General features: G+C 52.1%; 53 protein-coding genes and 1 pseudogene (1 of these 54 running past the window's edge). 34 read left to right on the top strand and 20 right to left on the bottom strand.

Going from position 1 to position 57671, the window contains the following annotated elements:
- The 6 genes from RBT11_18585 to RBT11_18560 all read left to right on the top strand — a co-directional run.
- Positions 1–332, top strand: the end of a protein-coding gene (locus RBT11_18585; GenBank protein MDX9788792.1) for a sigma-54 dependent transcriptional regulator. 1075 nt of this gene lie to the left of the window's left edge; only the last 332 of its 1407 coding nucleotides appear in the window; the start codon falls outside the window, past its left edge; its stop codon occupies positions 330–332.
- Between the two features lie 286 nt (positions 333–618).
- Positions 619–1917 carry an OFA family MFS transporter gene (locus RBT11_18580; GenBank protein ID MDX9788791.1) on the top strand — a complete coding sequence of 433 codons (1299 nt, stop codon included), beginning with the start codon at positions 619–621 and terminating at the stop codon, positions 1915–1917.
- 441 nt (positions 1918–2358) lie between these two features.
- Positions 2359–2757 (top strand): thioesterase family protein, encoded by a 399-nt coding sequence (locus tag RBT11_18575; GenBank protein ID MDX9788790.1) that lies wholly within the window; start codon positions 2359–2361, stop codon positions 2755–2757.
- Positions 2758–2858: 101 nt separating this feature from the next.
- Complete coding sequence (locus RBT11_18570; GenBank protein MDX9788789.1) at positions 2859–4010, top strand: XdhC family protein; 1152 nt, start codon at positions 2859–2861, stop codon at positions 4008–4010.
- Positions 4007–5158: an NTP transferase domain-containing protein gene (locus tag RBT11_18565; GenBank protein MDX9788788.1), complete on the top strand. Its 1152-nt coding sequence runs from the start codon at positions 4007–4009 to the stop codon at positions 5156–5158. The genes RBT11_18570 and RBT11_18565 overlap by 4 nt, the downstream gene beginning before the upstream one ends.
- Positions 5155–5802: a histidine phosphatase family protein gene (locus RBT11_18560; protein MDX9788787.1), complete on the top strand. Its 648-nt coding sequence runs from the start codon at positions 5155–5157 to the stop codon at positions 5800–5802. Before RBT11_18565 ends, RBT11_18560 begins: the two co-directional genes overlap by 4 nt.
- A gap of 25 nt (positions 5803–5827) precedes the next feature.
- Here the strand turns inward: RBT11_18560 and RBT11_18555 are convergent, their stop codons facing one another.
- A complete protein-coding gene (locus RBT11_18555; protein MDX9788786.1) occupies positions 5828–6793 on the bottom strand; it encodes a class I SAM-dependent methyltransferase in 966 nt (321 codons plus the stop codon).
- A gap of 279 nt (positions 6794–7072) precedes the next feature.
- Here RBT11_18555 and RBT11_18550 point away from each other — a divergent pair, with 279 nt between their 5' ends.
- Positions 7073–7378 carry a hypothetical protein gene (locus RBT11_18550; GenBank protein ID MDX9788785.1) on the top strand — a complete coding sequence of 102 codons (306 nt, stop codon included), beginning with the start codon at positions 7073–7075 and terminating at the stop codon, positions 7376–7378.
- A gap of 74 nt (positions 7379–7452) precedes the next feature.
- Here RBT11_18550 and RBT11_18545 read toward each other — a convergent pair whose 3' ends face one another.
- The 5 genes from RBT11_18545 to RBT11_18525 form a co-directional block, all read right to left on the bottom strand.
- Positions 7453–8679, bottom strand: coding sequence for a U32 family peptidase (locus tag RBT11_18545; protein ID MDX9788784.1), 1227 nt, complete (start codon positions 8677–8679; stop codon positions 7453–7455).
- Positions 8676–9560 (bottom strand): dTDP-4-dehydrorhamnose reductase, encoded by an 885-nt coding sequence (gene rfbD, locus RBT11_18540; GenBank protein MDX9788783.1) that lies wholly within the window; start codon positions 9558–9560, stop codon positions 8676–8678. Before rfbD ends, RBT11_18545 begins: the two co-directional genes overlap by 4 nt.
- A 3-nt stretch (positions 9561–9563) precedes the next feature.
- Positions 9564–10121, bottom strand: a complete 558-nt coding sequence (rfbC, locus tag RBT11_18535) for a dTDP-4-dehydrorhamnose 3,5-epimerase (protein MDX9788782.1) — start codon at positions 10119–10121, stop codon at positions 9564–9566.
- Positions 10118–10999: a glucose-1-phosphate thymidylyltransferase RfbA gene (gene rfbA / locus RBT11_18530; protein ID MDX9788781.1), complete on the bottom strand. Its 882-nt coding sequence runs from the start codon at positions 10997–10999 to the stop codon at positions 10118–10120. The genes rfbC and rfbA overlap by 4 nt, the downstream gene beginning before the upstream one ends.
- 278 nt (positions 11000–11277) lie before the next feature.
- Positions 11278–11889, bottom strand: a complete 612-nt coding sequence (locus tag RBT11_18525) for an FmdE family protein (GenBank protein MDX9788780.1) — start codon at positions 11887–11889, stop codon at positions 11278–11280.
- A gap of 295 nt (positions 11890–12184) precedes the next feature.
- Here RBT11_18525 and RBT11_18520 point away from each other — a divergent pair, with 295 nt between their 5' ends.
- A complete protein-coding gene (locus tag RBT11_18520; GenBank protein MDX9788779.1) occupies positions 12185–12391 on the top strand; it encodes a DUF6485 family protein in 207 nt (68 codons plus the stop codon).
- Positions 12392–12434: 43 nt separating this feature from the next.
- On the opposite strand, the gene RBT11_18515 is transcribed toward RBT11_18520, so the two are convergent.
- On the bottom strand, positions 12435–16127 hold the full coding sequence (locus RBT11_18515; protein ID MDX9788778.1) for an AsmA-like C-terminal domain-containing protein: 3693 nt from the start codon (positions 16125–16127) through the stop codon (positions 12435–12437).
- Between the two features lie 286 nt (positions 16128–16413).
- Between RBT11_18515 and gatB the strand changes: the two genes are divergently transcribed.
- Positions 16414–17847: an Asp-tRNA(Asn)/Glu-tRNA(Gln) amidotransferase subunit GatB gene (gatB, locus tag RBT11_18510; GenBank protein MDX9788777.1), complete on the top strand. Its 1434-nt coding sequence runs from the start codon at positions 16414–16416 to the stop codon at positions 17845–17847.
- Positions 17848–17946: 99 nt separating this feature from the next.
- Here the strand turns inward: gatB and RBT11_18505 are convergent, their stop codons facing one another.
- Together RBT11_18505 and thiD are read right to left on the bottom strand one after the other, a co-directional pair.
- On the bottom strand, positions 17947–18756 hold the full coding sequence (locus tag RBT11_18505) for a hypothetical protein (GenBank protein ID MDX9788776.1): 810 nt from the start codon (positions 18754–18756) through the stop codon (positions 17947–17949).
- A 307-nt stretch (positions 18757–19063) separates the two neighbouring features.
- A complete protein-coding gene (gene thiD / locus RBT11_18500) occupies positions 19064–19870 on the bottom strand; it encodes a bifunctional hydroxymethylpyrimidine kinase/phosphomethylpyrimidine kinase (GenBank protein ID MDX9788775.1) in 807 nt (268 codons plus the stop codon).
- A gap of 938 nt (positions 19871–20808) precedes the next feature.
- Here thiD and RBT11_18495 point away from each other — a divergent pair.
- From RBT11_18495 to nrfD (RBT11_18470), 6 genes are all read left to right on the top strand, one after another.
- Positions 20809–21321 (top strand): RsbRD N-terminal domain-containing protein, encoded by a 513-nt coding sequence (locus RBT11_18495; GenBank protein MDX9788774.1) that lies wholly within the window; start codon positions 20809–20811, stop codon positions 21319–21321.
- A 146-nt stretch (positions 21322–21467) separates the two neighbouring features.
- Positions 21468–22469, top strand: coding sequence for a sulfate reduction electron transfer complex DsrMKJOP subunit DsrM (dsrM, locus tag RBT11_18490; protein MDX9788773.1), 1002 nt, complete (start codon positions 21468–21470; stop codon positions 22467–22469).
- 3 nt (positions 22470–22472) lie between these two features.
- Positions 22473–24107 carry a (Fe-S)-binding protein gene (locus tag RBT11_18485; GenBank protein MDX9788772.1) on the top strand — a complete coding sequence of 545 codons (1635 nt, stop codon included), beginning with the start codon at positions 22473–22475 and terminating at the stop codon, positions 24105–24107.
- The gene (gene dsrJ / locus RBT11_18480; GenBank protein MDX9788771.1) at positions 24097–24501 is read left to right on the top strand and encodes a sulfate reduction electron transfer complex DsrMKJOP subunit DsrJ; all 405 of its coding nucleotides are present in this window, start codon (positions 24097–24099) and stop codon (positions 24499–24501) included. The genes RBT11_18485 and dsrJ overlap by 11 nt, the downstream gene beginning before the upstream one ends.
- Positions 24501–25295 (top strand): 4Fe-4S dicluster domain-containing protein, encoded by a 795-nt coding sequence (locus tag RBT11_18475; GenBank protein MDX9788770.1) that lies wholly within the window; start codon positions 24501–24503, stop codon positions 25293–25295. Before dsrJ ends, RBT11_18475 begins: the two co-directional genes overlap by 1 nt.
- A 7-nt stretch (positions 25296–25302) precedes the next feature.
- Positions 25303–26460, top strand: coding sequence for an NrfD/PsrC family molybdoenzyme membrane anchor subunit (nrfD, locus tag RBT11_18470; protein ID MDX9788769.1), 1158 nt, complete (start codon positions 25303–25305; stop codon positions 26458–26460).
- Positions 26461–26542: 82 nt separating this feature from the next.
- On the opposite strand, the gene RBT11_18465 is transcribed toward nrfD (RBT11_18470), so the two are convergent.
- Both RBT11_18465 and RBT11_18460 read right to left on the bottom strand, forming a co-directional pair.
- On the bottom strand, positions 26543–27295 hold the full coding sequence (locus RBT11_18465) for an HD domain-containing protein (protein ID MDX9788768.1): 753 nt from the start codon (positions 27293–27295) through the stop codon (positions 26543–26545).
- A gap of 93 nt (positions 27296–27388) precedes the next feature.
- Positions 27389–27883 (bottom strand): hypothetical protein, encoded by a 495-nt coding sequence (locus RBT11_18460; protein MDX9788767.1) that lies wholly within the window; start codon positions 27881–27883, stop codon positions 27389–27391.
- 195 nt (positions 27884–28078) lie between these two features.
- On the opposite strand from RBT11_18460, the gene RBT11_18455 reads away from it, so the two are divergent.
- From RBT11_18455 to RBT11_18410, 10 genes are all read left to right on the top strand, one after another.
- Entirely contained in the window at positions 28079–30370 is a 2292-nt protein-coding gene (locus RBT11_18455) for a PAS domain S-box protein (protein MDX9788766.1), read from the top strand.
- Positions 30367–31536 carry a response regulator gene (locus RBT11_18450; protein ID MDX9788765.1) on the top strand — a complete coding sequence of 390 codons (1170 nt, stop codon included), beginning with the start codon at positions 30367–30369 and terminating at the stop codon, positions 31534–31536. The genes RBT11_18455 and RBT11_18450 overlap by 4 nt, the downstream gene beginning before the upstream one ends.
- Before the next feature lie 126 nt (positions 31537–31662).
- Positions 31663–33396 (top strand): sigma 54-interacting transcriptional regulator, encoded by a 1734-nt coding sequence (locus RBT11_18445; GenBank protein ID MDX9788764.1) that lies wholly within the window; start codon positions 31663–31665, stop codon positions 33394–33396.
- Positions 33397–33627: 231 nt separating this feature from the next.
- Positions 33628–34062 carry an Rrf2 family transcriptional regulator gene (locus tag RBT11_18440; GenBank protein ID MDX9788763.1) on the top strand — a complete coding sequence of 145 codons (435 nt, stop codon included), beginning with the start codon at positions 33628–33630 and terminating at the stop codon, positions 34060–34062.
- A gap of 28 nt (positions 34063–34090) precedes the next feature.
- Positions 34091–35686, top strand: a complete 1596-nt coding sequence (locus tag RBT11_18435) for a cytochrome c3 family protein (protein ID MDX9788762.1) — start codon at positions 34091–34093, stop codon at positions 35684–35686.
- Positions 35687–35733: 47 nt separating this feature from the next.
- Entirely contained in the window at positions 35734–36843 is a 1110-nt protein-coding gene (locus RBT11_18430) for a 4Fe-4S dicluster domain-containing protein (protein MDX9788761.1), read from the top strand.
- A complete protein-coding gene (gene nrfD, locus RBT11_18425) occupies positions 36843–38015 on the top strand; it encodes an NrfD/PsrC family molybdoenzyme membrane anchor subunit (GenBank protein ID MDX9788760.1) in 1173 nt (390 codons plus the stop codon). Before RBT11_18430 ends, nrfD (RBT11_18425) begins: the two co-directional genes overlap by 1 nt.
- A 98-nt stretch (positions 38016–38113) precedes the next feature.
- Positions 38114–38245 carry a hypothetical protein gene (locus RBT11_18420; GenBank protein ID MDX9788759.1) on the top strand — a complete coding sequence of 44 codons (132 nt, stop codon included), beginning with the start codon at positions 38114–38116 and terminating at the stop codon, positions 38243–38245.
- 65 nt (positions 38246–38310) lie between these two features.
- Positions 38311–38985: a hypothetical protein gene (locus RBT11_18415; protein MDX9788758.1), complete on the top strand. Its 675-nt coding sequence runs from the start codon at positions 38311–38313 to the stop codon at positions 38983–38985.
- A gap of 110 nt (positions 38986–39095) precedes the next feature.
- Positions 39096–40487: a (Fe-S)-binding protein gene (locus tag RBT11_18410; protein ID MDX9788757.1), complete on the top strand. Its 1392-nt coding sequence runs from the start codon at positions 39096–39098 to the stop codon at positions 40485–40487.
- Between the two features lie 140 nt (positions 40488–40627).
- Here the strand turns inward: RBT11_18410 and RBT11_18405 are convergent, their stop codons facing one another.
- The 3 genes from RBT11_18405 to RBT11_18395 are packed head-to-tail and all read right to left on the bottom strand — an operon-like array spanning position 40628 to position 44576.
- Positions 40628–41599, bottom strand: a complete 972-nt coding sequence (locus RBT11_18405) for an FAD binding domain-containing protein (protein MDX9788756.1) — start codon at positions 41597–41599, stop codon at positions 40628–40630.
- Between the two features lie 2 nt (positions 41600–41601).
- The gene (locus RBT11_18400; GenBank protein MDX9788755.1) at positions 41602–43941 is read right to left on the bottom strand and encodes a xanthine dehydrogenase family protein molybdopterin-binding subunit; all 2340 of its coding nucleotides are present in this window, start codon (positions 43939–43941) and stop codon (positions 41602–41604) included.
- Positions 43942–43949: 8 nt separating this feature from the next.
- On the bottom strand, positions 43950–44576 hold the full coding sequence (locus RBT11_18395) for a (2Fe-2S)-binding protein (GenBank protein MDX9788754.1): 627 nt from the start codon (positions 44574–44576) through the stop codon (positions 43950–43952).
- Positions 44577–44844: 268 nt separating this feature from the next.
- On the opposite strand from RBT11_18395, the gene RBT11_18390 reads away from it, so the two are divergent.
- Genes RBT11_18390 through RBT11_18370 form a run of 5 tightly spaced genes read left to right on the top strand, consistent with a single transcriptional unit; the run spans position 44845 to position 49567 of the window.
- Positions 44845–45963, top strand: coding sequence for a branched-chain amino acid ABC transporter substrate-binding protein (locus RBT11_18390; protein ID MDX9788753.1), 1119 nt, complete (start codon positions 44845–44847; stop codon positions 45961–45963).
- Positions 45960–46862, top strand: coding sequence for a branched-chain amino acid ABC transporter permease LivH (locus RBT11_18385; GenBank protein MDX9788752.1), 903 nt, complete (start codon positions 45960–45962; stop codon positions 46860–46862). Before RBT11_18390 ends, RBT11_18385 begins: the two co-directional genes overlap by 4 nt.
- Positions 46859–48076 (top strand): branched-chain amino acid ABC transporter permease, encoded by a 1218-nt coding sequence (locus RBT11_18380; protein ID MDX9788751.1) that lies wholly within the window; start codon positions 46859–46861, stop codon positions 48074–48076. Before RBT11_18385 ends, RBT11_18380 begins: the two co-directional genes overlap by 4 nt.
- Entirely contained in the window at positions 48058–48867 is an 810-nt protein-coding gene (locus RBT11_18375) for an ABC transporter ATP-binding protein (GenBank protein ID MDX9788750.1), read from the top strand. Before RBT11_18380 ends, RBT11_18375 begins: the two co-directional genes overlap by 19 nt.
- On the top strand, positions 48860–49567 hold the full coding sequence (locus RBT11_18370) for an ABC transporter ATP-binding protein (protein ID MDX9788749.1): 708 nt from the start codon (positions 48860–48862) through the stop codon (positions 49565–49567). The genes RBT11_18375 and RBT11_18370 overlap by 8 nt, the downstream gene beginning before the upstream one ends.
- Positions 49568–49855: 288 nt before the next feature.
- On the opposite strand, the gene RBT11_18365 is transcribed toward RBT11_18370, so the two are convergent.
- A complete protein-coding gene (locus RBT11_18365; GenBank protein ID MDX9788748.1) occupies positions 49856–50608 on the bottom strand; it encodes a GntR family transcriptional regulator in 753 nt (250 codons plus the stop codon).
- A gap of 478 nt (positions 50609–51086) precedes the next feature.
- On the opposite strand from RBT11_18365, the gene RBT11_18360 reads away from it, so the two are divergent.
- From RBT11_18360 to RBT11_18350, 3 genes are read left to right on the top strand one after another with little or no spacing between them, the layout of a single operon-like run.
- Complete coding sequence (locus RBT11_18360) at positions 51087–51467, top strand: CGGC domain-containing protein (GenBank protein ID MDX9788747.1); 381 nt, start codon at positions 51087–51089, stop codon at positions 51465–51467.
- A gap of 3 nt (positions 51468–51470) precedes the next feature.
- Positions 51471–51683, top strand: coding sequence for a hypothetical protein (locus RBT11_18355; protein MDX9788746.1), 213 nt, complete (start codon positions 51471–51473; stop codon positions 51681–51683).
- A 49-nt stretch (positions 51684–51732) separates the two neighbouring features.
- Positions 51733–52572, top strand: a complete 840-nt coding sequence (locus RBT11_18350; protein ID MDX9788745.1) for an MBL fold metallo-hydrolase — start codon at positions 51733–51735, stop codon at positions 52570–52572.
- A gap of 189 nt (positions 52573–52761) precedes the next feature.
- Here the strand turns inward: RBT11_18350 and RBT11_18345 are convergent, their stop codons facing one another.
- The 3 genes and pseudogenes from RBT11_18345 to RBT11_18335 form a co-directional block, all read right to left on the bottom strand.
- Positions 52762–53883, bottom strand: coding sequence for a transglycosylase SLT domain-containing protein (locus RBT11_18345; GenBank protein MDX9788744.1), 1122 nt, complete (start codon positions 53881–53883; stop codon positions 52762–52764).
- Positions 53884–54316: 433 nt separating this feature from the next.
- The gene (locus RBT11_18340; GenBank protein ID MDX9788743.1) at positions 54317–55255 is read right to left on the bottom strand and encodes a transposase; all 939 of its coding nucleotides are present in this window, start codon (positions 55253–55255) and stop codon (positions 54317–54319) included.
- Between the two features lie 36 nt (positions 55256–55291).
- Positions 55292–55558: pseudogene (locus RBT11_18335) on the bottom strand (transposase zinc-binding domain-containing protein).
- 342 nt (positions 55559–55900) lie between these two features.
- Here RBT11_18335 and RBT11_18330 point away from each other — a divergent pair.
- Complete coding sequence (locus RBT11_18330; GenBank protein ID MDX9788742.1) at positions 55901–56083, top strand: DUF362 domain-containing protein; 183 nt, start codon at positions 55901–55903, stop codon at positions 56081–56083.
- Between the two features lie 374 nt (positions 56084–56457).
- Here RBT11_18330 and RBT11_18325 read toward each other — a convergent pair whose 3' ends face one another.
- Both RBT11_18325 and RBT11_18320 read right to left on the bottom strand, forming a co-directional pair.
- A complete protein-coding gene (locus RBT11_18325) occupies positions 56458–56859 on the bottom strand; it encodes a C-GCAxxG-C-C family protein (GenBank protein ID MDX9788741.1) in 402 nt (133 codons plus the stop codon).
- A gap of 205 nt (positions 56860–57064) precedes the next feature.
- Entirely contained in the window at positions 57065–57601 is a 537-nt protein-coding gene (locus RBT11_18320; protein ID MDX9788740.1) for a molybdopterin-dependent oxidoreductase, read from the bottom strand.
- Between the last annotated feature and the right edge of the window lie 70 nt (positions 57602–57671).

The raw sequence follows: 57671 nt of genomic DNA, 5'->3' as shown, positions 1-57671 counted from the left end.
CCGCGTTGCTTCAGACCTATTCTTTTCCCGGCAATGTTCGGGAGCTAAAGGCCATGGTGTTTGATGCGGTCAGCCGGCATACCAAGGGAATTCTCTCCCTGCAGGTGTTTCAGAATTATCTGAATGCGCAGCGTCCCTTTGGGCTGGCGAGCGCGCCATCGGGGAATGCCGAAACCATTATTTTCCCCGCCCGCCTGCCCACCATCGAAGAGGCCACTCAGGCCCTGTTGGATGAAGCCATGAAACGGGCCAACGGCAATCAATCGCTGGCCGCCAGGCTATTGGGGGTTTCTCAGCAGGCCGTGAGCAAACGCCTGCAAAAGGGAAAGTAGCCGAATGCCCGAAGCGGTCGGTATTTATCCCTACAATCCAAGTTGTATCTACAACGATTCGTTTATTTCATAATCCCCGCGATCGCCGCTGTTTAGAGTCGGAATGCCAGGAATGCCTACAATTTTAATTGTATGCTTGTTGGGGCGGTTCACTCGACGTTTCTTCATGGCTAAAATTCTTTTTAATATGTGTTTACAGGTTGTTATGCTGTTGCATAGCGGTATGGTATGTTTTTTGAAGTGAAATGAGACAGCATCTTTAACAACCTTTAAGCAAGGGGGCCGTATGACGACAGTTAAAAACAGGGGGTGGAAGGTTACAATGGCGGGGTTGGGGGTTAACCTGGCCCTGGGCATTCTCTACACCTGGAGCATCTTTAAACTGGAAATAAAAGAATCGATTACGGCCGGGGACGGTCGATTTACCTGGGATCCCGCGTCCTTGAATGATCCGTATGCTGTTTGTTGCCTGGTGTTTGCCTTTGCCATGATCTTTGCCGGCCGTCTTCAGGATAAGTTTTCCCCGAGGCTGACCACGATGATCGGCGGGGTTTTGACCGGGCTTGGGCTGATCGTCATTTCCTTCTCCAACTCTCTGATCGTGTGGATTGGCGGCTTTGGCGTATTGACGGGCCTGGGATTGGGGTTCGCCTATGCTTCGGCAACGCCGCCGGCCATCAAATGGTTTCCTTCCTCAAAAACCGGCATGATTGCGGGCATCGTTGTGGCCGGTTTTGGCCTGGCCTCTGTTTATATTGCGCCGCTCGCCAATTTTTTAATCGCCGCATTCGGTTTAAACCGGGCCATGATGATCTTCGGTATCGCCTTTCTCAGTGTGGTTTGTTTCCTGTCTTTATTTCTCGTTAACCCGCCGGAGGGGTATGTGCCTGAGGATGGCGGAAAAGAGAGAAAAACAACGGCGGTAACTTCAAAGAAACCGGCGGACCGCTTACCGCTTCAAATGATGAAAACCGGCACCTTCTATAAATTGTGGCTGATGTATTTTATCGGGGCCGGGGCGGGACTCTTTATTATCGGCGGGGTTGCGGCCATGGCAAAGCAAAGCCTGGGAGAAGCGGCCTGGCTGGTTGTGGCGCTTCTTGCCATTGGTAATGCCGGCGGACGGGTGATCGCAGGGATGCTTTCGGATAAAATCGGTCGCCCCCTGACCCTTGCCATCATGATGACGTTTCAGGCACTGCTCATTTTTTCGCTTATTTTTATGAATTCGGAAAGTGCGTTTCTGGTGGTTGCAGCGGCCACTTTCATCGGTTTTAATTACGGCACCAACCTTTCCCTGTTTCCCTCGCTTACCAAAGACCATTTCGGAATGAAACACTTCGGCAGTAATTACGGGATTATTTTTTCCGCTTGGGGCATTGGCGGCTTTGTGTTTCCAAGAGCGGCCCAAATGGTGGTTGCTGAAACCGGCACCTTGAATGCCGCTTATATTGTGACGGCGATTTTGCTCCTCATCAGTGCCGCTATTGCCGTATACGGTTTCGTGCCGGTAGAGAAAGGCGGAAAGCTGGCCGCACCGGTTCCGCGTCTGACGAAAAAACCGGCTTTCACCGAGTTGGTCTAAGGAGGCAGGTTTATTGGGAGCATTACCGGTTTGTTAATGAAAACAAAATTCATGGCCTCGCGGTCAACGTAGGGACGGACCTGTGTGTCCGCCCTGGTTTGACTCCGGCAAAATCATGCGCCGCATTCTTTGAAAAATTGCCGCCAATGAGTATGACAGCATCGGCGATGCCTCCACCCTGGCTGATTCGGGGGTTGTCGACCATATCATTGAAAGACATGAAGTGCTGTTAAAAAAAGCAAGTTGAAAAAAGTGCGTTTCCGCTCCCCCATGCACCGGTGCGCGGTGTGATTCGTTGCCGCGCGCCGGTCAGGGCTTTGGCTCGCCTCAGATGATTTCCCTACGGTATTAACAGGGGTATTGACACCCCATCGCGCCTTTGCCATACTCCCACTGCAAAAAAATCTTGTCTATTGATAACATTATAGAGGAACAGGTTAAATGGTTCACACCATCGATATCAAGGTACGGGGTTTCCATGTGGACCCCTCCGGGCATGTCAACAATGCCCGCTATTTTGAGTTTTTAGATGATGCGCGATGGGCTGCGTTTGAAAAAACGATTGATTTGATGCAATTAAGCCGCGACGGGTACCCGATCATTCCGGTCAATATCAATATCAACTATCGCCACGCCGCAGTTATAAACGATGTATTGACGATCGAGACGGAGATCAACAAATGGACCCGACGCACTGGCGTGTTTCATCAGATCGTCAAACTCAAAGGAACCGACACGGTGATAGCGGATGCCGATGTCACCTTTGTGGTGTTCGATAACCGAAAAGGAAAGACCGCTGTACTTGAAGGCGAAATACTGGAGAAACTCAAAACCGTTTGACTTGACCCTGAGAAGTATTTTTGATCCCATGCGGCATTGAATGGCGTCGCGCGCTGTCTATACGGGACTAATTACTATCATATGAAAAGGAGCGCCTGCCGATGGATGTAGTCGTTTCAGCCGCGTGTGAGCTGCTCGCGAAAGGGCGAGCCTTTGTGTTGGCCACCATCATTGATCAGCAGGGCTCGGCTCCTCGAACCGCCGGCACCCGAATGTTGATTACCGCTGCATGCGAGACTGTCGGCACGATCGGTGGGGGGCTGCTGGAAGCCGAAACCATGAAGGCTGCCGCACAGATGAACGAGGAAGCCCCTGCCCGGTTTCTGACCTTTGACCTGACCCATCAGGATGCGGCGAATTTGGAGATGATTTGCGGCGGCAGGGTTCGGGTGCTTTTGGACTATATTCAACCCGATGATGATAACCGGGTGCTTTTCACCGATTGGCGCGACTCGCTTGCAAAAGGCCGTAAAGCGATGCTCATTTCCATCATTTGCGGCGATCAAACGCATATCGAACGGATTGATCACGCCCTGTTGATGAGCGACCAAAGCGTGCAGGCCCGGGCGACGTTATCTGCGGCTTTCGTCGAGAAATTGTCCGCCGGGATAACCATAGCGGATCATGTTCAAGTCCTATCCCTGGATGAACGTCTGGTGGTGGTGGACCCGGGCCGAATCGCCCAGCCCCTCTACATTTTCGGCGCCGGCCATGTCTCGCGGCCCACGGCCCATTTGGCGGCTCTGGTGGGCTTTGGCGTCGTCGTTCTGGACGACAGGGCGGATTTTGCCGATCCCGCCCGCTTTCCCGATGCCGTGGCGGTCCAAACCCTTTCCAGTTTTGATGGGGCCTTTGAAAATCTGGCCGTGACGGCCGATGCCTATATCGTTATCGTCACCCGAGGGCATCTGCATGACCGGACCGTCCTGGCTCAGGCCTTGAAAACGCCGGCCGCCTATATCGGAATGATCGGCAGCCGGCGTAAGCGAGATACCATTTATGAGCAGTTGTTGAAGGACGGGTTTACGGCCGCTGACATAGCCAGGGTGCATAGTCCCATCGGCTTGACCATTGGTGCGGACACCCCTGAGGAAATTGCCGTGAGCATCGTGGCGGAATTGATCGCCGTGCGCGCAGGGGTAAAGAATCCTCAAGGGGATAAGGCTCAGGTCCCGTTTGAACCCATGGGGTCTGTTGGCCGTAAAAAAAACGGAATGACAATGGGTGCCATTGTATCAGCGATTCGACAATGAAGAAGGATACCGCCATCGCGGCTATTGTGCTGGCTGCCGGGCTTTCAGAAAGAATGGGGCGCTTTAAGCCGCTGCTGCCGTTGGGTGCGTGTCGAACCATCGAGCGGGTGGTGACCATATTTCAGACGGCCGGCATCGAAGAAATTATCGTGGTGACGGGGCACCGCGGTGCGGACGTCCGTCAGGTGATGGCCCCACTGAATGTGCGTTGCATTGAAAATCCGAATTACCTTGAGGGAATGTTCAGCTCGGTGTTGACCGGTATTCAAGCGTTGCCGGCCCGGTGCCGGAAGGTTTTCATTCACCCGGTGGATATTCCCCTGGTGCGCTCCCATACGGTCAGGCGGCTGGTGACGGCCTTTAAAAAATCCTCGGCCTCGATTCTATATCCTACCTTTGATGGCAGGCGCGGCCATCCAACCCTGATTCATGCCTGCTTGGCGCCTCTGATTCTGGAATGGCCCGGCCTCGGCGGACTAAGGGCCTTTTTGAAATGCCATGATGCCGACAGTCTTGAGCTTCCTGTGGCGGACGAAGCTATCTTGCTGGATCTGGACACTCCGCAAGATTATCATCGAATGCTGGACCGCCTGACCTTCGAAGGTCTTCCCACCGAGAACGAATGCCGTGTGTTGATGGAAGTGATTCAGTGTCTGCCCCCTGACATCAAGGCGCACTGCCGGGCAGTGGCGGTGGTCGCACAACGGTTGGCTGAAGCTCTCAACGCGGCCGGCATTTTTATCGACGGCGAACTGGTGCACACTGCAGCCTTATTGCACGATATCGCCCGAACCCGGAAAGACCATGCTGAAGCCGGCGCCCAATTGCTCGAAACCCACGGTTTTAACCGCCTTTCGCCCATCGTGAGGGCCCATATGGATTTGAATGGGCCGGCGGGGCAGCCCATCGACGAAACTCAGGTAGTCTATCTTGCGGATAAACTGGTGGCCGGTGATCAGCGTGTGGATTTGGAGAAACGCTTTGCCCGCAAGCTGGAAAAGTACGGCCTGGACCCTTTCGCCGTCTCGCAAATTGCGCGAAGAAGAGAAAATGCCCGCCGTATTCAGGCCGAAGTGGAGCGGCTTACCGGTCTTGCCATTGATACGATCGTAGGTGCCGCCGGACCGCTTGACGAGAAGAAACGATGAAAAAGGCGCCGCTTATTTCCGCAACCAACGGATCACCCCGTAACACGATTTTTTTGTTACGCCACGGCGCCATTAAATCTCCGGGGAGCAGCAAACGCTATTATATCGGCCAGCAGGACTTGCCGCTGAGAGACATCGGTGTAGCGCAGGCTCGCGCATGGGCGGACTATTTTGCTGATGCCGCGCTGGATGAAATTTGTTGCAGTGATCTGACCCGTTGCCTGCAAACAGCGCAAATAATCGGCGCACTCTGTTCCCTTGCGCCGCGGGCGAACCCCGAGCTAAGGGAAATCTCTTTGGGCGCATGGGAGGGGCAGGGTTTTGATACGATCAACACCCTTTATCCTCAAGCGTTTGAGCAGCGAGGCGAGTTCATTGCAGACCATCGTCCGCCGGGAGGGGAATCCTTTCGTGACCTGCAACACCGGGTCTGGCCGATTTTCGAGACGCTGGCCCGTCGGCATCAACGCAAAACCCTCATCGTGACCCATGCTGGGGTCATTCGCGTGCTTCTCTGCCGTCTTTTGGGCATGCCGCTGGAAAATCTCTTTGCAATTGGGCAATCTCATGGAGGACTGACCATCATCGACGTGCAACCATGGGGTTATTGCCTTCGGGCTTTGAACCGGCGATTGCCGCCATGACCGCGGGCATTCAGTTGCTGAAATGTCAAACGCGTATTTTCCAACAACGGTGAATGGTGCGTTTTTTGGTGATATAGTCTTCCGGAATGGTTTGTTTTGTTATCTCAGTGAGATGGCTTAGTTCCAAGCCTGCCATGAGCGGCTCGAAATTCTGATGATTGGTGGAAAAGAAAATCGTGCCGCCCTTTTTCATGACGGCCATCACCGCCCTTAGAAGGATTGGATGATCTCTTGAAACATCGAAATCATTTCGCCCGTTTTTGGTGGTTGAAAAAGAGGGCGGATCGACCACGGCCAGATCAAAGACACGGTTGTTGCGTTTGGCAAGCTCCAAATAAGCAAAAGCGGGTGATTGAACGAACCGATGGGATTCCCCGGAAATGCCGTTGAGCGCCATATTTTCTTTTGCCCACGTAATGGCGCTTTCGGATCTGTCCACGGAAACTGATGATGTGGCGCCGCCCTTTGCGGCGTAGCAGGAAAATGATCCCGTATAGCAATACAGGTTCAGAAAATCCTTTCCATAAGCCAACTCTTTGACCATCTGCCTTGTGTTTCGATGATCCGAGAAAAGACCGGTATCCACAAAGTCATTGAGATTCACATAGAATTTCAAATCCCTTTCCGAAACAATGATTTTTCGGTCGGTATAATCAAGCCGTTCGTAGCGGCTGCTGTCCGGTTTTCCGACGCGTCTTTCTTTCAGATGAAGCTTTTCCGGGGGAACCGAGAGCGCCTCTGCGACCGCTGCCCCCATCATCGGCAACCATTCGGGCGTTGATTGCCGCCGCACGTACTCCGCCATGACCAGATGCCCGGCATACCAGTCGACGGCCGCCCGTATTTCCGGAATATCCCAGTCATACAGCCTGAAGGCCTCGATATCTTGTTTGGCAAAACGCTTGTGAAGATGCTTAAACCGCTTTGTGACCTTATTGGCCAGCATTTCGGCCTGACGGTGGGTTGCAGCGACTAACGACGAATCCATCATGCATTCAAATCCTCAGAGTATTATTTTCGTATCAACTGCTGAAAGCATACTCCCCCGAACGACCGCAAGTCAAACCGCACAATGTCATTTCCCCGAAAGGGCAGGGCAATTGCAGGTAGAAATGAACAGCCAGGAGCGAAAGCTTTGAGGGGGATCGGAAAAAAGTTGCGGCCCTGCCCGAAAGGGTTGTTATCCTTGACGGGTTTGCGTAAAGGTAATAGTAACGAATGATGTTGCAATCATTTATTTCAGCCAATCATTGTTTATAAGGAGCCGCCCATGTCCCACGATCATACACACGATCATAAGCACGATCATCACCCCCATCATCAGGAATCCCATCATACGCACGGGCATTCGCATGACGTGTCATCCAGCCTGTCATTTGAGGAAAAATTGATCAAACTGCTTGATCACTGGATTAAACACAATGCGGACCATGCGGCGACCTATACCGAATGGGCGGATAGATCAAAGGGCGTCCACCTGGAAGCAGTTGCTGGGTTGTTGACCGAGGCTGCGGAAATCAGCCGATCGGTCAATGCGAAATTCGAGGCGGCGCTGACACTTCTAAAAAACGCGTGAGCGAAAATTCGCAATGGATGCTGCTACGGGGCACTCGACCCGTCGCGTTCGACCGAATGCTGTGGTGAGGACGGTCAGCAGGGCCGGCGAATCAGGTCGTTCGGGGCATAGTCCCGCCCCAGAGTCACCAGGACCTGCCGATTGGGCTGAACAAAGGAAAGGGCTTTGCCCGTTTCATCCCGAATGGAAGTGATTTGATCTTTTCTTGCCGGGCCTCTGGCGGGAAGGATTTCCACCCACTCGCCGTCGAAGAACTTATTTCGCGTATCGATCAGCAGCGTTTTATGGCCCAAGTTTTGAACCACCTTTCCCAGAAAGGTTTGCAGGGTGGCGGGAGAGGCATTGTCGTAGTTCGGAAGAATCTGGTCCGGATCACCGAAGTAAAATCCCGTGCAGTAGGAGCGGTGACTGATGTGGGAGAGTTCTTGCCGCCAGGCGTCCTTGACTCCAAAGGTTGCCGAATGGTTGGTATAGTCGTCAATGGCTTCCCGGTATACCTTGACCGTGGCGGCCAGATAATTGATTCCCTTCATTCGGCCTTCGATTTTAAGTGAGGATATGCCGGCGCGTATCATTGCCGGCAAATGGTCGATCATGCACAGATCCGCTGCATTGAAAATATAGGCGCCGCGATCATCTTCAAAGACGGGAAAGTATTTTCCGGGCCGCGTTTCTTCAACCACGGCATAGCGCCAGCGGCAGGGATGCGCGCACATGCCGCGGTTGCTGTCGCGATGGGTCATAAACGCGCTCAGCAGGCATCTTCCCGAGTATGACATGCACATGGCGCCGTGAACAAAGGCTTCGATCTCAATATCGCAGGCGTCCGATATGCCACGGATTTCTTCCAGGGAGAGCTCCCGTGCCGTGTTGATCCGCTTAACCCCCGAATCCCGCCAGAAAAGCGCGCTGTTAAGGTTGGTCGTGTTGGCCTGAGTGCTCAGATGGATGGGAATGTGCGGTGCGTGCTGTTGTGCGATTCGAAGCACGCCCGGATCGGATATAATGAAGGCATCCGGTTCCATTCGACCCACTGCCGCAAGATACGCCGCAATGGCGGACTGCTCATGGTTTCTGGAAAAGACATTGGTCGCGACATAGACCTTTACGCCTTTTTGGTGGGCATCGGCGATGCCGTGCTTGAGTTCCGCCATGGAAAAGTTGCCTGAAAAATTTCGCAGGCTGAATGCCTTGCCCGCCAGATAAACCGCGTCCGCGCCGTAGTGAATGGCGATTTCAAGCTTTTCCGGGCTGCCGGCTGGGGCCAGCAATTCCACGGGGGGTCGTGATTCGTGCGTCATGATGGGGACAGAATCTCTTTTAAGACTTTGGAAAGGCGCTCTTGCCAGGGAATCGGTTGAATCCCTATGTTCCGGAATATTTTAGTGCAATCAAGCGCTGAATAAGCGGGGCGATGCGCCGGTGTGGGGTATTGCGCCGTTGAAATCGGAAAGACTTCCGGATGATAAGGATAGCCGAACGCAACGGCGTGTTTGAAAATAGCGGCGGCGAACGCATACCAGGTTGTGACGCCTAGGCCGCAATAATGGTAGGTTCCCCAGGGAAAGGATGCCTTGTTACGAATCCGTTCGGCGAGTAAAAGCACTGTTGCCGCCAGATCGGCCGCCGCGGTGGGACTGCCGAACTGATCGGCGACCACGCCGATTCGGCTTTTCTCTTTTCCGATACGGAGCATGGTGTGAACGAAATTGGCGCCATGAACGCCGTAAACCCATGAGGTTCGAAGGATCACATGTTGCGCCAGGCGCTCTCTGACAAGGACTTCCCCCCCGGCCTTACTGAGCGCATAGGTGCCGACCGGGGAAACGGAATCTGATTCCGTATAAGGCTCGGTTTTCGTGCCGTCAAAGACATAATCGGTGGAAAAATGAATCATGGGGATGCCCGCGAAGGCACAGCATTCGGCCAAGAGCCCTGAAGCTTCCCGGTTGATCGAAAAGGCCGCTTCGGGTTCTGTTTCCGCTAAATCCACCTTTGTGTAAGCCGCGGCATTGATCAAAAGATCGGGCTTTTCCGCTTGAAATACCGCCTTAACCGCGACCGGGTTCGTGATGTCGAGTTGCTGCCGGTTGAAAAGCGCCGCCTGAATCGTGGTTCCGGAAAGCTGTCTGGCAATCTCCCATCCGACCTGACCGCCTGCCCCTGTGACCAGCAGTTTCATGGGTTATCCTCTAATTTCCGGCAACCGGTCCGGTGAAAGATCCTTTAGCAGGGGATAGCACTGATCTTTTTCGGAGATGATCGGAGTGGTTACCGGCCAAGGGATACCGATTTCTGAATCGGACCAAATAACACCGCCTTCATCCCCCGGGGTGTAAAAATCGGAGCATTTATAAGAAAATATCGCAGTGTCGCTTAAAACGCAAAATCCGTGGGCAAAGCCTTCCGGTATAAATAATTGCCGCATATTTTCAGAGCTTAGATAAACCCCTTCCCATTTGCCGAAGGTAGCCGAATTGCGTCGTAAATCAACCGCCACGTCGTAGACTTCCCCTGAGATGACCTGCACCAGTTTGGCTTGGGGGTGATGAATCTGAAAGTGAAGCCCTCGAAGGGTGTTTTTTATGGAATAGGAGAGATTGTCCTGGACAAAAACGCATGAGATGCCGGCGTGCCGATACCGTGCTTCATGATAAGTTTCCGTAAAAAACCCGCGATGGTCTCCAAAGAGAAGGGGCTCGATAATCAGCAGGCCTTGCAAAGGGGTTAAGCGCACGTTCATGATTGTTTCTTTTCGTAAACCAACATGTCTGTCAGGTATTTCCCATAGCCGTTTTTGGACAGGGAATGGGCCAGTTTTTCCACTTGATCGGCACTGATATATCCTTGCCGGTAAACGATTTCTTCAATGCAGGCGACCTTCAGCCCTTGGCGCTCTTCGATGATTTGAATAAAATTGCTTGCCTGCATCAGGGTTTCATGCGTGCCGGTGTCGAGCCAGGCGATGCCGCGGCCCATTTTTTCAACCCGGAGTTTGCCCATTCTCAGATAGGCCGTGTTGATATCCGTGATTTCCAGCTCTCCCCGGGCCGACGGGGTTAGGGCCGCCGCGATATCGAGCACTTCATTGTCATAAAAATAAAGACCGGTGACCGCGTAATTTGATTTGGGATGCTCGGGCTTTTCCTCAATGGATATCGCTTGGCCCTGTTCGTCGAATTCGACCACCCCGTAGCGCTCGGGGTCTTTGACCCAGTAGCCGAAAACGGTGGCGCCGTTGTTTTGCCGGTAGGCGCGGGTGACGGTTTGCGTAAGTCCGTGGCCATAGAACACATTGTCGCCTAAAATCATACAGACATTGTCCCGACCAACAAATTCGCGTCCGATAATAAAGGCCTGGGCCAACCCTTCAGGTCTTGGCTGTTCCGCGTATTCGAGCGATATGCCCCATTGGCTGCCGTCCCCGAGAAGGGTGCGAAATAGCGGCAGATCATGAGGGGTTGAAATAATCAATATTTCCCGAATTCCGGCCAGCAGCAGGACCGAGAGCGGGTAATAGACCATCGGCTTATCGTACAACGGCAGCAGTTGCTTGCTGACGACCCGGGTGATGGGGTAGAGCCGGGTTCCGGAGCCGCCCGCTAGAATAATTCCTTTCATTGGTTACACTTGCCTTTCTGTCGGCATATGGTTTGAGCACTGAAGGGCATATGAGGGATTGGCACTCCTTAACAGTTCGCTAAAAAATGGATCGAAATGACCATCCTCAATAGCTTTTATTCGTTTATTTTGCAACCCCTTGTCCCACTCGTCAACAATCCGGGAAGAATCCCGGTTATGAATGCTTCCGCACAAGGCATGGAGCTGCCAACGCGCAGTATAAGGCACTCCTTCAGCGGTGGAAAATGAGACTGGTCATATTCCTTTCAGGCGCCGCGTTATCTTCGGCCTTCAAGGCAGCCTCCACACATCTTTATACCATCGACCATCTCGAGTTTGTTTCGCATGGTCGGCTCTCCGCACTTTTCGCAGGGTTCAGAGGATTCTATTTTCGCTTTGGGCGGAAGCGTCATTTGGGTGGGCGTGATAGTGAACAAAGCGGTTTCCGGTTTTTCCAGCACTTCATGGCTTCGTTGTAAATGAAGTGACTGAAAACGCGCCTTTTCCTCCGGGTTGGCCCGGCCTTCCGCCATTTTCCCCAGCAGCGCCATATGTGCTTCGTTGATATCGAGGGCATCGGTGCGTAACGCCACCCGTACGCCGTTTCCAGTGCGCCTGCTTAGTAACGTGAAGGCCATTTTCCCATGGTCTTTATAGATGAGATTCCCCTTGCCGAAAGTGCATCCGGTCAGCACCTGAACCGCATCAACCGGGCAGGCGTTGGTCTCTACAATGGCCACGATTTCCTCATCTTCGGACCGGTTTTCCTTGAGCCATTGCATGCCGGCCTTAGCGGCCCGAAAGCCGATGGAAAGACCAGGGCAAACATGCCCGTGAAAAGCCGCGCATTTTTTAAAGTCTTCCGAGTCCATTATTTCTCTTGCGTTCATAAGGCCTCCTGTTTAATAGAACGGGCGAATGCTGTCATCCGCTTTTTAGACCCTTTACCAGAAGCATGCACGCTTTTGCGTGTATATTCGCCGAAGGTGAGAGATGGTTTTTATGCATCCCAGCATTCCAGCATTCCAGCATCCGGCTTTGCCGGATTAGATAAAACTTTTTGGCTTGTTTTGCCAGCGGCAAATATTTTTTTACGTATTCCGATGTAAAGCCTTTCGGGCTTCGGGCGTCCTAATCGATTGCAGCTTTGGGCGATAGCGGCGCATAAAAAATAAAAGGAACAGGATGATGGAGTGTAATCAGAAAAAGAACGTGGCCAATTGCAACTGCACCTATGAATCGTGCGCCAAAAAAGGAATTTGTTGCGAGTGCCTGCGGTACCATCTGCGCAGTCGCCAGTTGCCTGCTTGTTGTTTTCCGGCGGATGCGGAGAAAACCTATGATCGCTCGTTCGAGCATTTTGCACGTCTGGTGAGTGAAAAGCGGATTTAAGGGCTGCAGCGTTATCGATAGGGCACAACGCATGAATACTTTTTTAGCGTTCAGGTGACTTTGGTGTGGCACTTGGGCGTTTATCGGGGGTGGCGGGTTGCGTTTCTTTTTTTTCCGGGAACAGCGGCTCTATCATTTTGAAAGGGAGGTTGAAAGTACGAATGATAATTCCCCATATTTCCTTTCCGACGCTGTTCGGGGACAGAAGATTCAGGTCCGGCTTATCCCAGGTGCCGGAGACCTTGATGGGGTAAATGACCAGTCCTTTGTCGAGAATGTCGCGAACCAGCGGAATGTGTGAGACCAGGAGATCCACTGTTTTTAGCGGTGCTGCGACGATTTCTAGATTATGCGTTTTCGTCATCAGGTTCTCTTCTCCCTGGAAAAATATTTTCATGGCGCTGCTGTCGATGACCCCTTCCGTGATATGCAATATCCCCTTATCGAAGACCGCTTTTGCCTGAGCGGTTTTATAGGGGAAGCCCTCGGTTTCAATCTCCGGCAACTCGCCTTGTAAAAGCCCGGCCACATTCAGCAGGGTGAAAACTTTGGCGGCCAGGCCGAAGCGGTGAATCCGGCCTTTTTCGGCGGCAAACGCCAGTTCACCGGTAAGTGCGGCTGAAATCGGCGTACCGGTGCCGGCGGCGGCTGCAAGGTGACCATCAAGCTGAAACAGGCCGCTGATGCTGTTTCCTTTGCCGCTCAGGCAGGCCAGGGCTGCGGTTAAGTCGTTTCCTTTTGCTGCCGGTGTTGCTTCGAGCCGATAGGCATTCGGCGTCTTGGTGATGGCGCCTGAAATCGGAATGCCGCATAACATCGCCTCGTTAACCAAGATGTTCGTTTCTTTTCCCTTGAAGGACAGTTTGGCATCAAGCGGTCTAAAGGCGATTTTCGGGGTGAGAATAAAGTTTTCAACGTGTGCCTGAATTTGTCCGTATAATGGAAATCGGCGCGCTTCCGGGTCGGATTCAATTGCGTTTTTAAACGGTTTTCGCTTCAGAAGGTCCGATAGGCGCGCCCAGTTGAGTTCTCCCATGGCCAGGGTCAGATTCAGGTCAAGCCCGTCCCGATAATGGCGAATGTTGCCGTCCAAAAGCAGGGGGTATTTTTCCCAGTCAAGCTGCGCATGAGATATGCGAAGCTTGTTTTCAGTTCCCGACAAGGCGGCTTGTTGAATGGTTAATGGGAATTTTAACTGGTTCAGATCGAGTGCTTCCACATACAGATGCCCCGTGGCAGTCGAAAGGTGCGGGCTTGAATTTTTGAAACGGGTATGAAAATTCCCTTCAATGCGGCCGAATAAATACGGATTTTCCGCGATCAGCGCATCGACGGTTTTATGAAGCAGGCGCCCGGAAAACGACAGGTCGATGACCTGGTTTTTGTTCCGCAGGGACAGGGTCGCATTTGAATGATGATCCTGAATGGTGAGCTTTTTTATTGAAAAGGAATCCGGCCTTTTTTCAAGTGCGAATCCGACCTCGGGGCCTTCCTGAGTTTGCAGATGGCCCGAAAGTGCCAACCCGGCGTGTGCATCCCATTTCAGGAAAATGGGTGTCATCAATCTGGGGGTTGGCCAGGTCAAAAAAACGGGCATCTTCAGTTGCGTCTTGACCCAGTCGGCGGTTTTCGGCCCCATGGCGCCACGGAGTGTTGCTTCAACGGCATACGCTTTGGTTAGATACCCGCTAAATTTTGCATGCGCTTCTGTTTGGGTGTCCATAGCGGTGATATGGGCCTGCTCAAAGGTGATGACATCCGGGGCCGCAGTGAATTTGCCATCCTTAAATCTGATGGGAGAGGGGAAATGAGGGGTCAGAATTTCTAAGGCACTAACCTCGCCGGTTAGCGCAAATTGCCAGTCCGAAGGCAAGAGGGCAGGCCCCTTGAGGGTGACGGCGGTTGCATGAATGCCGCCGTTGACGGTGGAGAGTTCGGTTAGTTTTGCGGCTATGGCGTCATATTGCTGCAACCATGGAAACACCTCATCCATGTCAATCTGAAGCCCGTTTGCCTGAATATTCAGGGGAAAAGGCGTGTTGCGACCGATATGGGCGTTCAGACCGGAAAAAGAGGTTTTTCCAATGCGACCCTGAATGTTTTCGAGACGTATTTGGTCGGCATCATAATGAAACCGCCCGTTCCGAATGCGGATGGGGTATGGTATGCGGTCATAGTTGCCGGACAAATTAAAGCGGGATACATCGACGGTGACCGCAATCCTGCTTTCGGATTTATCGATGATGAGCCGGCCTATTGCATTGCCTTTGACGCCGCTGATTCGCGGCATCTCTTTTTTAAATGTTTTCCCGGCGATCAACCGATGCAACAGCGGCGGCAGCTCCGATACGTCTGCTTCGATGGCTGCGTCCAGAAAAAAAGCCGGGTTTTGACGGTTTAATCTCATGGAATAAGCGCCGAAGCATTTAGCGTTGCCCAGTTGTGCGCTGAGATTTTTTCCTTCAAGAACGCCCCCGGCAACCGTTACCCATCCCGAGGCTTGGGTTAAGGTTAAATCCGGCTTCGGAACATACACGGTGCCGTTTTCAAGAAGCCCATTAACCTTCAACCCCGCTGCTTTTTTAAGGGCTTCAAGCGATGTCGCCATGTCCTCTATCGTTATCGACCGGATGGTTCCGGCTTTTAAGGTTCGAAAAAGCGTTTGAACAACATGGGATCGAGGGGCCAGTGCGCGGGCGGTTTTACCCGTGCTGTCAAGGTCCAAGGCCCTGGCGTTAATTTCCCATTGATAGACGGGGGTTGCGCGATCCGCAAGAAAACGAGCGCTCATCGTGAGCGCCGGATACGAGAGGCTTAACCGGGAAATTTGCAGTTCGGTCCGGCTTGGGCTGAAGGCGATCGCGCTTTTTATCCGCCCGTTGCGAAAGGAAACGATCTCTTTTTCCGCAGAAAGTGAAAAGCCTGGCCAGGTTCCTTCAATGGTTCCGGAAAAAGTTTCTGCGTTTTGAAAAAGGAAATCGGACTTCATCGTAAAGCCGGCCCCATCGATTTTTATGTCGTTATCCGGATAAAGAAGAGAGAGGACTTTGTCCGGGGCGTATTGATGAAAGTGAAGATAGGCATTGCCGGTAAAGCTGTTAGGATTTAGATCAAGGCCCAACGCCAGCGACCCCTCTTGTTTCGATCCTGCGGACAGCTTTAGGGAAACATGACGGGCGGACAGATGCATTTCTCCGGTGATATTTTCAAAGCTGAGAACAGGCCTGGTTTCTTTGATCAGCTCGATATGTCCGTTTTTCAGTTGAACGACAATGCTTCCCTGAAGGGTCTGTTCCATGCCGGAAAGGGCTTTTGACAAGGCACCTGCCAACGCGTTTATCGGCAAGATCGCCTCCAGCGTGTCTTTTTCGCTCGCCGGCAAGTTAATCCGAAAGCTTGGCTGCGCGGCGCTGATGGATCCGATTCTGATTTTTCCGATCAAAAGGGGCAGGGGTTTTGGGATGACAACGATGACATCGGCTTGTCCGGACAGTTGATTTTCGATAGTGATCGAGCTGTGCTTAAATACCATTTGCGGCCAGGGGATAAATTCGAGGCTGGCCTCTTGATAACGGATCTTGCCCCCGGCTAAAATGGAGACCTTTGACTCGATTAGTTGCTTGACCGAATCCAATGAGAAAACAGGGGGCAGAAAGACGACGGCAGCGCCCAGAAGTATGAGCGCGCCCGCAAGTCCGCAAATCGGCAGAAGGTATCGTTTTTTTAGGCGGTTCATAACCTCTTTAGATGCTTGAAGGCTTTGGCGCGGCGTGAGTTCTCGGCTTCTCCCTGACACGCTTTCTATCAGACAACCTCTTTTCGGGCAACAGAAATGCTTCGGCTTTTGCCGGCTGCTGAAAATGGCTGCTGAAAATGGCTTGACTAATATGGATCGATCATCCAAAATCCTTAGCGCTTATAGATTGGCGGCTGAAGACAGGTCGCTCATTTCGGTGAGGATGGTGATATTTTTTTAAAAAAAGAGGGAATTCCGGCCACAAGCCGGACAAGAAGGACTTATCATGGAATTTGAAACCGTCATCGGATTGGAAGTTCACGCGCAGCTCAAGACTGAGACGAAAATTTTTTGCGGCTGTTCCACTCAATTCGGTGCCCCTCCCAACACCCATGTCTGCCCGGTATGTCTCGGCATGCCCGGCATGCTGCCCGTTCTGAACAAAAAGGTCGTGGCCTATGCGATAAAAATGGGATTGGCGACCCATTGCGCGATTGCCGGGGAAAGCAGATTTGCCCGAAAAAACTATTTTTATCCCGACCTTCCAAAAGGATACCAGATCTCCCAGTATGAATTGCCGATCGCACGGAACGGATATATCGATATTGATGTGACCGGATCGGAAAAGCGGATTGGGATTCATCGCATTCATATGGAGGAAGATGCGGGCAAGCTGATACATGAACCGAACCAGCCCATGAGCCGGGTTGATTTTAATCGAACCGGCGTGCCGCTGATTGAAATTGTGAGTGAACCGGACATGCGGTCTCCGGAGGAGGCGGGGGCGTATCTGCGCAGGCTCAGGTCCATTTTGCGTTACCTCGAGATTTGCGACGGCAACATGGAAGAAGGCAGTTTCCGGTGTGATGCCAATGTGTCCATTCGGCCAATGGGAAGCCCGATTCTCGGGACGCGCAGTGAATTGAAAAACCTTAATTCATTTAAGCACGTGGAAAAGGCCATTTCCTACGAAGTGGCGCGACAGATGGAAGTGCTGATGGACGGGGGAGAGATTGTTCAGGAAACCCGATTGTGGGATCCGGATAAAGGGCAATCCTTTTCTATGCGCGGCAAGGAAGAGGCGCATGATTACCGGTATTTCCCGGACCCGGACCTGTTGCCGTTGGTGGTGACGGATCAGTGGGTAGCGGATATTCGGGCTGAATTACCTGAGCTGCCGGTGGAAAAGAAAACCCGGTTTACCAGTCAATATGGATTGCCGGCCTATGATGCTGAGTTCTTGGTATCGAGCCGGGAAACGGCGGACTATTTTGAGTCGTGTGTTCGATATTTCCCTCAAGCCAAGGCCGTGAGCAACTGGATAATGGGGCCGCTGGCCGCCTTGTTAAATACGGAAGGCCTTCCCATAGAAGCGGCCCCGGTTTCAGCGCAGCATCTGGCGCAATTATTGTCTCTTATCGATGAAGGGGTGATCAGCGGGAAAATTGCCAAAATGGTTTTTGACGACATGGCGAAAACGGGAAACCCGCCGCGTGATATCGTCCGGGATAAGGGGCTTGAGCAAATGCAGGACACCGGCGCCATCGAGGTGGCCGTGGATAAGGTGATCGCGCAGAATCCCAAAGAGGTGGACGCTTACCGTGGCGGGAAAACAAAGCTCATCAGTTTTTTTGTCGGCCGGATCATGCGCGAGACTCGCGGGAAAGCCAATCCTCAGATGGTTAACGAGGTGCTCATTCGTAAGCTCGGTGAGTCCTGATTCAGTATGGATTCCCCTGATACGCCCCCCTTCCCCCCGAAGCGATGGCTGCTTCGGGGGGAAGGGGGTAAAAATGAGTGCAGCAGTTAAGTTTGAAGGTTAAAAATTAATTTCCCACTTGGCGCCGGCAAAAAAATTGTCCTTGGACCCCTCTTTTGATTCTTTCTGGTCAAAATCAATTTGGCCGACACCCGGAATGACGTTAACCCCGGGGGAGAGGCTGAGGATCGCCTGGGCGTAGATGGCCCATGCCTCTTCAGACGTTCCACCCTTCTTGTCTTTTTGATCGAGATAGCCGTACCCGGCTTCAAATGTGACGAGATCGTTGAGTTTATATCCGGCGAGGGCGTTGAACCCTCTGGCATTCATGTTTCGCTCCCAATTGGCATCAAATCCGGATTCACCGAGGGACATTGTTTTTCCTGTGAACGCTTGCGTCCGAAAATACCCCGGGCCGGCATTTAAATCGACACCGAAGAAAAGAATAACCGTGGAGACAGACCAACCCGATTCCGAATCAAAAAAAACAGGGGGCGAATTGATGAGATCCTTTTTGAAAATTCCGGTTGATTTTACCCCTGTATTCAGTCCGACTTTGGGGGGAGTGTATCTCGCGGAACTATTTCCTTCGGTATCCGATTCCGGCTCGATGTCTATTAAGGATAACTTTAACTGGTTGATAGTCAAAGGGACCATCACGTTCTGGAAGCCTTCAAGCGGGGTGTCTATAGCCGTTAAGCCGGATGCGTGTTCTTCGGGCGCGCTTGATTGAACAAGTTGCACGGAAAGTGGATCCCCGCTTTCTTCAAAGGCCGAGTGGTTGAAAAACTGCCATTCGGCCGATGCCGCCAGTGGGAGCACAACAGCTGAAATTAGCAGCGCGATGCTGATAAATAGTAATCTTCTCAATCTGTTTTCCTCGGTATGGCCACGCGCTGCATTTGTAAATTCGATGGGCGATGCAGGCGGGTGATGCGCTTAGATTATCAATAATGGTTAATCCTTATCAGATAGGGAGGTGACTGTCAAGTCTTCGGATCGCCTAATTTCATGATAACAGGCTGAGTTAAAAGAATTAAAATTTCTATTTCAGTCTCATTCATAATCCATCGGAAAGTTTTCTTCCAGATTAGACCCTCTATCAGAAACATACGCGTTTTTGCGTGCATGTTCACTGAAAGTGAAAGATGGCTTTTGCCTTCCAGCATCCAAGCCTTCAAGCATCCGGCTTTGCCGGATTAGGGAATAGCGACCAGAAATGATTCAGCGGGCCGACCCCTCGGCCAATAGTCAAGGCGTGTTCGATACAGGCAGTGATATAGATTTTGGCTTTTGCTACGGCGGCTTGAAGCGTGTGGTTGTTGGCCAGATTGGCGGCAATCGCTGCGGACAGCGTGCAGCCGGTACCGTGTGTGTTTTTTGTCTGAACCCGATTGCCGGTAAAATGATGATAGTGCGTGCCGTCGAACAGAACATCGGTGGGGTCAAACAGGGCATGCCCACCTTTCAGCAGAACGTTGGCTGGGCCTTTTTCATACATCATGGCCGCTGCTTTTTCCATATCTGCCATAGAATGAATGGGGATGCCGGTAATCAATTCCGCTTCCGGAATATTGGGCGTTACAAGGGTGGCCAGAGGAAAAAGTTCACGGATGAGAAGACCGACTGAATTTTGCCGTAAAAGGGGATATCCGCTTTTTGATACCATCACGGTATCGAGAATGATATGTTTCGGGTGAAATCGCTTCAGTTGTGCGGCAACAGCACGAATGCTCAGATCATTGGACACCATACCGATCTTTACGGCATGAACCGTGATATCGGTAAAAATGGCTTCCATTTGCCGTGAAATCGTTTCAGGCGAGATATTTTCAACGCAGGTGATTCCCAGCGTGTTTTGCGCCGTAACGGCTGTTATGACGCTCATGCCGTAGACCCCGTGCGCTGCGAACGTCTTAATGTCCGCTTGAATGCCGGCACCGCCGCTGCTGTCCGAACCGGCAATCGTAAGCACATGTTTCATTGAAATCCTTTCAGCCCGAAGGTGTCTCGGTAATGGCGCCGCCCGACCGTTTAGAGCTGATATTAACATATTTGAGTGGAAAGTCTAATCAAAGACGGGGCATCAAAGACGGGAGATTTACCTTAGCTTCCGTTCGATCGAGAATGGAAGCAACCGCAGACTGGAAAGTCGATTGAAGAGAGGCGTATTTTTACTGGTATCCATGTAAATAACTATAAATAACAAAAGGTTTTGATTGTTATTGTCCTGTTTTCAGAAACGGTTCAAGAATTTGAATAAGCGGAAGAACGATCATAAGCGCCTGACATATAAATAATTTTATAATAACAGCGTGAGACAGATGTTCAAGATGTTGAACTTAAGCCGCTTGAAAATCAACCGGTGCGGTGTCGCTTCGAAGTGCCTCTCAGGCTATCGATAGTATTATTATATAAAAACCAATTAGTTATAATTTTTTTTCTCACAAATAATCGCTTTTATTCGCATTGGCAAGCTTATTGCTTTTCACTAAACTGAACCAGATATTTTTTTCATCTGTTCTCCTCCTCGTCAGCCGGTTGCTTGGGCTCAACCTGCTGATGCCTTCTCCTCGAAACGGCTGACCCGGGAAACCGGTTCAGCCGTTTTTCTTGTAAAAAACATGTTGAATACATCTCGTGTCATCATTCATTATTCCTTGACAGACGGTCTTCATTTGATTATAAATCGCTCCTTGATTCTATTTTTATTGTACTAATAACATCCGGGGAATGATGGCCTAATCCGGCAAAGCCGGATGCTGGAAGGCTGGGAGGCATAAAAGCTATCTTTCACCTTCAGTGAACATACACGCAAAACCGTGTATGCTTCTGATAGAGGGGCTAAATAGCGACGGTATCGGAAGACGGGTTGCCGGGGGTTTTCTGTTACGTTTGGGTGATCGAGGAGGTCAGCGCAGTATGCGGCTCGAAAATTTGTTGGACCAGAAAAAAAACGAAATTATGAATGATTGGTTTAATCGCTTGATTGAGACTTATCCCCCCGAGACCGCCCCGTTTTTTAAAAGTCAAAAAGACCCGTTTGCCAATCCTGTCGGGGGCACGGCCAGGCGCGGCATAGAAGGCGTCTATAACGAGTTGTTGGGAGGAATGAATGTTCAGCTCATCACTTCTTTTTTGGATTCGCTCATTCGCATACGGGCGGTCCAGACGATGTTCAGTGCGTCCCAGGCGGTTGGCTTTATATTCTTATTAAAAAAAAGCATTCGAACTTATCTAAAAAAAGAGATTCAGACCTATCAGTTGCACGATGCGTTGCTAGATTTTGAGATGAAAATCGATGAACTTGCGCTGATTGGTTTTGATGTTTTCACGGCTTGCAGGGAAAAAATAGCAGACTTGAGGGCAACCGAACTCAAGGATAGGACATTGCGCGCGTTTGAACGGGCAGGGCTTGTGGTCGGTGAAAGCTGATCGCGCTTAGCCCAGTGAATACATTAACATATGGATGGCGAACCCCGGGGGTATTTGACGGGCGCTGATCGGCGGCAGGATGTCGAAGCGCTTGACCTAAGTGAATGAGAAAATGCGTCCTGTGTCGCCCAGTGAGGAATGGCTGTATGAATGTAAATTATGTGGTATCCCTTTTAGCGGTAATTGTTTTGGCACTGATTGCCCTCATAGGGTCGGCACTACCGGGAGGTCAAGGTCTTTTCGGTATTTTTATCCCATATGTGGCTGTCCTGATTTTCATCTGTTTTTTTTGCTACCGGATTATCGATTGGGCCCGCAGGCCGGTTCCGTTCCGGATAACCTCCACTTGCGGACAACAGAAAACATTGTCCTGGATCGCGCACGATCGGTTTGAGAACCCGACAAAAGCCTGGGAAGTGGTTGTGCGAATGGTTCTGGAGATTTGTTGTTTCCGTTCTCTTTTTCGCAACACGAAGGCGTCGCTAAAAGAGGGCGGGAAATTAACCTACAGCCTTGAAAAATGGTTGTGGCTTGGTTCCATCGCTTTTCATTATGCATTTCTGACGGTGCTGATACGCCATTTCAGATTTTTTCTCGAGCCGGTGCCGGTATGGCTGAAACTGCTTGAGAGTCTGGACGGGTTTCTTCAGGTCGGGCTTCCGGGCGTTCTGATGTCGGGCTTTGTGTTGTTGGCGGGCGTCACCTTTCTGTTTCTCAGGCGCTTGTTCATTCCCCAGGTTCGCTACATTTCCCTGGCTTCGGATTATTTCCCTTTGTTTTTGATCTTCGGCATTGCAGCCTCGGGCTTGCTCATGCGCTATGTGACCAAGATCGATGTGGTAAGCGCTAAGGAATTGACAATGGGCCTGGTGACGTTGCATCCGGTAATACCGGCGGCGGGCGTTGGCAGCATTTTTTATGTTCATATCTTTTTAGTTTCCGTATTGCTTGCGTATTTTCCCTTCAGCAAGCTGATGCATGTCGGGGGTATTTTCTTAAGCCCCACCAGAAATATGACGGGTAACTCGCGGGCTGTTCGCCATGTTAATCCATGGAATTATCCCGTCCATGTGCATACTTACGAGGAATACGAAGACGAATTCAGGGAGAGAATGATTGAGGCTGGCCTGCCAGTGGAAAAGGAGTAGATAATGTCGGACGACCTTATAAAATCGGATGAACTGATATCCCGATTGGATTACAAGACACCCAAAACCGGGTGGATGGATACCCCGGCTGTAATTCGCAAGGGAATGTACTGCTATGCGGCCAATCCGAAAAGCGTAGAGTACGTGGGAATGCCCCACGCCCGCAAATGGAATCCACCGGATGAGGACTGGTTGCTGCCGGAAAACTGGCAGGAAATCGTCCTGAACGGACTTAAAGATCGCCTGGATAAGTTCCGTTCGCTGAAGTTATTCATGGATGTTTGTGTGCGTTGCGGGGCATGCGCGGATAAATGTCATTTTTTCCTCGGCTCAGGTGATCCCAAAAATATGCCTGTGTTGCGGGCTGAATTGTTGCGATCCGTCTATCGCAACGAATTCACCAGGGCCGGAAAAATCATGGGGAAGATGGTGGGGGCGAGAAAACTCACCGTAGAGGTCTTGAAGGAGTGGTGGTATTACTTTTTTCAGTGCTCGCAGTGTCGGCGTTGTTCGGTGTTTTGCCCATACGGCATCGACACGGCGGAAATCACTATTCTGAGCAGGGAGCTGTTAAACGAGCTGGGCCTGAACATTGACTGGATTGCAACACCGGTGGCCAATTGCTACCGAACCGGCAACCATTTGGGGATTCAGCCCCATGCCTTTAAGGACATGCTTGATTTCTTCGTGGATGACATTGAAGAAATAACCGGTCTCAACATGGCGCCAAATTACAACCAAAAAGGCGCGGACATTCTTTTCATCACGCCATCCGGCGATGTTTTCGCGGACCCGGGCACCTATACCTGCATGGGATATTTGATACTCTTTCATTATCTGAAAGAGAAATACGGCTTGAAAGTCACCTGGAGCACCTATGCGTCCGAAGGTGGAAATTTTGGATCCTTTACGTCCCACGAGATGATGAAGCGGCTCAACGCCAAGATGTACGCGGAAGCCAGGCGTCTTGGCGTCAAATGGATTCTTGGTGGAGAGTGCGGGCATATGTGGCGGGTCATTCACCAGTACATGGATACCATGAACGGTCCCGCGGATTTTCTGGAAACACCGGTCTCTCCCATTACGGGAACGGTCTTTGAGAATGCCAAAGCCACGAAAATGGTTCATATTTCCGAATTCACGGCGGATCTGATCAAGCACGGCAAGTTGGATCTGGACCCGAGCCGAAACGATCACATGCGCGTGACCTATCATGATTCCTGCAACCCCTCGCGGGGAATGGGGATGTTTGAAGAGCCCCGCTATATCATTCAAAGTGTGTGCAATAACTTCTTTGAAATGCCTGCCAACACGATTCGCGAAAAAACATTCTGCTGCGGCAGCGGGTCCGGACTCAATGCCGGAGAAAATATGGAACTGCGTATGATGGGCGGGTTTCCCCGGGCCAACGCAGTCAGGCATGTCCATGAAAAATACGGGGTGAACATGCTCTCTTGTATCTGTGCAATAGACCGGGCCGCATTGCCGGCGCTGATGGATTACTGGGTACCGGAAGTGGGGGTGACGGGCATTACCGAACTGGTGGGCAACGCCCTGATTCTGCCGGGCGAAATAAAGCGCACCACGGATCTGCGCGGTGAACCGTTACCGGGAATGGAGGATGAAGATGCCGAGTAATAAGAAAATCTATAATAAGGGGCTGATTCTGGCTGGCTTGGCTGTATTCCTGATTGTCGTTACCAGCCCGTTTTGGGGCAATTTCGGAACGGCCGCTCCGGTTCCCGAACTGATATTGACCGAAAAAGCCAAGGCCGCCAAAACCTGCGTGTTTTCCAAGGAAGCCATGAAAACAGAGCATATGCAACTCTTGGATGTTTGGCGGGATACCGTGGTTCGGGACGGCAAGCGCGTCTATGTCAACAGCGATGGCAAGTCATTTAACATGAGCCTTTCCAATGGGTGTCTGGATTGCCATTCCAACAAAGCCGAATTTTGTGACAGATGCCATAATTATGCCTCAGTAACGCCGTATTGCTGGGACTGCCATATTGATAAACCGAAGGAGAGCTAATGATGGAAAGCAGCAGACGAAGCTTTTTGAAAATAGCCGGCCTGTCCGCAATCGGTCTGGGCGCCCGGCCGGTTTTGGATGTGCTGGCCGAATCCGGCGGTCATGGCGGCGCAGCCGAACCGCAGATGCTGAAAAATGAAACAGCGCTGACGGCCAAACGCTGGGGCATGGTGGTGGATACGCGAAAGATTCATTCAAGCCAGGATCTGGAACCCTTAATCAAGGCCTGCCACAAAGTTCACAACGTGCCGAATTTGCAGAACAAGAACCATGAAATTAAATGGATTTGGGAAGAAGAATTCAAGCACGCCTTTCCTACCAAAAATCATGAATTTATAAATGAAAAGGTGGAACATACCCCATTCCCGGTTTTCTGCAATCATTGCAAGAATCCACCCTGTGTTCGTGCTTGCCCGACTAAGGCGACCTTTAAGCGGGAAAGTGACGGCGTTGTGCTGATGGATTTTCATCGGTGCATCGGGTGCCGGTTTTGTATGGCGGCCTGCCCCTACGGTGCCAGGAGTTTCAACTTCCGGGATCCGCGTCCTTTTATAAGCGAACAAAGCCTGGATTTTCCCACCCGGAGCATGGGGGTTGTGGAGAAATGCAATTTCTGCGCGGAACGGCTGGCCGTCGGGAAAATGCCTGCCTGTGTGGAGGCTTCCAACGGCATTTTGACTTTCGGTGATCTGGATGATCCGAATTCAGAGGTGAGAGCGCTTCTGAAATCCAATTACATGATACGGCGCAAAGAGGCTCTGGGAACCGAGCCGAGTGTCTACTACATCGTATGAGGTGGTTATGCTTGAACTGGCATTAAGTGGAAACAAACGATATTATGTGTGGATGACCGGGCTTCTGGTGGTCATCGGAGTCGGCTTTCTAATTTACTTGAAACAGCTCAGTTTCGGTCTGGGCATTACCGGGATGACCCGGGATGTGACCTGGGGATTTTATATTGCTCAGTTTACCTTCCTCGTAGGTGTCGCCGCTTCGGCGGTGATGCTGGTGCTTCCCTACTATCTTCACAATTACAAGGCGTTCGGCCGCATCACGATTCTGGGTGAATTTCTGGCCGTCGCGTCTGTCACCATGTGCGTGCTCTTTATTTTTGTGGATATGGGGCAACCCATGCGGGTATTAAACGTTTTACTTTACCCCACGCCCAATTCAGTCCTGTTCTGGGATATGATCGTACTTAACGGGTATCTGCTTCTAAATATCGTGATCGGCTGGCAGGTTCTGGACGCCGAGCGAAACGGTGTCGCGCCGCCCAAATGGATCAAGCCTTTTATTTATCTTTCCATTCCCTGGGCTGTGAGCATTCACACCGTAACCGCCTTTTTGTACTGCGGTCTGCCGGGAAGAGGCTTCTGGTTGACGGCCATTTTGGCGCCCCGGTTTTTGGCCTCCGCCTTTGCGGCCGGTCCCGCCTTTTTGATTCTGTTGTGCCTCTTTGTGCGTCGAATCTCCAATTTTGATCCGGGCAGGGAGCAGATTCAGTCCCTGGCCAAAATTGTAACCTACGGCATCATCATCAATGTGTTTTTCTTTTTCTGTGAGGTGTTCGTCGTATTTTACAGCCGTATTCCCGAACACATGGATCACCTGACCTATTTGTTTTCCGGACTTCACGGGCATGGCGTTTTGGTGCCGTGGATGTGGTCCTCTATGGCGCTGATGTTCATCGGTATCATTCTGCTGGTCAACCCCGTTACGCGACGAAATGAAGGGGTGCTGGCGGTTGCCTGCGTTGTCATCTTTATCGGTACCTGGATCGACAAAGGGCTCGGCATGATTTCCGGCGGCTTTGTGCCATCTCCGCTGCACCATGTGAACGAATACATTCCAACGGTTCCGGAGCTGGTGATCAGCCTGGCCGTCTGGTGTGTCGGTTTTCTGGTGCTGAGCGCTTTATTCAAAATGGCCATCACGGTCAAGGAAGAAGTGCGGGCCTAAAGACCGCAACGCGCAATTTATACCTAATAAAGAGGGGCTTCCCGTGTCAATAAGGGATGCCCCTTTTTTATTCGGTTTAACACTATAACCCGAACTCGGTTTTCATGATTCGGTATAGCGCGTTGCCGACGGCAAGCCCCTGGTCGATAAAACGGGGCCCGTAGATTTTGCCGGTGGCGGACCGGAAGGTGGCGCTGATTTTGGAAAGATAGGCCATTCCCTTGGGAAATGCGGCGACAAATTCATCTACCGGGGTATGGTTGAAAGCCACCATGTCCCAAAGGGTGTCGGCAAAGGTGTCCGGCCCCCAGCGAAATTTGTCGGCATCATACAAGCAGTCCGAAAGGAGCTGTCCTGTTTGGCTTTCTGCTTCAAGCGGCGTCTTGAATGCCTCGTGGTTCCGAATGGCGATGTAGATATCGTTAATTTCAACCGGGGTTAGGGTATACGCTTTTAATACCTTTTTTGCGTAGTTGGCGCCGGAAAGGGCGTGGTCCCGATCCTTGCGTCGAATATCGTGCAGCAGCGCCGCACATTGTATCAGAGTCAGTTGACGCTGAATGACGCGTTTGGTCAATCCGGCGGCCGTTCCTTCAACGATAATCAGGGTGCCGGCGTCCAACGTGACCTTGATGGAATGTTCCATTCCGTGGCCGAAGTCGTTGTCTATGGTTTCGGAGATAAAATCCCGAAGCTCGGATACGATCACATCCGTGGCAAGAACTTGCGATGACCGTTCGCCGGCCCGGGCAAAGTCTTTATGAAAATCCGACAGGGGAAGTTGCGAGATGAGTTGAAGCGTTCGCTTCTGTAAGCGCCGATAAATGGGATCCATGCTTCGCTTGTGTTCGGTTATGCGGCATTCGGCCGGCCGGCATGTTGTGCGCTCGTGCCGGCCGTAGAGATGAAATGCGGTATAAGAGAAGGATTAACTGCCCACAATGTCGAATACCGGGGAACAGACTTTCCATTGGCCGTTCTCTTTGACCACTTTGATGGTTTCATGCACCTCGTGTACCTTCCCGAGTTTAAAAAAAGCGGCAATAATAGGAAAGACCGGGTTTATGGCCGTTCTTCGATGAGCTGTCAGATGCACATCCGCCTCCGTATCACTTTTTTGTACGGTGTGAGTTTTTAGCTCGTAAAGCGAACTTTTGGCCATGCCGATATCAAACCCGCGTTGTCGCGTTTCATTCGTCGTGCGTTGAATAAAATCAGCAACTATAGCGGTTTGTTGCTTCGGTTTTTGGGTTGCGCACAGATAGTTCGCCATGGCTGGATCCAGGCGAAAATACGCACGGGCGAAATCAGCGGCAACTTGGTAAGGGGTTTGTTTGCAATCCAACACGATAAAAGCGGCCTGAAGAAGTACTGCTATCACCAATGTCAGCACAAAGGGCATGAGTCGATTTACCGGGAACATAGTCAATTCCTCCTTTAAAAAGCACATAGTTACCAGGGGGGTTTCGAGTGATTCATATTAAAAATCGCCAATTAACATGGAACAGGCCACAAAACAAGAAATTTTGTATGCGTTCGATGATCATACTTGGTTGACCGGCGGGCACTATTAGGCTATTTCTCTATATTCTTACCATATTTCGAGGCTGGAACCCGTATGATTGGAAAAATTAAACAACTGAGTAGCAGCTTTTTTTTAAAAGTAATCATGACGGTCGGCATTACCCTTTTCTGTAGCCTTACCCTTTGGATTTTTTTGAGTGTTCGATTCCAGCGCGCCCAAACGACCGAACACATGATTTCGAGTGCGGAAAAGCTGGCAACGACGATTCGGCTCGGAACACGGTACGCCATGATGCTCAATGCCAGGGAGGACCTTAACCAGATTATCCGAAACGTGAGTCGGCAAGAGGACCTGAAAACCATAAGAATCTATAACAAAAAAGGAGAAATTAAGTTTTCAAGCCATGAAGGTGAGATCAACCGGCAAACCAATATTCGGGCCGAAGCCTGTGACGCGTGTCATCGGCACGAACCGCCGTTGTCGGTGGTGGATAGGAACAGACGGGTTCGTTTTTTTACATCCGAAGAGGGCGTTCGTATGCTCGGTGTCATCGCCCCCATATACAATGAGCCGGGATGTTCTGCCGATGCGTGCCATTTTCACCCCGAGAACAAATCCATCCTCGGTGCCCTTGATGTCGTTGTTTCCTTGGAAAAAGTGGATGCCCATATTTCAGAGGTTCAGCAGCAGGCCGGCCTCATGGCGGTTTTGATGTTTGTGGTTACTTCCGCGCTTATTTTCATCCTGGTGATTCGGTTCATTCGCCGGCCGATTCAAAAGCTGATACAGGGGACGGCACAATTGACGGCGGGCCGCTACGAGACGCGGGTGGATTTGAAACAAAGCGGCGAATTGGGGCAGCTGGCCGATGCGATCAACCTGATGGGGGAAACCATCGGCAAAAAGGAAGCGGCGATTCATAAACAGCGGGACGACTATCAGCGCCTTTTTGAAATGGTGCCCTGTATCATCACGGTACAGGACCGGAATTTCCGATTAATCAGCTATAATCGCCAGTTTGCTGAAAAATTCAACCCGAAGCCCGGCGCGTATTGTTATGCTGCCTATAAGTGCAGAGAAGAAAAATGCGAAAGCTGCCCGGTTGAAAGGACTTTTGCGGACGGCTTAAGCCATCACAGTCAGGAGACGGCGTATCAAAAAGACGGCACAGCCAGGCATTGGATTGTTCGAACGGCGCCGATCAGAAATGCCGAGGGTGAAATTATTGCGGCGATTGAGATGAGCATCGATATTACGCATCGCAAATTGCTTCAACATGCCCTGGAGCAATCCGAAAAAAAATATTATGCTATTTTCAACAATGTCCCCAATCCGATTTTCGTCCTGACGGCCGATACGCTGGAGATCATCGATTGCAATGATTTGGCCGTGAATGTTTACGGCTATAGCAAAAGCGAACTTCAGAAAAAATCCTTTATGTCTCTTTTTCGAAAAGAGGACCGGAACCATATGCGGGGTCAGATAAAAGCCGGTGCCGTGATTAACCAGACGCGCCAGATTGATAAGAACGGCAATGCGCGGTTTTTCAGTATTCGGGTTTCCCCTTCCGACTACCCCGGAAAACCGGTGTTGCTGGTAACCACCAGTGATATCACGCAATGGCTGGAAACGGAGCAGCAGCTCATTCAGGCGGGGAAAATGGCGACACTTGGGGAAATGGCCACGGGCGTGGCCCACGAACTGAATCAACCCCTGTCGGTGATTAAAACCGCGGGCAGTTATTTTATTAAAAAAATACGGAATAAGGAGCCGATCAAGGACGAGATTCTTGAAACCCTCGCCGAGGAGATCGACAGCCATGTGGATCGGGCGACCAAGATCATCAACCACATGCGCCAGTTCGGCAGAAAGTCTACCGGCGAAATGGAACCGGTTCATATCAATGAGATTTTGCTCAGGGCCTTTGAGATTTTCAAGCAACAGCTCCAACTTCGGCAAATCGATGTCGGCTGGGAGCTTGCCGAGGGGCTGCCGGAGATTTTGGGGGATGCCGGACGTCTGGAGCAAGTTTTTATTAATCTCCTGATAAATGCCCGGGACGCCATAGAAGACAGATTCGAAGGGCGGGAAGTTACCGGAGATGAAAAAAAGATCACCCTCCGAAGTCAACGGGGTGAGTCCACTCTGTGGGTGGAAATTCAGGACACGGGCGTCGGTATAGACCCTTTTGTCGCGGAAAGGGTGTTTGAGCCTTTTTTCACAACCAAAAAAGTAGGTAAGGGTACCGGACTCGGTCTTTCCATCAGCTATGGAATCGTCAAAGACTGCGGCGGAGAGATTTTTGTGGTTCCAACGACCCAAGGCGCCTGTTTCAGGTTAACCTTTCCGATTCCTCCGAAAATTGAAGATGGAGATGCGCCATGAGCACCGATGCTCAGACGATATTGTTGGTGGATGACGAAGCCGGTATTCGAAAGGTGTTGGGAATTGTCCTTTCGGATTTGGGATATCGGGTGCTGACCGCGGCGAATGCCGATGAAGCGCTTCAGTTGTTTGACCGGGAACGGCCCGAGATCGTGCTGACGGACATCAAAATGCCCGGCAGGGACGGGCTTAGCCTGCTATCGGATATTAAACGGATCTGCCCGGATACCGAGATCATCGTGATCACCGGGCACGGTGAGCTGGAATTGGCTATTCGCAGCCTGAAATTGGAAGTAGCTGATTTTGTAACAAAGCCAATTCGTGATGACATTTTAGAGATGGCGCTGAAGCGTGCCCGGGACCGAATCACCATGCGTCGGCAACTTCGGGACTATACGGAGAATCTAGAACGGTTGGTGGCGGAAAAGGCAAAAAAACTGGTTTCCGCCGAGCGCATGGCCGCCATCGGGGAGACGGTGGCCGGTATGAGCCACACCATCAAAAATATTGCCGGCGGGTTGAAGGGCGGCGTGTATGTTCTGGAAAAAGGCCTGACGCTGGAGGATAAAAATTATCTGCGGCAGGGGTGGGAAATGGTCCGGGGGAATGTTGAGAAAATAACCAATCTTTCCATGGATTTATTAAACTATTCCAAGACCGGTGACATCTCAATGGAATTATGTGATCCGAACCAGCCCGCCCGGGATGCCGCAAGGCTCATGACAACACAGATGACCGGAAAACGGGTTGCTTTTGAAATGGAATGGGCGCGGGGATTAACACCGGTATTCATGGATGCCGAAGGCATTCAGCGCTGCCTCTTGAATGTTCTCGCCAACGCTTTGGATGCGTGTACGCAAGAGGAATCGGCGCGGGAAGGAAAGCGCATCAGGCTCAGAACCCTGGCTGAACCCGGATGGGGGGTAACTTATCAGGTGAGCGACAATGGATGCGGCATGGACGATTCCGTACAGGCGGGTCTTTTTCAACGATTTTTTACGACCAAGGGCACCCGGGGGACCGGTATCGGGTTGATGCTCACCAAAAAAATCATTGAAGCCCACAGGGGGGAGATTCGGGTGGCATCTGAAAAGGGAAAAGGGACTTCTTTTGTCATTCGGCTGCCGCGCGTTACCAAGGCGTCGGTGAATGATGTGGCCACCTAACCCGGCAAAGCCGGAAGCTGGGCGGCTGGGATGCTGGGATGCTTGGCAGCTAACAACCTTCTCCAATGATACTCGCTTTTTCGTGCATGTTTCTGATAAAGGGTCGAAAGGGCCTAATGACGGCTTATGGATCAGATTTTACTAACTTATACACAGTTGTTCCGCCTTTTTGACTCCCTGGCCATCGGCGCCATTTTGTTGTCTCCCGATTTTAACCTTATGGGGTTAAACCGGTCCGCGGAACTGATGACCGGTGCGTCGGCGGCAGAGGCGAAAGGAAAGCCCTGCCGACAGGTGCTGGCGCAAGGGTGGTGTGACGGCGCGTGCCGGTTTGAATCGCTTGAGCCGGGGCACCGTCTATCTGCCGATAAAGAGGCGTGTATCGCCGGACTTGATCCGGACGGGCGAAACCTGACCCGCATGTTGCTGCCATTACAACCGCAAAAAGGCGCTTTAACCGGCTGGCTCGAGATTTTTCAGGACCATAGCGCATTTAAAGACTTATTAAAGCGAATCCGGTATGAAGATCAGCGCTTGAAAATGATTCTGGACAATCTGGATATCGGTGTGATGACCGTTGACCGCGGTGAACATGTTACCTTTTTCAATACGACCGCTGAAACGATCACCGGGTATTCCAGAGAAGATATTCTCGGCAAATCGATCTCGCTGCTGTTCCAAGAGAGGGAGGCGCAAAATAACCACCGTTTAAACGAGACCATTCGGGACGGGGAACCCAGATCGAGCCAAGAAACGCTGCTTACCACCCGGGGTGGAGACACCCTTCCGGTTCGTGCCGAGTATATGGCGCTGAAGAACAAAGAGGGAAAAATCGTTGGCGGGCTTGCCACCATTTCGGACCTGTCGTTGTTTCACCAGCTAAACCGTGCGATTCAGGATCGATATACCTTTTACGACATGGTGGGCCGATCGCCCGCCATGAAACGGTTGTTTGAAATCATACCGGTCGTTGCCGTCAGCGACGCCACGGTGCTGATCGAGGGCGCCACGGGAACCGGAAAAGATTTGGTGGCCAACGTGATTCACAATGCCAGCCACCGGGCCGATCGGCCCCTGATCAAAGTGAATTGCGCCGCATTGCCGGATAATTTGCTGGAATCGGAAATGTTCGGGTATGTCAAAGGCGCCTTCACCGGCGCGGATCGCGATAAACCGGGCCGGTTTCAGGATGCGGACGGCGGGTCGATATTCCTGGATGAAATCGGGGATATGCCGCTGCAGCTGCAGGCCAAACTGCTGCGCGTGCTTGAAGACAGGGAGTTTTATCCCCTCGGAAGCCGCAAAACGGTCAAGGTCGATATTCGGATTATTTCGGCCACCAACGCCGGACTGGAGACCCTGGTGAAAGAAAAGCGGTTTCGGGAGGATCTTTATTACCGGCTGAACGTGATGCGCCTGGAAGTGCCGCCGCTTTGCGAGCGAAGGGATGACCTGCCGCTTCTGATATCTCATCTTCTAAAAAAACTTGCGGCCGGCCGATTCAGAAAACCGCCCGAAATTTCTGAAGACGCCATGGCGGTGTTGCTCAATCATAATTACCCCGGCAATATTCGGGAATTGGAAAATATCATTGAACATGCGCTGATTATCAGCCGTGGGGAACCAATTCGCAAAAGCCATTTGCCGTTTTCGCTTCAGCAGCAAGTCGACCCTTGCCGAGTGGAAAACGTGCCGGAAAGCCCGCGCCTGAATGAGGGAGTTGAATCTGGAGAAAAAACACTGATACTGGCGGCGTTGCGTAAACACCATTGGCAGCGGGGTGAGGCCGCCGGGGAATTGGCCATTGATCGAACGACCCTCTGGCGGAAGATGAAAAAATACGGCTTGTCGCCTGAATGACCGGAGCGCCATCGTTTCGCCTTTTAAGCGGTTAAGTCGGTTTGGTTTAGTCGCGGGACAGGCTCGGCGTCCTTGAATGAATTTCATTCATTTTTTTTAATAGTTTGTAATCCATCAATATTGTTCAGAGTTTTTTTGGTCAAAAACATAAAAAAAACGGTTGACAGACCTTGCTTTTCTTGACTATAACGCTCGGAAAATAATCCGACTGTTAAAGTCAAGAAAGTATTCATGCTGATTACAAAGAAGAACCAATACGCTTTGCGAGCCGTTTATGAGTTGGCGAGGCAACAGGGATCCGGGCCGGTAAAGATCAGTCATATTGCCGAAGCGCAAGCGATTCCGGAGCGGTTCCTTGAAGTGATTCTCTGGCAGCTCAAAAAAAGTGGTTTTGTCAAATCAAAACGGGGCTATCAAGGGGGGTATGTATTGGTTCCTTCGCCGGACAAGCTGACGGTCGGAGATTTGATGCGGTATTTTCAAAAGGATGTGAATGTCACCCAATGCATGGCGCCGATTCCCGAGTCCAAATGTCCGTTTCAGGGGGATTGTGCGTTTTTTCCGATGTGGAAAAAGGTTAGGGACGCCATGTACAATGTTTTTGATAGTACTACCATTCAAGATTTGTTGAATAACCAACGATCCGACGGTAAATACCCGATTTGAGGTCTTGACATAATATGGATGAAAAGTGATGCAGTTAAGGATTGATGACATGCACAAGGAAAAATCGCGACTGAGAATTGCCGGAAGTATTTTTGTTGCCATCCTTATGATTTGCGCGGTCGGCGCTCATGCGGCCGTCAAATCCTCGCCGCCGGGCGAATCGAGGGCCGATATACTCAACATTGACACGCTGAAGACCTTTGGCCCGCTGGAGCGGGGACCGGTCGAGTTCTTCCACGACAAGCATACCGTTGCCCTGGAAAAAGCCGGAAAGGATTGCGTGGCCTGCCATTTGAAGGAGACCGACAAGGACAGGCTCAGCATCAAATTCATGCGCCTGAAGGAGGACAACAAGAAGGTTGTCATGGATACCTATCATGCCAACTGTATCGCTTGTCACAATCAGATGATGAGTGCGGGGCAGGAAACCGGTCCGATCGTTTGCGCCGGTTGCCATGCCAAAGAGGATCGCGCCATGTCCAGCCGCCGACCCATTGGTCTGGATAAATCCCTTCACTTTCGGCATGAAAAGGCGCTCGAAAAGAAGTGTGAGCAATGTCATCATGTCTACGACGAAAAAGCCAAAAAGCTGATCTACGAAAAGGGCAAGGAAGGCACCTGCCGTTACTGTCATAAGGAGATGAGCGAAGAAAACCGAATCTCCATGCGGCTTGCCGCCCATACCGATTGCGTGGCTTGCCATCGTGCGCTTCAGGTTCAGCATAAGACCGCGGGACCTGTGCAGTGCGGCGGTTGTCACGAGCTGAAACAGCAGCAAAAAATAGAGGTTGTGGCCAATCCGCCCCGAATGGAAATGAAGCAACCCGATACCGTATTTGTTAAAACCGGGCTCAAACCGGACGATGCGACGGTAAGAATGAGTCCGGTGCCCTTTAATCATCAGGGCCATGAGGCGTTGAATGATAATTGCCGGGCTTGTCATCATGCCAGCCTGACTGCTTGCAGTGAATGCCACACGATTCAGGGCAAAAAGGAAGGCGAGGGCGTTAAGCTGGCGCAAGCCATGCATCAGAAAAACGCCATGGCAAGTTGTATCGGATGCCATTCAGAAAAACAGGCGGCAGAGAGTTGTGCCGGATGCCATCATTTCATGTCCCCGACCCGAAAAGGATCGGATGCCGGCTGTCTGGTCTGTCACATGCCCGGCGCCCAAGCGGGCGCGCCGCTGCCGTCTGATGAAAAAATGGCGGCTGAGCTTGCCGGCGGCATGCTGGCGGCACGAACCGCCACGGTGTCGACACTGCCTGAAAACGACATTCCCGAAACGGTGGAGATTAAATCGCTGGCCGATAAATATAAGCCGGTGATTTTGCCGCATCGCAAAATCGTTCTCAAGCTTGCATCCGACATCAAGGATAATAAACTGGCAAATTATTTTCATACGGATCCGGCGACGCTCTGCCAAGGGTGCCATCATAACAGTCCGTTGGCGAAAAAACCGCCGCTGTGCGGCAGTTGTCACGGCGAACCGTTCGACGATCGAAATCCGTTTCGACCGGGCTTAATGGCGGCCTACCATCAACAATGCATGGGGTGCCATGAGGAGATGGGAATTCAGAAACCGGCCAGCAGGGATTGTGTATCTTGTCACAAAGAAAAATAGGGCGCAGCGAAAACGCGCATTAGGCCCAACAGGTTGAGGTGACACAAATGAGTATATCAAGGCGAAAGTTTCTCGGATGGATGGGTGCAGCCGGCGCCAGTACCCTTGTGGGGAAAACGGCGCGGGCGGCTGCCAACAAACAATTTTCCGGTTATCCGGACAGTAACGGGGTTCTCTTCGATAGTGTGCGCTGTATCGGATGCCGTAAGTGCGAGGATGCGTGTAATAAGGTCAATGAATTGCCCGCGCCGGAAAAGCCGTTTAACGATTTAACGGTGTTGGATGTACAACGGCGTACCCATGCGAATACCTTTACAGTGGTCAATCAGTACACGCCGCCCGGTGCGAAGGCGCCGGTTTTCAGGAAAATTCAGTGTAATCACTGCTTGGAGCCGGCTTGTGCGTCAGCCTGTTTTGTTCAGGCGTTTAAAAAGACGGAGTCGGGCGCAGTGGCCTATGATGCGTCCGTATGTGTGGGGTGCCGTTATTGCATGATTGCCTGCCCGTTCGAGATTCCGGCCTATGAATACGACAAGGCGTTTACGCCGCGGGTTGTCAAGTGTACCATGTGCCAGCCGCGAATCGAGAAAGGACTCTTGCCGGGCTGCGTGGAGAGCTGTCCCACGGAAGCGTTGACCTATGGAAAGCGCAAGGATTTGCTCAAAATTGCACGCGAGCGGATTCACAATTTCCCGGACAAATATGTCGATTATATTTATGGTGAAAAAGAAATGGGTGGCACGAGCTGGTTGTATCTGTCCGGCGTGCCGTTCAAGGATCTGGGTATGCGCGAGGATCTGGGCACCAAGGCCGCCGGGGAGCTGACCGCCGGTGCGCTGGGCGCGGTTCCGATCGTCGTCGGGCTTTGGCCGGTGCTGCTGACCGGTATTTATGCCGTTACCAAACGGAAAGAAAAAATCGCGCAGGAAGAGCGTGAAGCGGCTGTGGCCAATGCGGTCAATGAGACTCAGGCTGCAGCGGATAAACAGATGATGACCGCCCAGGAAAAGGCCGAGAAGGAAAAAGCCGCCGCGATAGAAAAAGCGGTAAAGCAGGCCCTGGCGGAAGCGGCCAAAGCGCAGGAAGAGGCTGCCAGGGCCGCGGAAAAAGAGCCCGAAGCTAAAGACACACAAGATAAGACAGAGGAGGACGCCTGATGTCAGAGAATGTGACCACGGCCGGCAAATCCATCTGGACGCCGTTTAACATGATTGCCGGCAGTATCGTTATAATGGGCCTGATCCTCACGGTGCTTCGCTTCACCCAGGGATTGGGCGCGGTGACCAATCTAACCGATTACAACCCGTGGGGAATCTGGATCGGTTTTGACCTGCTCGTCGGGGTCGCCTTGGCGGCAGGCGGTTATGTTACGTCCGCAGCCTGCTATATTTTCGGCATGAAACGCTTTCATTCCGCGGTCAGGCCGGCCATTTTGACTGGGTTTCTCGGGTATGCCACGGTCGTTTTGGCGCTTCACTATGATGTGGGCCGGCCCTGGCGCTTGCCCTATCCGTTTATCATGCAGCGGGGAACCACCTCGCTGCTTTTTGAAGTGGCCGCTTGTGTGGCGCTTTACCTCACGGTGTTGTTTATCGAATTTTCTCCTGCGGCCTCCGAGTGGCTCGGATTCAAGAGGGCGCGAAAAATTGCGGTGAGGCTGACGCTGGTGCTTACCATCTTCGGGGTGATTCTATCGACCTTGCATCAGTCTTCCCTGGGCGCGCTTTTCCTTATCGCCCCTTCCAAGCTGCATCCGCTTTGGTATTCAACCTACATTCCGGTTTACTTTTTTATCTCGAGCATCATCGCCGGGCTGTCCATGGTGATCTTTGAAGGTACCTTGTCGCACAAAGCCTTTCACGATAAAATGGACGCCACCCACCTGGCTGAAAGAGATGGCGTCGTGCTCGGTTTCGGCAAAGCGGCTGCTCTGGTGCTGGCGGGCTATTTCATCATCAAGGTGATCGGCCTCTCTGTGGACAACAACTGGCATTACCTCGGTACCGGATACGGCCTGTGGTTTTTGGTGGAGCTGATCGGCTTTGTGGCGGTGCCGTGTTTTATGTACGCCGTGGGCGTTCGGGATAAGAATATGGGGCTGATCAAATTTACGGCCGCCTGGACCGTTTTCGGTATCATTTTAAACCGGCTGAACGTTTGCCTCATCGCATTTAATTACCATCTGCCGGCCAGTGAGCGGTATTTCCCCCATTGGATGGAGATCGGCACCACGGTCTTTCTGGTGACGGTATTGATTCTTGTGTTTCGGTTTATCGTCACGAGAATGCCCATTTTCTATGAACATCCGGAACATAAGGATGCGCATTGATTGGTTGGGCGGGCGGAACGCGTTGCGTAATTACAAAAACCCGGGGCCTTCCGGAGAATTAAACCCGACATCCCGGCGGTAAAAAGGAGAACTTCATTATGGATGGTATGTTTTATACCCTTCAGCAATTCATGACGTTTACCAAAGGCGTTACGTATATCATTATGGTGGCCGCTCTGTTTTCGATGGTCGGTTTCTGGCTGTTCCTGGCCGGAAACGATGAAGATTAAATCGATAGGCGGATTTTAGCGGTTGCGCCGTTGGCAAAGAATTTTTTTTCAAACGGAGAAGTAATATGTATCAATTTGTGACAGGTCCGTTGGCGTGGTTGGCCTTCGCCGTGTTTTTCATCGGGCTGTTGGTTAGAACCATCCGATACATTCGAGGGCTTGATTGGAAATTGGACCGGGTGGCCTACACGGAGCATGCGGTATACGGTGTGAAGGGCGCCATTCGATCCATTCTTTATTGGCTGATACCCTTTGGAACCCATAGCTGGCGGTTTTATAAGGGGATGACCGTGCTGGTCTTCGCCTTTCATATCGGTCTGGTGTTTACGCCCCTGTTTTTAAGGGCGCACAACATTATTTTGCAGGAAAGGTGGGGGTTCAGTTTTTGGTCCCTGCCCGAAGGCGTGGCGGATTTATTGACGGTCACCGTGATTGTGGCCGCCGTGTTTCTGACGCTCCGTCGCATTGCCTTTCCGCAGGTGCGGATTATCACCACCGCTTACGATTATCTGCTGCTGGCCATTGCCACAGCGCCGTTTATCACCGGGTTTATGGCCTATCATCAGGCGCCGGGGTATCAGGGGTGGCTGATCGCGCATATTCTTTGCGGCGAGATGATGTTGGTGGCTATTCCCTTTACGAAGCTGTCGCACTTTGTGTTGTTCTTCCTCTCGCGTGCGCAGCTTGGAGCAGATTTCGGCATTAAGCGCGGCGGAATGAAAAATAAGTTCGCCTGGTAGGAATTGAGATAGAAGGTCCGGGATCAGCGGTACCTGTTCTTTCATGAGTTATCGGCAACCGCTGCTACATATACCATAGACAACACCAAACAAGCTTACAGGATAAAGCCATGCCTGAGGGAACTCTTTGCAATAAGCAACCGTGCACGACAAAGGAAATGCTGGATGCGCTTTTGGCGGATAAGAGCGGCAAGCAGTACTACGACGAAATGAAACAGATCGACGTGGACCAGCAAAAACTGTGGACAACCATTCAAAACACCATGAAGTCCCGGCTCAAGACCTGGCTGGAAATCTGCGCGCATTGCGGAATGTGCGCGGACAGCTGCTTTTTCTACCTGGCCAACAAAAAAGACCCGGAGCAGGTGCCCTCCTACAAGATTCAATCCACCCTGGGAGAGATCGTCAAACGCAAGGGCAAGGTTGATAATGAGTTCATGCATTACGTGATGGACACGGCCTGGGGAAAATGCACCTGCTGTAACCGCTGCGGCACCTATTGCCCCTTTGGCATCGATATGGGCGTGATGTTCAGCTACCTGCGCGGGCTATGCTATTCCCAAGGGTTTGTCCCGTGGGAACTTAAAATCGGCGCCGGCATGCATCGCATCTATCAGGCGCAGATGGACATTACCTCGGAGGACTGGGTGGAGACCTGTGAGTGGATGGCCGAGGAGCAGGAAGAAGAATGGCCCGGTCTTGAAATTCCGATTGACAAGGAAAATGCGGACATCCTCTATACGGTAAACGCTCGCGAACCCAAACACTATCCTGAAGATCTAGCCGAGGCTGCCATTTTGTTTCACCTCGCCGGCGAAAACTGGACGGTACCGAGCGTGGGATGGGAAGAGACCAGTCTGGCCATGTTTGCAGGGGACTGGGAAGCCTGCCGGATTCAAGTACAATCCGTTTACGATGCCATGAAGCGCTTAAATCCCAAGCGCATGGTGGTAACCGAGTGCGGCCACGCCTACCGGGCCACGGTGATTGAAGGCCCCTACTGGGCGGGGATTAAAACCGGGCAGACGCCTGTGCCGAGCTTTCATTATGTGGAGTGGGTGGCCGAAGCCCTGACCACCGGAAAGATCAAGATCGATCCCACCAAAAAAATCAAGGAGCCGGTCACTTATCAGGATTCGTGCAATTACATTCGAAATGCGGGCCTCAAGGACGCCGCCCGGACCATCATGGGCTACATTGCCGAGGATTTCCGGGAAATGAAACCCAACAAAGAGCATAATTTCTGCTGCGGCGGCGGCGGCGGCATGAACGGGCTGGGCCGGTATCGGGAACAGCGCAACATGGGCTTAAAGGTCAAACGCGATCAGATTCTGGCGACCGGCGCCAAACTGGTGATATCACCCTGCCATAACTGCTGGGATGCGATTCGGGATCTGGAGGAAGTCTATCATGTCGGGATCAGATGGTCTTTTTTAAAGCCGCTGCTGATTAAAATGGCCATTGTGCCGGATCACTTAAAGCCGCCCGAGGAAGAAGAATAGCCTTTCCGTTATCACCGTAAGTTAAAGGGGAAGCTCACGTTGCTTCCCCTTTTTTTATGGGTGCCATATCGTGTGAATCTTTGGGCGGATGTCTCTCCCCGATTTTGTTGAATGCGGCAGCGGTGATAAACGCAATCGCTTCAGGCCATCGCGGCAAGGCTCTGTTCGATGATGCTGTGGAACATCGCGATCTTGTACCTGTTCCCGGACATGGGGGCCGCATTTTTCATAGCCGCCCGGGCGGTTTCAGCGATGATGTCATCGTTCAGGACCTTTCCGGTGAGAACTGCCTCTGCCGCTGTGGCACGAAAGGGAACGGGCGCGGCCCCGCTCAATACGATTCGGCAGTGGGCCACCCGGCCCTTTTCGATCAAGAGCGCGAGGGCGACGCCGGCCAGGGCAAAATCCCAGACACCGCGCGCCCGAACCTTTCGGTAGGTGCTTTTATGACCCTTCGGGGGCGGCGGCAGGAGAATCTCCGTCAGAATCTCACCCGTGGCAAGAACGGTTTCTTTTGTGTAATCGTCGGCGGGTGACACATAAAACGCTTCCACCGGAACGCGCCGCTCCCCCTTAGGCCCGGCAATCACGACGGTTGCTTCCAACGCGGCAAGGGCTGTGGCGGTATCCGAGGGATGGACCATATAGCAGTTATCGCCGCCGATAATGCAGTGACGGGCGTTTTCACCATCGACGGCGTAGCAGAGGTCCCCGCCCTTTCTCAGGCAGTGAAAATCGCCCCGGTAATACCCGCACCGGGGTTTTTGGCAGAGGTTTCCCCCGAGGGTTCCCTGGTGGCGTAACTGCGGGCTCGCCACCGCTGCTGCGGCCATGGCAAGGGCCTGGTAGCCGGATTGAACAGTCGAAGACCGTGAAACGGCATCAATGGTCGCAAGGGCGCCGATGCGCAGCCCCCCATCAGCTGTTTGCCGAATGTCCTGAAGTTCCGTAAGGCGTGACAGGCTCACGACGGTGGTGGCGTTCAACACGCCGTCCCGAAGGCATCCGACAAGATCGGTGCCGCCGGCATGAAGCCGGGCACCCTCCTGCGAGAGGGCGTCGATGGCGTCGCTAAGGGATTCGGCCCGAACATAGGAAAAACTGGGCAACATGGTTATGCTTCCTTTCGCTTGACTGCCAGCAGCCGGCAGAGCTGAATCGGATCAATGGGGCTTTCGGTGACGCGCAGGCCCGTGGCGTTGTAAATGGCGTTTGCAACGGCCGCCGCCGTGGGGATGGTGACGGGCTCGCCCAGTCCCTTGGCGCCGGTGCTGTTGGCCTCATCGTCGAAAATTTCAACGGGAAGAGACACCATCTCGACGGGCACATCCATGGCCGTTGGAATTTTGTAGTCTAGCCAGTTGCAGTTAACCATCTTGCCGGTCTGTTTTTCATCCAAAATGCGCGCTTCGGTCATGGCCAGTCCGATTCCCATGGTGATGCCGCCGAATACCTGGTTATCATAGGTCAGCCGGCTCATGACCCGGCCGCTGTCATGGGCCCCGAGGAACCGGAGTATTCTGACCTCACCGGTCCGGGTATCGACTTCCACTTCGCAAAACTGCGCCGCAAAGGGATTGACGACCTTATTGGCGGGATTGGGTGCCCGGTAACCGATGCCGACGACCACCCCGGCCATTCTGAGGCCCGAGATTCGGCTAATGTCGATTTTCCTGGACGGATCACGGCTGCTGATGATGCTTCCCGGGGTGTATTCGAGATCCGCGGCATCGACTTTAAGATCCTTTGCCGCCATTTCCAGAACCTGTTGTTTGACGTTGACGGCGGCCGCGCGCACGGCTGGCGCTTCCGTGGGAACGGTCTTGCTGCCGCCGCTCGGTGTTGCGAACTGGGTGGTGCCCGTGTCCGCGTGTTCGATCTGAATGGCGTCGAGGGCTACCCCCAACTCTTCGGCCACCACCAAAGCCATCACTGTTTTGGTGCCGGTTCCGATGTCGCTGGCGCCCATGTTCAGATTGACGCTGCCGTCTGCGAAAAGCTTGAGAAGGATTGTCGCCGGCGGCCTGCCGTCGCCGGAGGCCCAGAGGGCGCCTGCCATGCCGATGCCCCTGCGAACAGATTTAGATTTTTCGGCGCTGGCGACTTTTTTTCCGGCCTTGCGCCAGCCGAAAGCTTCAGCTCCCTGAAGCAGGCACTCCTTGAATCCCGTAGTGGTATAGGGGGGGGCGCCTTTGCGGGCTTGGCTGAAAAGCGAAATGTTTTTAAGGCGTAGGTCCAGCGGATCCATTTGAATGGTCTCGGCCAGGGCATCCATCATTTGTTCGAGGGCCCAGGCCCCTTGAGGATGGCCCGGTGCGCGAAAGGCACGGGCCGGGCCGGCGTTGATATAGACATCGGTTGCTTCGGTTCGGACATTGGGGCAGGTATAAAGATCGCGGATCAGCCAGTCGACGACGAGCGCGCCGCCGGCCGGGTAAGCGCCGCCCGATCCGAGGCAGGTAAAGTCCAGCGCGGTGAGGGTGCCGTCCTTTTTGACGCCGGCCTTAAGGCGCATGTTGGTGGGCGGACGGTTGCCCACGGCCAGAAAGGTTTCTTCCCGGCTCAAAAATAGTCTGACCGGACGCCCGGTCATGCGGGCCAGGAGGGCCGCGATAAGGGTGTATTTTCCAGGCTGAAGCTTGCTGCCGAACGCGCCGCCCATATACGGGCCGATAACGCGAACCTTGGAAAGGGGGATGCCCAGAATTTCGGCGATGGTTTTCTGAACGGCAAACACCCCCTGACTGGACTCCCAGAGGGTCAGTCGGTCTCCCTCCCAGTTGGCCACGCACCCATGGGGTTCCAGGGGGGTGTGAATTTCGCACGCGGTTCTGTAATGCGCTTCGAGCACCACATCGGCTTCGGCAAACCCTTGATCCACGTCCCCCCGCGTGTAGGAGTCCGTCTTTCCGACCTGGTTGCCGTCGGGGTGAACCCGATGGGCGCCCGAGTTCAGAGCGGTCCGCTCATCGGCCGTGAAAGGCAACACCTCATAAGTCGTTTCGATCGCTCTTAAGGCGTCTCTCGCCTGGTAGGGGCTTTCAGCCGCAACGGCAGCCACGGTCTCTCCCTCGAACCGGCAAATGGGGTCGAAAAGTTTCGTCTGGACGACGGTTCCGGAACCGGCATAGGTCCACATGAGATTCGCCGCAGCGGTATCGCCGTCAATGACGGCGTGTACGCCGGGCATGCGCCGGGCCCGGTCAGTAGCGACCTGCAGCACCCGAGCATGGGGATGGGGGCAACGCAGTATGGCCCCATGAAGCATATTGGGAAGGGATACGTCTGAAGAAAAGATGGCTGATCCGCTGACCCGCTCATAGGCATCGACTCGGGGAACGGCCTTTCCGACCATGCGGGTTTCTTTCCAGTGGGGTAGGGGCTCTCCCGGCCGGGGGGTTTTCGGTATCGGCAGACCCGACGGCTCAAAAATCCTGTTATCAGCTTTTGCCACGATTCACCTCACTTTCCCCGCTTGAGAGCGGCGGCGCGTGACACCGCTGCCTGAATATGGGTATAGGCGCCGCAACGGCAGAGATTTCCACTCATGGCCTCGCGAATCTCGTCCGGTCCCGGGACGGAATTGCTGCGCAGCAGACTTTCTGCGGACATGATTTGGCCCGGCGTGCAGTAACCGCACTGAAAGGCATCGTGCTCGGCAAAGGCCTGCTGAACCGGCCCCAGATGCTCTCCTTCCATGAGACCTTCAATGGTCGTAATGTCCCTGCCCTCCATCTCGGCCGCAAGGGTCAGGCAGGCATAGCGGGAGACCCCGTCGACGAGAACGGTGCAGGCGCCGCACTCACCGCGTTCACAACCGGGTTTGGGCCCGGTGATGCCGAGTTTTTCGCGCAAAACATAGAGCAGCGTCCATCTGGGCTCAACGACTAGAGTACGGTGAATGCCGTTGACTGCAAAACGGATCTCAACGGCTTTTTCGGGCACAGCCGCCGCTGCAGCCGCCGTGCTGAATCCGGTGAGGGCATCCGAGGCGGCCACGGCCACCGCGCTGCTGCCCATGGTTTTGAGAAAATTTCGACGGGTGAGTCCCCGTCCTTTTATGTCCTTTGAGTTCTGATCCTCTTGCACGGATTGCCTCCACGGGGTGAATGGGGGGTCTTACCATAAAGGGTTGAAGAAAGCCGGATGCCGAATTTGCCGCCAACCCTCATCTCTTCATATGTATTTTCGCCGTACTTCTCAAGAAGCTTTTTGCCAAAGGCCGGGAAATCCTTGAAAGAGAATAGGTTCGAAACCATTCGGTAGTTTGACAGAAAATGAGCTTAATGGTAATGGGTCTTTCATCCGCCTGTTGCGAAAAAAAATGATGCACCTCATTGAAATTTAAGGAGGAAGGATGAAAAAGCGCCTCTATTTGATGGTTTTGATGCCCCTTGTGGCCCTGCTGGCCGGATGGGGTCATGCGGCCGAAACGATTAAGATCGGGGTGGTTGGCGCGCATTCAGGCGATTTGGCTTCCTACGGGTTGCCGACCGTCAATGCCGTTCATTTTGTCCTTGATGAGGTTAACGCCAAGGGCGGCATTCTCGGTAAGCAGGTCGAGATGATCCAGGTGGATGATGCCTGCAAACCGGAGGTGGCGGCCAATGCGGCCCAGAAAATCGTTTCCGAAAAGGTGAATGCCGTCATTGGTCCTATTTGCTCCGGCGCGACCAAGGCGGCCTTGGGAATTTACCGGGATGCCCGAATCATCACCATTTCGCCTTCGGCCACCAATGTGGATTTGACCAATAGCGGCGAGTATCCCAATTTTTTCCGTACCATCGCGCCGGATGACGCGCAGGCCCGGCTGGAAGTGGACTTTGCAGTAACCCACCTGAAGCTGAAGAGTCTTGCCGTCATTCATGACAAGGGCGATTACGGCAAGGGTCTGGCCGAGTTCGCCAGAGGGTTTTTGGAAAAGGCCGGCGCCATGGTGCTGCTGTTTGAAGGGGTTACCCCCGGCGCCGTGGATTATTCCGCCATCGTTCAGAAGATTCGGCAGTCCGGAGCGGAAGGGGTCATTTACGGCGGATACCATCCCGAGGCGGCCAAGATTGTCATGGCGATGAGAAAAAAGAAAATGAAGACCTTTTTCATTTCGGATGACGGCGTAAAGGATGACACCTTTATCAAGGTGGCTGGAAAATATGCTGAAGGCGTCTATGCCACCGGCCCGATTGATACCACCCAATCCCCGATGGCCATAGCGGCGATTGAGCAGCATAGAAAAGCCCTTTCCGCAGATCCGGGCGCCTTTTATCTTAATGCCCATGCCGCCATTCGGGCGCTGCTCAATGCCATGGATAAAGCCGGAAGCACGGATTACGATGCCGTGGCCAAGGCGTTGCGGACCGAATGGGTGGAAACGCCACTAGGGAAAATCAGCTTTGACGATAAGGGAGACGCCGAGGGAATCGGCTTTTCCATGTATCGGGTAACGGATGGGAAATTCGAAACCCCGGAAGCGCCATGAGATATTTCCTGGAACTTTTTTTCGGCGGGCTCACGCGCGGCAGTATTTATGCCCTGATCGCGCTGGGCTACACCATGGTGTATGGCATCATTCAACTCATCAACTTCGCCCACGGCGAGATTTACATGATCGGTGCGTTTACGGCACTGATCACGGCAAGCGTGCTTTCCCTGCTCGGTTTTCACGGGCTTTCCCTGTTGCTTCTGGCCGGTCTGGCGGCGGTTATTTATTGCGCCGCCTACGGCTATACCCTGGAAAAAATCGCTTACAAACCGCTGCGAAAGGCCTCTCGCCTCTCGCCGCTCATCAGCGCCATCGGCATGTCTATCTTTCTGCAAAACTATGTGCTGCTGGCGCAGACATCCGATTTTCTCTCTTTTCCGGCCCTCATTCCCGACTTTGTATTCCTGGAGGCATTTTCCGATTTTATGCTGCCTTCCGAAGTCGTTATATTTGCGACCACGGCCGTGGTGATGCTGCTGCTAACGGTCTTTATCAAGTTCACGCGCATGGGCAAGGCCATGCGGGCGACTTCCCAGGACCGGACAATGGCCATGCTCTCCGGGGTCAATGTCGAGCGCGTGATCTCGGTGACCTTCATCATTGGTTCGGCTCTTGCGGCCGTGGGCGGGGTGCTTATCTCCTCGCATATCGGTCAGATTAATTTCTACATCGGGTTCATCGCCGGGATCAAGGCCTTTACAGCCGCGGTCCTTGGCGGCATCGGCAGCATTCCCGGCGCCGTGCTCGGCGGCCTGGTTCTGGGCCTTACCGAAAGTTTTGCCACGGGGTATGTGTCGAGCGACTATGAGGACGTTTTTGCCTTTGGGTTGCTGGTCTTCATTCTCATCTTTCGCCCGGCCGGTTTGCTGGGAAAATCCGTTTCGGAAAAGGTATGATTGACGTGACGATTTCCCCCCGCTTCCGGGCGTTTCTAAAATCCCTTTTAATCGCCCTGTGGTTCATGTTCCTTACCTTTCCGATTTTGGTGATAAAGGTCAACCCGATTGAACGCACGGTTGTCTGGCGCTGGATGAATCTGGTATATGTCGGTGTCGGCGCTTTTTTTCTCTCCTTTCTCTGGCGGTATTTGATGAGACGCAAGCTCGGCGCCGGACAGCAAAAAGAAGGCCGGCTGCAACACCTGGCTGAACGGATTCGGCGCGAACCAAAGCGGTTTATTCCGGTAATGATCGCAATCGGACTCGCCGCGGTGCTTTTCCCCTTGATAACATCGAGTTATCAGGTGTCCATCCTGACGACCGCCCTGATGTACGTCATGCTGGGGTTGGGGCTCAATATTGTCGTGGGCCTGGCCGGTCTGCTGGATTTGGGGTATGTGGCCTTTTATGCCGTGGGGGCTTATGCCTATGCGCTGCTGAATTATCATTTCGAGCTGGGATTTTGGGCCTGTCTGCCGCTGAGCGCGGTGCTGGCCGCCTTTTTCGGCGTTCTGCTTGGATTTCCGGTCCTGCGGCTGCGGGGGGATTATCTGGCCATTGTGACCTTAGGCTTCGGGGAAATCATTCGGCTGATTCTGGAAAACTGGAACGACTTTTCTTTTGGTCCGAGCGGCATTGCGGGCATTTCCCGGCCGTGGTTTTTCGGAATGACCTTAAGCCCCCAGCAGGCCAATGTCTATATGTATTACCTCATGATCATTCTGGTGTTATTGACCATCTTCGTGGTGGGTCGGCTCGAAAATTCGCGTATCGGCCGGGCATGGATCGCGCTTCGGGAAGATGAAATCGCCTGCGAGGCGATGGGGATCGACAAAACCCGGACCAAGCTCACCGCCTTTGCTCTGGGTGCGACCTGGGCGGGAATGGTCGGCTGCATCTTTGCCGCCAAGACGACTTTTATCAACCCGGCCAGTTTCACCTTCATGGAGTCGGCCATCATTCTATCGATCGTGGTGTTGGGCGGCATGGGTTCCATTTTGGGGGTCATTCTGGCAGCCTTGATTTTGATTTTGTTGCCCGAATATTTGCGGGCTTTTGCCGAAATGCGAATGCTCATTTTCGGCGCCAGTATGGTGCTCATGATGGTTTTTCGGCCTCAGGGCCTGATTCGCCGGAGGAAACGGCGCTATGAATGGAAACAGGCGGCATGAGCATGCAACCGGTGATCGCGGTCAAGGGACTTACCATGCGTTTTGGCGGTTTGCTGGCGCTCGATGCCATCAATTTGCATATTGAAAAGGGTGAGATTGTGGCCCTGATCGGCCCCAACGGCGCCGGGAAAACGACCTTTTTCAATTGCATTACCGGTATATATCGCCCGAGCGGGGGAGCGGTTTTCATCGCGCCTGCTGGCGGAGAACCGCTGCGGATCAACGGGCTTAAGCCCCATCTTATTACCCGAAAGGGCCTTGCCCGCACCTTTCAGAATATTCGGCTTTTTTCAAACATGACCGTTCTTGAAAACCTCATGGTCGCGCGGCATTGCCGCACCCGGTCCGGTATTTTCGGCGCGGTGGCGCAGGATAACGCCACCCGAAATGAAGAGCTGGAAATCGTGCGATTTTCCTATCGGCTACTGGAAAGCTTCGGGCTTGCGCGCTATGTGAATGAGGTGGCCGGCTCGCTTGCCTACGGTGAGCAGCGGCGCCTGGAGATTGCTCGTGCACTGGCCACTGAACCTTTTTTGCTGCTTCTGGATGAACCTGCGGCCGGCATGAACCATAAAGAGACGGAAGAACTCGATGTCCTGATTCGGCGCATTCGGGACGAGAATTCCCTCTCGATTCTGTTGATCGAACACGACATGAAACTGGTGATGAGTTTATCGGATCGCATTTATGTTCTGGATCACGGAGAGATGATCGCCACGGGCGCACCGGCCCAAATCGCTTTGAATTCAAAGGTCATTAACGCCTATCTCGGAGAGAGCTTTGATGCTTGAACTAAAAGAGATTCGCACCTTTTACGGCCGGATTGAAGCGTTAAAAGGCGTCAGCCTGGAGATCAGAAAAGGCGAGATTATCACCCTGATCGGCGCCAACGGCGCTGGAAAATCAACGACACTCATGTCCATCAGCGGCATCGTACCGCCGGCATTTGGGCAAATTCTGTTCAATGGGCAGCGGGTTCACACCCTGCGACCCGATCAAATCTGCCGGCTCGGCATTCTTCAGGTGCCGGAGGGCCGAAGAATTTTTCCGGATCTGACGGTTACGGAAAACCTCGCCATGGGGGCTTATCTGAGAAAGGACAAGACCGGTATTCACCGGGACAGAGATTATATTTTCAGCCTCTTTCCGCGACTGGCTGAGCGGCGGCATCAGCCGGGAGGCACTCTGAGCGGCGGTGAGCAGCAGATGCTGGCCATTGCCCGCGGGCTCATGGGGCAGCCCAAGTTATTGCTGCTCGATGAGCCGTCCCTTGGCCTGGCGCCGGTGCTCGTGCAGATCATCTTTGAGACCATTCAAAAGATCAACCGGGAAAACAACACAACGATTTTATTGGTGGAGCAAAACGCCAACAAAGCCTTGGCCATTGCCCATCGCGGCTATGTCATGGAGACTGGAAAAATCATCCTCTCGGGCACCGCCGAAAACCTGCGCCAAAGCGAGCGCATCAAAACCGCCTACCTCGGGTTGTGATTTTGTGGCCATCCGACGGGTAATGACAGAAGCAATTTTTTCAGAAAACAGTCAACCTCGTTCTGCGACTAACCCAGGGCAATCGCATGTAACCCATAGCCCGCTTCAGCCTTGAGAAAAATCGGATTCCAGCTGCGGCAAACTCACGCGGAACGCGTTCAAACAGTGCCGCAGCTTCCATCCGATCCCCCTCAAGGCTTTCGCTCCCGGCAGTCCATTTCTACATGCGATTGTCCTGGCGACTAACCGAGCGGCGGTGCGCAGCCGATGCTGGCCATTGCCCGTCCGTCAAGTCGGGTCACAATTTTGTTGGTGTCCACAGGTATGAAGGTTTGCCGTGGACAATGTCTCCCAATAGTAGCAATTGTTTTCATTGTCACAAACAAAGTGGTCATGATGGAATACCGGCGTTCCGTCGGGCAGGCCCAGTAATTCGGCATTTTTGCCCATGCACAGATGAGGCCGCAGGGATTCGGTGAGCGTTAAGGGCGTTTTGTCCATCCATTTGCAAATTGACAGGATAATATCATTGGGTGAGGTGCTTCTGTCCATTTGAAGGTGATGGAAGATGTCCTCGGTTACATAATGGGTTGCAATCACCTTATGGCGTGAGTTGCTTTTGAATTTCATGCAGTGAACTATTTTTAAGACCTTGGCGTCGGAGGTTGCCTTCTTGAGATCGTATAATATCACGATGCGACGGGGGAGCGACGCGATCCACTCGGAAGAAATGATGGTACAGTCCGAATTAAGTAACGCGTCGGTAATTTTTTTTTGAATAACCAGGTTGCCGAACAAAATGGCTTCCAGGTTGGCATTTTCAGGGATAATCGTGCCAACCCCTTGCTTCATGCTCAAAAGGCCTTCCAATTTCAAAAGATGAAGCGCTCGGCGAATGGTTTCAGCCGCGACGCCATAGGTTTTTGCTAAGTCTACGATCGTACCGATTTTGCCGCCCCGCTCGAACTCGCCGGAAAGGATGCTCGCTTTCATTTCATGGTACACTCTGAAATAGTTTGGAATATTAAGATTTTGATACATGCTGGATTCTCTGCAAGTTATGTTAACCATCTGAGCCGATTTCAAAGCACCTGGAACCAAATTGATAACCGGTATCGGTTGCTTTGTCTCGGGTGCCATTTTTTCAATGCCGACTTTACAGTGATTTACCAAATCAATCAAGGAAACAACCCGCCAGGAAACAACCTGTCCGAAAAACATATTCTTGTGCGGGTACCCAAAGTCCCGGACCCATTTCCCGGACCCGCGAGGAATTATCCTCGGAATCCTGAAAAAGCGGTTTTTACCGGACCGACTGGTTCCACATAGCACTTTCGTATAAACCAGTTCGGAATTCGGCCAATAAGCACCATCCGGAATTCCGGTTGGTTTTCTGATGACACCGCCTTTATCTTTCCGGAACAAAAAGCAAGTTTTGATTTAAGATACAGGCCACCTGTGATATGTTTTGGTTTGTTAACTTCGAAGGTTGAATCACTGAGAATAAAGGAGAGGCGCGATGTCCAAAATAGCCATTATTCGGTGCGAAAAAAATATGGATCGATGCCCGATGACAGGGTGTTTCCGCTGTCTTCAAGAAAGAAAAGAAGGATTTGCCGGCTATGAGAGTTGTGAGCTTGCCGGTCTTTTTACCTGCCATTGCCCGGGGGATGATGCGGTGAGCATGGCGAAAATTCTTAAGTCCAAAGGTGCGGAGGTGATCCATTTTTGCACCTGTCTGTTTTCAAAAAAGGGAAAGGAAGCGTGGGAAATGAGCGATGGGGGGTTCTGTGAACACCTTGATGCAATGATTGATCGCGTGCATCTGGAGACAGGGCTGCCCTGTGTGAAGGGTACCGCGCATCTTCCCGGTGGATATCAACCTGAGGTGTGGAGCTGATCAATGAAAAAGGAAGTGATAACGGTCAATGCCCATATAGATATCACCCCGGCGGCGTTGCAGGCCATTGTGGCCAATGCAAAAGCCGTTGCCGGCACCGATGCAAAAGGGGTTTATCGTGTGGATACCGCGGACAAGGTCGGTGAGATTATTTCGCTTTTTCTCGCCAAAATGGATTTCGACACGTTTGCGAAGGATATTGAAAACTACCGGTAACCCGGCAAAAGGCCGGAAGACGGCTTATAATTTTTATGAAGGTTAAACTATGAAAACAACGATCACGATCTTATCGGAAAATTATGTGGGTAAATCCGGGTTGATGGGGGAGCACGGGTTCAGTGCGCTGATTGAAAGCGCAAAGGGCCGGTTTTTGTTTGACACGGGGCCGGGGCGCTCCTTGCCGTATAATGCTGAAAAACTGCATATTAACTTAAAGACAATCGATAAAATCTTTCTTAGCCACGGGCATTATGATCATACCGGCGGGTTAAAATGGGCCATCGAGCAAGCCGGGCCGATTCGGGTTGTGGCCAGCAAGCATTTGTTTATTAAACACATGGGAATGGATCTGACGCAACCGTCCAAACCGCCGTTTTATGCGGGATGCCCGTTTTCGCAGCAAGAGCTGGAAGCGCTGGGCGCCGAGTTTCTTTTTTTGAATCAGACCACGAAAATCGGCGATGGTGTCTGGTTCCTCACGAATTATCCCCGAACCGTGGAAACCGTTCCAGAAGATGCCAGACTGGTGCGAATGGAAAACGGGCAGATCGTTCCCGACGACATTCCGGATGACAGTTCCCTGTTGATCGAGACGGATACGGCGCCGATTTTGATATTGGGCTGCACGCATTCCGGAATTATTAACACGCTGTTGCACCTGAAAAATGATATGGGCATTTCAAAGCTGAAAGCCGTGATCGGTGGCACGCATCTGATGGCTTCCGACGAGTCGGCGGTCGAGCGGGCCATGGACATGTTGGATGAATTTTCAGTGGAGATGATCGGTACCGCGCACTGTACGGGCTTTAAGGCCACGGTTCTGATAGCAACGCGCTTTAAGGAACGTTTTGTTTTGGCCGCCGCCGGCAGTGTGATTACGGTATAACCTGCTTTCAATGCCGGTCTGGTATAGTTAGGCCCTTTACCAGAAACATGCACGCTTTTGCGTGTATATTTGCCGAGGGTGAAAGATGGCTTTTATGCATCCCAGCATTCCAGCATCCGGCTTTGCCGGATTAGAAGGGTTATAAAGATAAAAACGCCTGCTTGGCATGGCGTTTTCTTTCAGGCGATGTCAATTCCACGGACTTTCGTTGCATTCTGAGTCTGGGCCTGGCTCAAAAATGGTCAGCTTGTCTCCGGGCTGAATGGCATGGCGGCGATCGAACCGATTCCAAATCATCAGAGAAGGCATGGGCACACCGAATCTGTCGGCAATTTCGATAAGTGTGTCTCCGGCCTGAACAATATAACTGCGTTCCTTTCGAGCGGCGAGTGTTTTTGTCAATAGTTGATCAAATTGCGGATGAAAGTCCGCTGCAGCGGCTTTGGGGATGAGAAATTGATAATCCCCCGGCGGAAGAAGGCCGCCGATAATCTCGGGATTCAGATCCGTTATCACCTTGAAATACGTGTTGGCCGCTGTTGCCACCACGCGAACGGGAATGGGATGCTGACTTCTCAGCTTGACGTTGTCACATTCAAACGGTGGATAGTATTCTTCGTCCTTGAGTTCAAACCCGAAAGCAGCCGGATTGGACAGAATCATTTTGACGCAGACAATGCGAAAGATGAACCGTTGGGTTTCAAGCGGCAGGTTCAGTTGATAATAATCGTAGGTTCCCTGCTCGGCAATATTCGCCAGCAATCTGGTTTCGCCCATATTATAGGCGGCTACGGAGAGCGTCCAGGAGCCGAGCAGATCCTGAAGCATTGTCAGGTATCGTATCGCCGCAGCGGTGGAGGCGGTAAGGTTTCGCCTTTCATCGATATGTGAATTAATGACAAGGCCGTATTGGCGGCCGACCGGGCCGAGAAACTGCCAGAATCCCATCGCGCCCTTGCTTGACCCGGCATGCGGCAAAAGAGAGCTTTCAATCACCGCCACATATTGCAAATCAAGGGGCATGTGATTTTCCCTGAGCATCGCCTCAATTTGCGTTAGATACCGCCGGGAGCGCTTCAACCAGAGGGTTACCTGGGCGCGGTCTTCGGTGATCAGTAAAAATTCCTTCTCAAGCCGTTCCCGCACATCTTCAATGTCCAGCGGCATCGGCTCGTCGCAAAAAGAGACCGCCATACCGGGTGGCAGAAAGGACAGGGGAATGGTCGCCGTGCCTTCAGCCGGAGCCGATCGAAGCACCCCATAGCCCAACACCGTGATCCATAACGCCAGAATTTGGCTTATTATCTTCATGTCTTGTTGTTTCCGCTTCTTTATTCATCTTTCTTTCAGCCATACCATGGCCGATAGTTATCAGGGCCGGCGTCACCCGCTTCTTATGCCATGGCTGCAAGGGGGAACGCAAGCGCTTATCGATTAACGGTTTCATCCGAAATGACGGAATCAGTCAACGGAACATGAAAGCGGTTGGATTTGGAGGCGTATCCAGAGATAAGAACTCGCTTTTTATAAAGAAAAATATTGGCAATTGCAATAGTAAATCGGGCTGAAGCCCACCGCAACATGTTGCGGTGGGCTTCAGCCCGATTAAACCCAATAAAAAATAGCGGATAAATTGAAGAGGAATTGAGGTGTTGTTGAGTGAATATTGCAAAATTTTGTTATCGCAGGGCTGTTTTTTGGCGTAGCCCCCCCTTTAATCCTGTTAAACTATTTTGAAAAATGCTTAGTTCCAATAGTCATAAGCGGGAATTTGGGAATCCGAATCGTCACAGGTTAATTCGGGGATATAGGATGGGCTTTCAGGCGGCGGATCATGATTCCGCGTATCCCAGAGATTCAGATGCAGTAAAATTTTTTGTATGATTTCAGGCTGATCGATTATGGATATGATTTTTATGGCGCCCTGGCATTTGGGACACACCAAGGGATCGACCTCATACACCTTTTGGATCAACCGCGCCCAATTCCTTCTGAATTCTTTTGATGACATTTCGCCGGGTATAAGGGTTGGTATCTCATCGTCCTCATCGCGTTTTTTGCGAAGGCCTCGCAACTTGTTCGAGTAATAGCCATAATAACGTACGGTTTGCTCATATCTGTCGGGTATGTGCATCACCAGTTGCGCCAGCCAATCCAATGCGTCAAATGTTTTCCGGGTTCTGCCGTCCTTGGATGTGCAAATGACCTTGGCCACGCCGTCCGTGGATCTTTCCACCGGTTTATAGTCCATTCGTTCTTGTGAAAAGCAGGCGCGGATAATGCATTTCGCCAACTTTTCCAAACCGGTTTCGTCATCCGGCAAAATCCTGCCGCCGATATAAACTTGAAAAGCGCTATGGCGCCAGGAAAGCAAATTTTCAATGATGGCATCATTTATTTTTCCCTCTTTTTTAAGCATTTTTAACACCTCGTGCTGAAAGGCCTTTTCGAGGTCTTTGGCCATAAAACCGGGCGCCATCCGGAAGGTGTCATCGGAACGAAAGCAACCGTCCGACACGATGGCGTGCAAATGGGGATTGAAATTTAAAAAATCTCCGTAAGTGTGCACCGCTATACTGGCCCCGGGAACGGCATCGTCATCTAACACGCCTGATTTTAAATAGGGGCGTATTACGTTCCAACCGCATTTGCTTAATTTTGCCAGTAATCTACGATCGTACATAAAGTAGATCCGCAATCTTTTCGGAAGACTAAAGACCCATTGCCGGTGGGGAACATCTTTCAAAACATTCGTCAACAACCACTCGCCGTATTCGACCACTCTCTTCTGGTGGCAGGAAGGGCAAAAGTGCCGCCGCTTGCAAGAAAATGCCAACAGATACTCATGACCACATTCCGAACATTTAACTCTTGCGAATCCACAATGCAGATCGCCGCAATCCAAATAGCGGTGAATGACATCCATGACATGGGGGCGCCAAAATCCAAAATGAGGTGCATCCCGGTCATCCCAAAGCTGATCCAATTATTCAAAATGGTTTTGAACGCATTGATAGTAGCCACTGGCTTGTGGATTACGCGGGCGATAGACGTCGGGGGTCGTGAGATCGGATACGGGCTGTCCCATGAGAATTATCAGCAATAGCATCCATATCGTTCATTGCAGCTGTAGGCCACCTAATGTATATATTAATGTAAAGTCTTTCGTATAATTTTGTAAAGGTTATTTTTTCGTAAGCTTAAAAATGGGTATTTCCGGAAAGGTCGTTGTCCTGAAAGAGTTAAAGGCTATCGAACCCACCTGTGAGTGGCGAAGGCCTCAATTCAGCATTGTCGGCTGCGGCCCGGTTGCAGCGATTCATTTCGCATGCGGTGCTTGTTTGCGGTGCGGCTCGGTGCCGAAATCGGCAAGGCCAACGTACTCATCTCCGTAGCCCATTTTAAAGGGCATGAGCTGACCGGATTTGGTGGCGCGTTGAAAAACATCGGCAGAGAAGTGCGAGCCGCCGGGGAAAACTGGCGCAACATGCCATGGCTGCACCAAAAATAAGGGACATGAACCGTATCGCCTGTTAAGGCTTAAAGAGGTAGCCCCACATCGAGTCCAATGGTAAGTTGATCTTCCTTCTGGTCGACGATCCCACAAATTAGATTTTTGATTATCCACTAGACTATTTTTCCCTCCTTTGTTGCCGATTTTCAAAAGTGAAAGACCTCTATACTTCGGTCCCCAAAAAGGGGGGGGCTTATCACCTCACCGGATCTCAGTCCCTGGCGCCTATCCCAACAGTTTCAATTCTACTAAAGGTGTTTAAGGACGAACTGGACGCTGGCAATTCGTATCCGGCTGCTTGACCCGGTCTGACATTGGGCCAAGCAGCTTGGAGACAATCATGGGGAGCAAGAAAATTGAATTAAAGGTGGCTAAGCTTCGTCCAGCAGCGTTTCCACAACGAGTTTAGCGACCTTCGCGCAATTGACGCAGCAACCTTCAAAATTCGGGGTGGCTACATATTTTTCAACATCTGCGGCATTTTTGAGCTCCATGCCGGCAAGATCTATGCATTTGTTTCCCCCCATCATTTCGGTACATTTTTCTGCAAACTTGCCGATCTTGAGGAGACTGTCAATTATTTGTTCCATACCCCATTTGTTGAAATTATCCCAGGACCGACCATACTTTTCCGACAGCATGGATAGACACATGGCGCCACCGGTTATGGCACCGCAGGTTTCCTGCGTGAGCCCCAACCCGCCGGCCATAGCAAACGACGCTGTGAATGCAGCTTCTTCTTGAACACCGAGTGCGTGCAGCACGGCACGCATCACCGCCTGGGATCACCCATGGTAGACTTTTTCAAAATTATACCCCATGTCATAGGCCGCCTGGGCCAATGTTTCCTTTTGCTCTTTCAGCATTTTCCCTTCCTCCTTTCTTTTTAATCCCCCCATGATTTGATTCATTTCTCAGAACTATGAATAAGGCCGTGCAGCGCATCCGTCGCATTCCTTGGTTCCTGATGCCTTGAGCCTACTGCCTTTTTGCCAAGGCCTTAAGGACAGTTTCAGGTGTTGCCGGGAACTGTGTGATCCATACTCCTACAGCATTATGAATGGCAGCTATGATGGCCGGAACAGGTACATTGGTTGAGCTTTCACAAAACCCTTTCGCACCAAACGGACCGTCAGGATGAGGATTGTCAAGGATTGCATACTGACTTTCAGGAGGCACATCTGCCGCGGTTGCGATCACATAGCTCTCAAAGCTATCTACAGCATACTCTGGCGATGGCCAATATGGATGAGCAGATTCATTTGGCGCTATGCCAATGCCCATTGCCGCCCCACCATGGATCTGCTCTTTACACTTTAGCGGGTTAATCGCCTGGCCGATCTCGTAAGCATCATACCAGACATTCGGCACTGCATAAGAGATAAGAACTCGAGAGATAATAACTCGCTTTTTATAAAGAAAAATATTGACAATTGCAATAGTAAATCGGGCTGAAGCCAGGGCGAATTTATCCTGTACGATAAGTTGCCTTTTGTTAAATAGTTGAATCACCACTCTGAACAAACATCTCCGTATAATGAATGGGAGGACTCAAAAGACGATTCGTCCGAGAGGTGACTGACGT

Source organism: Desulfobacterales bacterium (genome assembly GCA_034003325.1).
GTDB lineage: Bacteria > Desulfobacterota > Desulfobacteria > Desulfobacterales > JAFDDL01 > JAVEYW01.
Note: the sequence above shows the minus strand (reverse complement) of the source record. Positions and strands in the feature narration are given on the sequence as shown.

Bases quoted from the DNA above. Each gene is read 5' to 3' on its own strand.
- RBT11_18380 (MDX9788751.1), top strand. From the start codon at position 46,859: ATGATTGACGTGACGATTTCCCCCCGCTTCCGGGCGTTTCTAAAATCC.
- RBT11_18485 (MDX9788772.1), top strand. From the start codon at position 22,473: ATGTCGGACGACCTTATAAAATCGGATGAACTGATATCCCGATTGGAT.
- RBT11_18565 (MDX9788788.1), top strand. From the start codon at position 4,007: ATGAAGAAGGATACCGCCATCGCGGCTATTGTGCTGGCTGCCGGGCTT.
- RBT11_18495 (MDX9788774.1), top strand. From the start codon at position 20,809: ATGCGGCTCGAAAATTTGTTGGACCAGAAAAAAAACGAAATTATGAAT.
- RBT11_18455 (MDX9788766.1), top strand. From the start codon at position 28,079: ATGATTGGAAAAATTAAACAACTGAGTAGCAGCTTTTTTTTAAAAGTA.
- RBT11_18345 (MDX9788744.1), bottom strand. From the start codon at position 53,883: ATGAAGATAATAAGCCAAATTCTGGCGTTATGGATCACGGTGTTGGGC.
- RBT11_18560 (MDX9788787.1), top strand. From the start codon at position 5,155: ATGAAAAAGGCGCCGCTTATTTCCGCAACCAACGGATCACCCCGTAAC.
- RBT11_18365 (MDX9788748.1), bottom strand. From the start codon at position 50,608: ATGTATCAAAATCTTAATATTCCAAACTATTTCAGAGTGTACCATGAA.
- RBT11_18370 (MDX9788749.1), top strand. From the start codon at position 48,860: ATGCTTGAACTAAAAGAGATTCGCACCTTTTACGGCCGGATTGAAGCG.
- RBT11_18385 (MDX9788752.1), top strand. From the start codon at position 45,960: ATGAGATATTTCCTGGAACTTTTTTTCGGCGGGCTCACGCGCGGCAGT.
- RBT11_18325 (MDX9788741.1), bottom strand. From the start codon at position 56,859: ATGCGTGCCGTGCTGCACGCACTCGGTGTTCAAGAAGAAGCTGCATTC.
- RBT11_18435 (MDX9788762.1), top strand. From the start codon at position 34,091: ATGCAGTTAAGGATTGATGACATGCACAAGGAAAAATCGCGACTGAGA.
- RBT11_18580 (MDX9788791.1), top strand. From the start codon at position 619: ATGACGACAGTTAAAAACAGGGGGTGGAAGGTTACAATGGCGGGGTTG.
- RBT11_18415 (MDX9788758.1), top strand. From the start codon at position 38,311: ATGTATCAATTTGTGACAGGTCCGTTGGCGTGGTTGGCCTTCGCCGTG.
- RBT11_18390 (MDX9788753.1), top strand. From the start codon at position 44,845: ATGAAAAAGCGCCTCTATTTGATGGTTTTGATGCCCCTTGTGGCCCTG.
- RBT11_18355 (MDX9788746.1), top strand. From the start codon at position 51,471: ATGAAAAAGGAAGTGATAACGGTCAATGCCCATATAGATATCACCCCG.
- RBT11_18465 (MDX9788768.1), bottom strand. From the start codon at position 27,295: ATGGATCCCATTTATCGGCGCTTACAGAAGCGAACGCTTCAACTCATC.
- RBT11_18330 (MDX9788742.1), top strand. From the start codon at position 55,901: ATGCGGTGCTTGTTTGCGGTGCGGCTCGGTGCCGAAATCGGCAAGGCC.
- RBT11_18340 (MDX9788743.1), bottom strand. From the start codon at position 55,255: ATGTACGATCGTAGATTACTGGCAAAATTAAGCAAATGCGGTTGGAAC.
- RBT11_18375 (MDX9788750.1), top strand. From the start codon at position 48,058: ATGGAAACAGGCGGCATGAGCATGCAACCGGTGATCGCGGTCAAGGGA.
- RBT11_18555 (MDX9788786.1), bottom strand. From the start codon at position 6,793: ATGATGGATTCGTCGTTAGTCGCTGCAACCCACCGTCAGGCCGAAATG.
- rfbC (MDX9788782.1), bottom strand. From the start codon at position 10,121: ATGAACGTGCGCTTAACCCCTTTGCAAGGCCTGCTGATTATCGAGCCC.
- nrfD (MDX9788760.1), top strand. From the start codon at position 36,843: ATGTCAGAGAATGTGACCACGGCCGGCAAATCCATCTGGACGCCGTTT.
- RBT11_18440 (MDX9788763.1), top strand. From the start codon at position 33,628: ATGCTGATTACAAAGAAGAACCAATACGCTTTGCGAGCCGTTTATGAG.
- RBT11_18525 (MDX9788780.1), bottom strand. From the start codon at position 11,889: ATGAACGCAAGAGAAATAATGGACTCGGAAGACTTTAAAAAATGCGCG.
- RBT11_18515 (MDX9788778.1), bottom strand. From the start codon at position 16,127: ATGAACCGCCTAAAAAAACGATACCTTCTGCCGATTTGCGGACTTGCG.
- RBT11_18405 (MDX9788756.1), bottom strand. From the start codon at position 41,599: ATGTTGCCCAGTTTTTCCTATGTTCGGGCCGAATCCCTTAGCGACGCC.
- rfbA (MDX9788781.1), bottom strand. From the start codon at position 10,999: ATGAAAGGAATTATTCTAGCGGGCGGCTCCGGAACCCGGCTCTACCCC.
- RBT11_18430 (MDX9788761.1), top strand. From the start codon at position 35,734: ATGAGTATATCAAGGCGAAAGTTTCTCGGATGGATGGGTGCAGCCGGC.
- RBT11_18460 (MDX9788767.1), bottom strand. From the start codon at position 27,883: ATGTTCCCGGTAAATCGACTCATGCCCTTTGTGCTGACATTGGTGATA.
- RBT11_18475 (MDX9788770.1), top strand. From the start codon at position 24,501: ATGATGGAAAGCAGCAGACGAAGCTTTTTGAAAATAGCCGGCCTGTCC.
- nrfD (MDX9788769.1), top strand. From the start codon at position 25,303: ATGCTTGAACTGGCATTAAGTGGAAACAAACGATATTATGTGTGGATG.
- RBT11_18570 (MDX9788789.1), top strand. From the start codon at position 2,859: ATGGATGTAGTCGTTTCAGCCGCGTGTGAGCTGCTCGCGAAAGGGCGA.
- RBT11_18550 (MDX9788785.1), top strand. From the start codon at position 7,073: ATGTCCCACGATCATACACACGATCATAAGCACGATCATCACCCCCAT.
- dsrJ (MDX9788771.1), top strand. From the start codon at position 24,097: ATGCCGAGTAATAAGAAAATCTATAATAAGGGGCTGATTCTGGCTGGC.
- RBT11_18445 (MDX9788764.1), top strand. From the start codon at position 31,663: ATGGATCAGATTTTACTAACTTATACACAGTTGTTCCGCCTTTTTGAC.
- rfbD (MDX9788783.1), bottom strand. From the start codon at position 9,560: ATGAAACTGCTGGTCACAGGGGCAGGCGGTCAGGTCGGATGGGAGATT.
- RBT11_18420 (MDX9788759.1), top strand. From the start codon at position 38,114: ATGGATGGTATGTTTTATACCCTTCAGCAATTCATGACGTTTACCAAA.
- RBT11_18520 (MDX9788779.1), top strand. From the start codon at position 12,185: ATGATGGAGTGTAATCAGAAAAAGAACGTGGCCAATTGCAACTGCACC.
- RBT11_18545 (MDX9788784.1), bottom strand. From the start codon at position 8,679: ATGACGCACGAATCACGACCCCCCGTGGAATTGCTGGCCCCAGCCGGC.
- dsrM (MDX9788773.1), top strand. From the start codon at position 21,468: ATGAATGTAAATTATGTGGTATCCCTTTTAGCGGTAATTGTTTTGGCA.
- gatB (MDX9788777.1), top strand. From the start codon at position 16,414: ATGGAATTTGAAACCGTCATCGGATTGGAAGTTCACGCGCAGCTCAAG.
- thiD (MDX9788775.1), bottom strand. From the start codon at position 19,870: ATGAAACATGTGCTTACGATTGCCGGTTCGGACAGCAGCGGCGGTGCC.
- RBT11_18450 (MDX9788765.1), top strand. From the start codon at position 30,367: ATGAGCACCGATGCTCAGACGATATTGTTGGTGGATGACGAAGCCGGT.
- RBT11_18575 (MDX9788790.1), top strand. From the start codon at position 2,359: ATGGTTCACACCATCGATATCAAGGTACGGGGTTTCCATGTGGACCCC.
- RBT11_18360 (MDX9788747.1), top strand. From the start codon at position 51,087: ATGTCCAAAATAGCCATTATTCGGTGCGAAAAAAATATGGATCGATGC.
- RBT11_18350 (MDX9788745.1), top strand. From the start codon at position 51,733: ATGAAAACAACGATCACGATCTTATCGGAAAATTATGTGGGTAAATCC.
- RBT11_18410 (MDX9788757.1), top strand. From the start codon at position 39,096: ATGCCTGAGGGAACTCTTTGCAATAAGCAACCGTGCACGACAAAGGAA.